At 72.7% G+C, this 56,701-nt stretch carries 51 protein-coding genes (1 of these 51 only partly in view); 20 read left to right on the top strand and 31 right to left on the bottom strand.

Annotated features, from left to right (window positions below; genetic code table 11):
* The 5 genes from ACZ6S0_RS01085 to ACZ6S0_RS01105 all read left to right on the top strand — a co-directional run.
* Nucleotides 1-891, top strand: the 3' portion of a protein-coding gene (locus ACZ6S0_RS01085) for a glycosyltransferase family 4 protein (protein WP_465912560.1). It extends 288 nt beyond the left edge of the window; the window shows 891 of its 1,179 coding nt (coding positions 289-1,179); the start codon falls outside the window, past its left edge; it ends in the stop codon at nt 889-891.
* Nucleotides 892-1,095: 204 nt separating this feature from the next.
* Entirely contained in the window at nt 1,096-1,866 is a 771-nt protein-coding gene (locus tag ACZ6S0_RS01090; RefSeq protein WP_465912561.1) for an SAM-dependent methyltransferase, read from the top strand.
* A gap of 158 nt (nt 1,867-2,024) precedes the next feature.
* Complete coding sequence (locus ACZ6S0_RS01095) at nt 2,025-2,933, top strand: D-alanyl-D-alanine carboxypeptidase family protein (RefSeq protein ID WP_465912562.1); 909 nt, start codon at nt 2,025-2,027, stop codon at nt 2,931-2,933.
* 117 nt (nt 2,934-3,050) lie between these two features.
* Nucleotides 3,051-3,947, top strand: coding sequence for an alpha/beta fold hydrolase (locus tag ACZ6S0_RS01100; protein WP_465912563.1), 897 nt, complete (start codon nt 3,051-3,053; stop codon nt 3,945-3,947).
* A gap of 10 nt (nt 3,948-3,957) precedes the next feature.
* Nucleotides 3,958-5,079 (top strand): WD40/YVTN/BNR-like repeat-containing protein, encoded by a 1,122-nt coding sequence (locus tag ACZ6S0_RS01105; protein ID WP_465912564.1) that lies wholly within the window; start codon nt 3,958-3,960, stop codon nt 5,077-5,079.
* A gap of 40 nt (nt 5,080-5,119) precedes the next feature.
* On the opposite strand, the gene ACZ6S0_RS01110 is transcribed toward ACZ6S0_RS01105, so the two are convergent.
* On the bottom strand, nt 5,120-5,749 hold the full coding sequence (locus ACZ6S0_RS01110; RefSeq protein WP_465912565.1) for an alpha-ketoglutarate-dependent dioxygenase AlkB: 630 nt from the start codon (nt 5,747-5,749) through the stop codon (nt 5,120-5,122).
* A gap of 188 nt (nt 5,750-5,937) precedes the next feature.
* Between ACZ6S0_RS01110 and ACZ6S0_RS01115 the strand changes: the two genes are divergently transcribed.
* A complete protein-coding gene (locus tag ACZ6S0_RS01115; RefSeq protein ID WP_465912566.1) occupies nt 5,938-6,702 on the top strand; it encodes a VOC family protein in 765 nt (254 codons plus the stop codon).
* 22 nt (nt 6,703-6,724) lie between these two features.
* On the opposite strand, the gene ACZ6S0_RS01120 is transcribed toward ACZ6S0_RS01115, so the two are convergent.
* From ACZ6S0_RS01120 to ACZ6S0_RS01140, 5 genes are all read right to left on the bottom strand, one after another.
* Nucleotides 6,725-7,198, bottom strand: coding sequence for an SRPBCC family protein (locus ACZ6S0_RS01120; protein WP_465912567.1), 474 nt, complete (start codon nt 7,196-7,198; stop codon nt 6,725-6,727).
* The gene (locus tag ACZ6S0_RS01125) at nt 7,191-7,538 is read right to left on the bottom strand and encodes an ArsR/SmtB family transcription factor (protein WP_465912568.1); all 348 of its coding nucleotides are present in this window, start codon (nt 7,536-7,538) and stop codon (nt 7,191-7,193) included. Before ACZ6S0_RS01125 ends, ACZ6S0_RS01120 begins: the two co-directional genes overlap by 8 nt.
* 38 nt (nt 7,539-7,576) lie before the next feature.
* Nucleotides 7,577-8,329: an SDR family NAD(P)-dependent oxidoreductase gene (locus ACZ6S0_RS01130; protein ID WP_465913363.1), complete on the bottom strand. Its 753-nt coding sequence runs from the start codon at nt 8,327-8,329 to the stop codon at nt 7,577-7,579.
* A gap of 90 nt (nt 8,330-8,419) precedes the next feature.
* Nucleotides 8,420-8,779 (bottom strand): DUF2203 family protein, encoded by a 360-nt coding sequence (locus ACZ6S0_RS01135; RefSeq protein WP_465912569.1) that lies wholly within the window; start codon nt 8,777-8,779, stop codon nt 8,420-8,422.
* A 10-nt stretch (nt 8,780-8,789) separates the two neighbouring features.
* Complete coding sequence (locus tag ACZ6S0_RS01140; RefSeq protein ID WP_465912570.1) at nt 8,790-9,461, bottom strand: GntR family transcriptional regulator; 672 nt, start codon at nt 9,459-9,461, stop codon at nt 8,790-8,792.
* Nucleotides 9,462-9,563: 102 nt separating this feature from the next.
* Here ACZ6S0_RS01140 and ACZ6S0_RS01145 point away from each other — a divergent pair, with 102 nt between their 5' ends.
* Entirely contained in the window at nt 9,564-10,934 is a 1,371-nt protein-coding gene (locus ACZ6S0_RS01145; protein ID WP_465912571.1) for an MFS transporter, read from the top strand.
* A 115-nt stretch (nt 10,935-11,049) separates the two neighbouring features.
* Complete coding sequence (locus tag ACZ6S0_RS01150; RefSeq protein ID WP_465912572.1) at nt 11,050-11,982, top strand: SPFH domain-containing protein; 933 nt, start codon at nt 11,050-11,052, stop codon at nt 11,980-11,982.
* Here the strand turns inward: ACZ6S0_RS01150 and ACZ6S0_RS01155 are convergent.
* From ACZ6S0_RS01155 to ACZ6S0_RS01180, 6 genes are all read right to left on the bottom strand, one after another.
* Nucleotides 11,979-12,311 carry a hypothetical protein gene (locus ACZ6S0_RS01155; RefSeq protein WP_465912573.1) on the bottom strand — a complete coding sequence of 111 codons (333 nt, stop codon included), beginning with the start codon at nt 12,309-12,311 and terminating at the stop codon, nt 11,979-11,981. The two genes, ACZ6S0_RS01150 and ACZ6S0_RS01155, sit on opposite strands and share 4 nt — an antisense overlap.
* A gap of 130 nt (nt 12,312-12,441) precedes the next feature.
* Nucleotides 12,442-13,611, bottom strand: coding sequence for an MFS transporter (locus tag ACZ6S0_RS01160; protein ID WP_465912574.1), 1,170 nt, complete (start codon nt 13,609-13,611; stop codon nt 12,442-12,444).
* A 147-nt stretch (nt 13,612-13,758) separates the two neighbouring features.
* On the bottom strand, nt 13,759-14,352 hold the full coding sequence (locus ACZ6S0_RS01165; protein WP_465912575.1) for a response regulator: 594 nt from the start codon (nt 14,350-14,352) through the stop codon (nt 13,759-13,761).
* The gene (locus ACZ6S0_RS01170) at nt 14,349-15,488 is read right to left on the bottom strand and encodes a sensor histidine kinase (protein ID WP_465912576.1); all 1,140 of its coding nucleotides are present in this window, start codon (nt 15,486-15,488) and stop codon (nt 14,349-14,351) included. The genes ACZ6S0_RS01165 and ACZ6S0_RS01170 overlap by 4 nt, the downstream gene beginning before the upstream one ends.
* A complete protein-coding gene (locus tag ACZ6S0_RS01175; protein WP_465912577.1) occupies nt 15,485-16,207 on the bottom strand; it encodes an ABC transporter permease in 723 nt (240 codons plus the stop codon). The genes ACZ6S0_RS01170 and ACZ6S0_RS01175 overlap by 4 nt, the downstream gene beginning before the upstream one ends.
* Nucleotides 16,204-17,094, bottom strand: a complete 891-nt coding sequence (locus tag ACZ6S0_RS01180) for an ABC transporter ATP-binding protein (protein ID WP_465912578.1) — start codon at nt 17,092-17,094, stop codon at nt 16,204-16,206. Before ACZ6S0_RS01180 ends, ACZ6S0_RS01175 begins: the two co-directional genes overlap by 4 nt.
* A gap of 225 nt (nt 17,095-17,319) precedes the next feature.
* Between ACZ6S0_RS01180 and ACZ6S0_RS01185 the strand changes: the two genes are divergently transcribed.
* From ACZ6S0_RS01185 to ACZ6S0_RS01200, 4 genes are all read left to right on the top strand, one after another.
* Entirely contained in the window at nt 17,320-18,027 is a 708-nt protein-coding gene (locus ACZ6S0_RS01185) for a sirohydrochlorin chelatase (protein ID WP_465912579.1), read from the top strand.
* 43 nt (nt 18,028-18,070) lie between these two features.
* A complete protein-coding gene (locus tag ACZ6S0_RS01190) occupies nt 18,071-18,619 on the top strand; it encodes a GNAT family N-acetyltransferase (RefSeq protein WP_465912580.1) in 549 nt (182 codons plus the stop codon).
* 185 nt (nt 18,620-18,804) lie between these two features.
* Entirely contained in the window at nt 18,805-19,257 is a 453-nt protein-coding gene (locus tag ACZ6S0_RS01195) for a hypothetical protein (protein WP_465912581.1), read from the top strand.
* Nucleotides 19,258-19,445: 188 nt separating this feature from the next.
* Nucleotides 19,446-19,757 carry a hypothetical protein gene (locus ACZ6S0_RS01200; RefSeq protein ID WP_465912582.1) on the top strand — a complete coding sequence of 104 codons (312 nt, stop codon included), beginning with the start codon at nt 19,446-19,448 and terminating at the stop codon, nt 19,755-19,757.
* Here the strand turns inward: ACZ6S0_RS01200 and ACZ6S0_RS01205 are convergent.
* The 7 genes from ACZ6S0_RS01205 to ACZ6S0_RS01235 all read right to left on the bottom strand — a co-directional run bounded on the left by ACZ6S0_RS01205 (nt 19,649) and on the right by ACZ6S0_RS01235 (nt 33,809).
* Complete coding sequence (locus ACZ6S0_RS01205) at nt 19,649-26,302, bottom strand: CHAT domain-containing protein (RefSeq protein WP_465912583.1); 6,654 nt, start codon at nt 26,300-26,302, stop codon at nt 19,649-19,651. The genes ACZ6S0_RS01200 and ACZ6S0_RS01205 overlap by 109 nt on opposite strands.
* Nucleotides 26,303-26,392: 90 nt before the next feature.
* Nucleotides 26,393-28,273, bottom strand: a complete 1,881-nt coding sequence (locus ACZ6S0_RS01210) for a GH39 family glycosyl hydrolase (RefSeq protein WP_465912584.1) — start codon at nt 28,271-28,273, stop codon at nt 26,393-26,395.
* 13 nt (nt 28,274-28,286) lie between these two features.
* Nucleotides 28,287-29,783 (bottom strand): glucoamylase family protein, encoded by a 1,497-nt coding sequence (locus tag ACZ6S0_RS01215; RefSeq protein ID WP_465912585.1) that lies wholly within the window; start codon nt 29,781-29,783, stop codon nt 28,287-28,289.
* A 13-nt stretch (nt 29,784-29,796) separates the two neighbouring features.
* Nucleotides 29,797-30,618, bottom strand: a complete 822-nt coding sequence (locus tag ACZ6S0_RS01220) for a carbohydrate ABC transporter permease (RefSeq protein WP_465912586.1) — start codon at nt 30,616-30,618, stop codon at nt 29,797-29,799.
* Complete coding sequence (locus tag ACZ6S0_RS01225) at nt 30,615-31,544, bottom strand: carbohydrate ABC transporter permease (protein ID WP_465912587.1); 930 nt, start codon at nt 31,542-31,544, stop codon at nt 30,615-30,617. The genes ACZ6S0_RS01220 and ACZ6S0_RS01225 overlap by 4 nt, the downstream gene beginning before the upstream one ends.
* 4 nt (nt 31,545-31,548) lie before the next feature.
* Nucleotides 31,549-32,814: a sugar ABC transporter substrate-binding protein gene (locus ACZ6S0_RS01230; RefSeq protein ID WP_465912588.1), complete on the bottom strand. Its 1,266-nt coding sequence runs from the start codon at nt 32,812-32,814 to the stop codon at nt 31,549-31,551.
* Nucleotides 32,811-33,809: a LacI family DNA-binding transcriptional regulator gene (locus tag ACZ6S0_RS01235; protein WP_465912589.1), complete on the bottom strand. Its 999-nt coding sequence runs from the start codon at nt 33,807-33,809 to the stop codon at nt 32,811-32,813. Before ACZ6S0_RS01235 ends, ACZ6S0_RS01230 begins: the two co-directional genes overlap by 4 nt.
* Nucleotides 33,810-33,955: 146 nt before the next feature.
* Here ACZ6S0_RS01235 and ACZ6S0_RS01240 point away from each other — a divergent pair, with 146 nt between their 5' ends.
* The gene (locus tag ACZ6S0_RS01240; RefSeq protein ID WP_465912590.1) at nt 33,956-34,360 is read left to right on the top strand and encodes a nitroreductase family deazaflavin-dependent oxidoreductase; all 405 of its coding nucleotides are present in this window, start codon (nt 33,956-33,958) and stop codon (nt 34,358-34,360) included.
* 43 nt (nt 34,361-34,403) lie between these two features.
* Here ACZ6S0_RS01240 and ACZ6S0_RS01245 read toward each other — a convergent pair whose 3' ends face one another.
* Nucleotides 34,404-37,727 (bottom strand): S8 family serine peptidase, encoded by a 3,324-nt coding sequence (locus ACZ6S0_RS01245; RefSeq protein WP_465912591.1) that lies wholly within the window; start codon nt 37,725-37,727, stop codon nt 34,404-34,406.
* Nucleotides 37,728-37,800: 73 nt separating this feature from the next.
* Between ACZ6S0_RS01245 and ACZ6S0_RS01250 the strand changes: the two genes are divergently transcribed.
* On the top strand, nt 37,801-38,838 hold the full coding sequence (locus tag ACZ6S0_RS01250) for a TrmB family transcriptional regulator (protein WP_465912592.1): 1,038 nt from the start codon (nt 37,801-37,803) through the stop codon (nt 38,836-38,838).
* Between the two features lie 72 nt (nt 38,839-38,910).
* Here the strand turns inward: ACZ6S0_RS01250 and glgA are convergent, their stop codons facing one another.
* Nucleotides 38,911-40,083, bottom strand: a complete 1,173-nt coding sequence (glgA, locus tag ACZ6S0_RS01255; protein WP_465912593.1) for a glycogen synthase — start codon at nt 40,081-40,083, stop codon at nt 38,911-38,913.
* 158 nt (nt 40,084-40,241) lie between these two features.
* Between glgA and glgC the strand changes: the two genes are divergently transcribed.
* Both glgC and ACZ6S0_RS01265 read left to right on the top strand, forming a co-directional pair.
* Nucleotides 40,242-41,477: a glucose-1-phosphate adenylyltransferase gene (gene glgC, locus ACZ6S0_RS01260; protein ID WP_344894155.1), complete on the top strand. Its 1,236-nt coding sequence runs from the start codon at nt 40,242-40,244 to the stop codon at nt 41,475-41,477.
* Between the two features lie 103 nt (nt 41,478-41,580).
* Nucleotides 41,581-41,778: a hypothetical protein gene (locus ACZ6S0_RS01265; protein ID WP_465912594.1), complete on the top strand. Its 198-nt coding sequence runs from the start codon at nt 41,581-41,583 to the stop codon at nt 41,776-41,778.
* A 154-nt stretch (nt 41,779-41,932) separates the two neighbouring features.
* Here the strand turns inward: ACZ6S0_RS01265 and ACZ6S0_RS01270 are convergent, their stop codons facing one another.
* Nucleotides 41,933-42,709, bottom strand: coding sequence for a hypothetical protein (locus ACZ6S0_RS01270; RefSeq protein WP_465912595.1), 777 nt, complete (start codon nt 42,707-42,709; stop codon nt 41,933-41,935).
* A 252-nt stretch (nt 42,710-42,961) separates the two neighbouring features.
* Here ACZ6S0_RS01270 and ACZ6S0_RS01275 point away from each other — a divergent pair, with 252 nt between their 5' ends.
* A complete protein-coding gene (locus tag ACZ6S0_RS01275; RefSeq protein WP_465912596.1) occupies nt 42,962-43,480 on the top strand; it encodes a nuclear transport factor 2 family protein in 519 nt (172 codons plus the stop codon).
* A gap of 147 nt (nt 43,481-43,627) precedes the next feature.
* Nucleotides 43,628-45,106 (top strand): Nramp family divalent metal transporter, encoded by a 1,479-nt coding sequence (locus tag ACZ6S0_RS01280; RefSeq protein WP_465912597.1) that lies wholly within the window; start codon nt 43,628-43,630, stop codon nt 45,104-45,106.
* Here ACZ6S0_RS01280 and ACZ6S0_RS01285 read toward each other — a convergent pair.
* The gene (locus ACZ6S0_RS01285; RefSeq protein WP_465912598.1) at nt 45,103-46,986 is read right to left on the bottom strand and encodes a heparinase II/III domain-containing protein; all 1,884 of its coding nucleotides are present in this window, start codon (nt 46,984-46,986) and stop codon (nt 45,103-45,105) included. The two genes, ACZ6S0_RS01280 and ACZ6S0_RS01285, sit on opposite strands and share 4 nt — an antisense overlap.
* 186 nt (nt 46,987-47,172) lie before the next feature.
* On the opposite strand from ACZ6S0_RS01285, the gene ACZ6S0_RS01290 reads away from it, so the two are divergent.
* Nucleotides 47,173-47,778: a hypothetical protein gene (locus ACZ6S0_RS01290; protein WP_465912599.1), complete on the top strand. Its 606-nt coding sequence runs from the start codon at nt 47,173-47,175 to the stop codon at nt 47,776-47,778.
* Between the two features lie 82 nt (nt 47,779-47,860).
* Here ACZ6S0_RS01290 and ACZ6S0_RS01295 read toward each other — a convergent pair whose 3' ends face one another.
* Nucleotides 47,861-48,820, bottom strand: a complete 960-nt coding sequence (locus tag ACZ6S0_RS01295) for an ArsR/SmtB family transcription factor (protein ID WP_465912600.1) — start codon at nt 48,818-48,820, stop codon at nt 47,861-47,863.
* A gap of 261 nt (nt 48,821-49,081) precedes the next feature.
* Between ACZ6S0_RS01295 and ACZ6S0_RS01300 the strand changes: the two genes are divergently transcribed.
* Nucleotides 49,082-50,251, top strand: coding sequence for an MFS transporter (locus ACZ6S0_RS01300; RefSeq protein WP_465912601.1), 1,170 nt, complete (start codon nt 49,082-49,084; stop codon nt 50,249-50,251).
* Nucleotides 50,252-50,371: 120 nt separating this feature from the next.
* On the opposite strand, the gene ACZ6S0_RS01305 is transcribed toward ACZ6S0_RS01300, so the two are convergent.
* The 7 genes from ACZ6S0_RS01305 to ACZ6S0_RS01335 all read right to left on the bottom strand — a co-directional run bounded on the left by ACZ6S0_RS01305 (nt 50,372) and on the right by ACZ6S0_RS01335 (nt 56,668).
* On the bottom strand, nt 50,372-51,367 hold the full coding sequence (locus ACZ6S0_RS01305; protein WP_465912602.1) for a sporulation protein: 996 nt from the start codon (nt 51,365-51,367) through the stop codon (nt 50,372-50,374).
* A 54-nt stretch (nt 51,368-51,421) separates the two neighbouring features.
* Entirely contained in the window at nt 51,422-52,216 is a 795-nt protein-coding gene (locus tag ACZ6S0_RS01310; RefSeq protein WP_465912603.1) for an ion transporter, read from the bottom strand.
* 192 nt (nt 52,217-52,408) lie between these two features.
* Nucleotides 52,409-53,704: a ferric reductase-like transmembrane domain-containing protein gene (locus ACZ6S0_RS01315; protein WP_465912604.1), complete on the bottom strand. Its 1,296-nt coding sequence runs from the start codon at nt 53,702-53,704 to the stop codon at nt 52,409-52,411.
* Nucleotides 53,704-54,705, bottom strand: a complete 1,002-nt coding sequence (locus ACZ6S0_RS01320; protein WP_465912605.1) for an FAD:protein FMN transferase — start codon at nt 54,703-54,705, stop codon at nt 53,704-53,706. Before ACZ6S0_RS01320 ends, ACZ6S0_RS01315 begins: the two co-directional genes overlap by 1 nt.
* A 3-nt stretch (nt 54,706-54,708) precedes the next feature.
* The gene (locus ACZ6S0_RS01325) at nt 54,709-55,362 is read right to left on the bottom strand and encodes a DUF2271 domain-containing protein (RefSeq protein ID WP_465912606.1); all 654 of its coding nucleotides are present in this window, start codon (nt 55,360-55,362) and stop codon (nt 54,709-54,711) included.
* A 256-nt stretch (nt 55,363-55,618) separates the two neighbouring features.
* Nucleotides 55,619-56,212, bottom strand: coding sequence for a TetR/AcrR family transcriptional regulator (locus tag ACZ6S0_RS01330; RefSeq protein ID WP_465912607.1), 594 nt, complete (start codon nt 56,210-56,212; stop codon nt 55,619-55,621).
* Between the two features lie 66 nt (nt 56,213-56,278).
* Complete coding sequence (locus ACZ6S0_RS01335) at nt 56,279-56,668, bottom strand: hypothetical protein (protein ID WP_465912608.1); 390 nt, start codon at nt 56,666-56,668, stop codon at nt 56,279-56,281.
* Between the last annotated feature and the right edge of the window lie 33 nt (nt 56,669-56,701).

Raw genomic sequence — 56,701 nt, forward strand, 5'->3', positions numbered from 1 at the left:
CGCGTCGAGTGGGCGGCCATGGAGTACGTCTCCAGCCTGCGCGACGGCGTACTGGTGACCACCCGGCCGGCGCTCAACCTGATCTCCGCCCGGCGTACCCCCAAGTCGGTCATCCGGATCGCCCAGGAGCACATGAACCTGTCGGCCTACCCTGACGTCATCCGCAGGGAGATCGCCCGCCACTACGACCGCTTCGACGCGATCACCGTGCTGACGCGCACCAACCGGCTGGAGTACCGGCGCCTGCTGCCCTCCACCCCGACCGTGCAGATCCCGAACGCGGTCCACAGGGTCGACCAGGAGCCCTCCCTCCAGGTCAACCCCGTGGTGGTCGCGGCCGGGCGGCTCGTGCCGCAGAAGGGGTTCGACCTGCTGGTCAAGGCGTTCGCCCAGGTGGTGCCCGAGCATCCCGAGTGGCGGCTGCGCATCTTCGGCACCGGGGCGCGCGGGCGGCAGCTCGCCGGGCTCGTCGACCAGTACGGGCTGGGCGAGCACGTGTCGATGCCCGGCCGTGCCGATCGGCTGGATCGGGAGCTGACCAACGCATCGGTGTACGCGCTCAGCTCCCGCTTCGAGGGGCTGCCCATGGTGATGATCGAGGCGATGACGCACGCGCTGCCGGTGGTCGCCTTCGACTGCCCGACCGGGCCCGGGGACGTGCTCACCGACGGCGTGGACGGCGTCCTGGTGCCGCCCAGGGACGTGGACGCGCTGGCCGCCGCGCTGAACCGGCTGATCACCGACCGGGAGCTGCGGTTGCGCATGGGGAAGGCGGCGGTGAGGACGTCGCGGGCGTACGGGCCTGAGCAGGTGATGCCGCTCTGGGAGGACCTGTTCGCGGAGCTGGCGGCGGGCGAGCGCGTCGTCGACAACTTCTGGAGCGCCCGCTGACCCGCGAATCGCCCCCATCTGCCCGCACCCGCTGACCTGCGATCGCCCGGAGACCTGGGCTGTGCCTTCGCCGAGCGGTGACCGGGCTCGCGGATCGTGGGGCGCCTGGTTATCCTCGGTTGCCGACAGGGACGCAGAGTCGCAGGGACCACACAGGGACGTCCCTGTCCCCCAACCTCACCCCACCCCCGCAACGGAGTCGCCGTGACGACCGAGTTCGACACCACCAAGCCCTCCCCCGCCCGCGTGCACGACTTCATCCTGGGCGGAAGGGACAACTTCGCCGCCGACCGCGCCCACGCCGACCGGGTGCTGCGGGCGTTCCCCGAGGGCGGTGAGCTGGCCTGGGCGAACCGGCGGTTCATGTGGCGGTCCGTACGCTACTGCGCCACCCACGTCGGCCAGATCGTGGACGTCGGCACGGGCATCCCCACCTCCCCCAACGTGGCCGAGGTCGCCACCAGGGCGAACCACGGCTCGGTCGTGGTGGGCGTCGACAGCGACCCCGTGGTGCTCTCGTACGGCCGGGCGCCGGGCGAGGGGGAGGGCGTGCACATCGTGCCCGGCGACGTACGCGAGCCCGAGCGCGTGATCGCCGCCCTCGAGGGGGTCGTGGACTGGTCGCGTCCGGTGGCCCTCGTGCTCATCGGGGTGCTGCACTTCGTCTCCGACGAGGACGACCCGCACCGCGTGGTGGCCGCCTTCAGGGAGCGGCTGGCCCCGGGAAGCCTGCTGGCGCTCTCGCACGCGACGTACGAGGGGGCGGGCGAGCAGACGCTGGAGCGGATCCGGAATGCGAACACGTACGCCCTCGCGCCATTGCGCCCGCGCGCGGCCGAGGAGATCAGGGCATTCTTCGACGGCACGGAACCGGTCGAGCCGGGGGTGGTCGACGTGCATTTGTGGCGTCCTGACGCGCTGTCCGGACAGCGGACCGACCTGCGGGTACTCGGCGGAGTGGGGCGAATCTCCTAGTTTTTGGCCTTTCTCAAAAAAATCTACCTAACGGTTCTTCCAGCTACTTCGGGGTTTCTGGAAGAGCCGTCATAGACTTTCACTTTTTTTGGCAAAAGCATGTCAAGCGGGGCGGCAGTCTGGGGCCCATGCGTAACGGGAAAGCTTATCTGACTGCCATGGCAGGCACCCTTGCCCTGGTCACGGGGCTGAGCATCACCGCGCATGCCGCCGCGACCGCCGCCCCCGCAGCCGCCGCCGTCGTCACCGGCGCGCCCTCCGTGCCCGCCCACCCCGCCCTCACCGGCCTCACCGACTTCGCCGCCGACACGCCCTCCGTGTACGGCCGCGCCGCCTACCTGCTGGACGCCTCCTCCGGCAAGGTGCTGTTGGACAAGGCTGGCACGGAACGAATGCCGATCGCCAGCCTGACCAAGACCATGACCGCGTACGTCGTGCTGAAGAGCGCCAAGCCCACGGACGTGGTGCGGATCAAGGCCGAGGACGTCGCGTACGCGGAGAACGGCGGCGGCACCACCGCCGACCTGAGCGCCGGCGACCGGATCACGGTCGGCGAACTGCTCTACGGCCTGATGCTGCCCTCCGGCGCCGACGCCGCCCACGCGCTGGCCCGCACGTACGGGCCCGGCGTCCAGGGCTTCGTGGCCAAGATGAACGCCACGGCCCGCGAGCTGGGCATGAACAACACCCACTACGTCAACGCCGACGGCCTGCCCACGCGCGCCGGCGACGGCTACTCCACCGCCAGGGACCAGGCCGTACTGGGGGCCCAGGCGCTGCGCGTCCCGCTGATCAAGGAGGTGGCCGGCACCCGCCGCCACGGCCTCGACGCCACCGAGGAGCACGGTTCGTACGTGTGGCGCAACACCAACCGGCTGCTCGGCACGCCCGGCGCGGTCGGACTCAAGACCGGCTTCACCCAGGCGGCGGGGTACTGCCTGGCGTTCGCCGGTGAGTCCGGCGGCCGGCTGCTGGTCGGGGTGATCCTCGACGAGTCGGCCTCCAGCCGCCGGTTCAGCACGGCCGAGTCGCTGCTCTCCTGGGGCTCCACCAAGCAGTCGGCATGAGCCCGGGGACGGCCTGCCCGATGACGGCCTGCCCGGAAGCGGCATGAGATCGGGGCCGGCAGCCGATACGGTCGTTCCGGAATGGACTGGAACGACCGTGATGCGAGGCGACGGACGATGACGGACGGTCCCCCTCCCCCGGAGGGACTGCGCAGTACGTACCTGGTCTGTCCGGAAGGGCGGCTGCACGTGCACAGCGCCGGGGACCGCGCGGCGCCGCCCGTGCTGCTCCTGAGCGGCGCCGGGGTCGACAACGCGCTGCTGAGCTGGCGCCACCTCATCCCCGTCCTGACCGACACGCACCACGTGCTCGCGCTCGACTGGCCGAAACAGGGCCGCAGCCGTCCCTGGCGCGGCAGGGCCGACCACGAGCGCATGCTGCGCTGCGTCGTCGACGTCCTCGACCACTTCGGGCTCAGGTCTGCCGCCCTGGTCGGCCTCTCCCAGGGCGGGGCCCTCGCCCTGGCCACCGCCATCCGGCACCCCGGACGGGTGGACCGGCTGGTGGCGCTGGCCCCGGCAGGCATCCTGTCGTTCCCGCCCGTCGTCCACCAGGCCCTGTGGCTCACCGCCAGGGTGCGACTGCTCAACCGGACGCTGCCGGGTGCGATGCTCCGCACCCGGCCGCGGGTGGCCGCGTTCACCAGGAAGGCGCTGTTCGCGGGACCCGTCCCGGATTTCGAGGACGTCGTGGACGAGATCCTCGAAGAGGTGCGGGAGGCGGGCGCGGGGTCGTCCGACTGGCAGAACGCCTCCATCGGGCCGCTGCGCATGCGCGTCGACCTCCGTCCGCGGCTGGGCGAGATCGACTGCCCGGCGCTGCTCATCCAGGGCGAGCGGGACGTGGGGGTGCCCGCCGCCAGGACGAGGGCCGCCGCCGCGCTCATCCCCGGCTGCCGCCTGGAACTGCTGGAGGGCGTCGGCCACTGGTCGAACCGCCAGTGCCCCGACCGCGTCAACACGCTGATCGCCGGCTTCCTGGACGGCATGGACGGTGATGATCCGTTGGGTTAGTTTGCCCGACATGAAGCTTCGAATCGCGTTAGGCGCGATGTCAGCCGCACTCATGCTCACCGTCGCCCCGCCCCCTACCCAGGCCGACCCGTCCCCGGTGCGGGCCGATCCGCCGCCCGCCCAGGCGGGTTCGCTCCGGCTCGGCTGGGAACTCGCCGGGACCGGCGTGAGCGCGCGCCTGCGCGGCCTGTCCCCCGTCAGCCGGAACGTGGTGTGGGCCTCCGGCTCCGAGGGCACCGTGCTGCGGACCGTGGACGGCGGGCGCACCTGGCGGAACGTCTCCCCGCCCGGCACGGCCGCGCTCCAGTTCCGCGACATCGAGGCGTTCGACGCCGACCGGGCCGTGGCACTGTCGATCGGCGCGGGCACGGACTCGCGCGTCTACCGTACGGAGGACGGCGGGCGCACCTGGACGGAGGCGTTCGTCAACGACGAGCCCCTGGCCTTCTACGACTGCCTGGCCTTCTTCGACCGGCGGCACGGGCTGGCGATGAGCGACCCGGTGGACGGCAGGTTCCGGATCCTCGCGACGGACGACAGCGGACGGACCTGGCGGGTGCTGCCCTCCGGCGGGATGCCGGAGGCGCTGCCGGGCGAGGCCGGGTTCGCGGCGAGCGGGCAGTGCCTGGTCACCGCGGGGCCGGCCGGGCAGGGCGGGCGGGACGTCTGGCTGGCCAGTGGCGGGGCCGAGCGGGCGCGCGTCTTCCACTCGGCGGACCGCGGACGCACATGGACGGTCGCCGACGCGCCGATCCCGGCGGGGGATCCGGCGCGCGGGGTCTTCGGCCTGGCCTTCCGCGACCGGCACCGGGGGATCGCGGTGGGCGGCGACTACCGTCCCGACCAGCCGTCGCCCGCGGCAGGCGCGGTCACCGGGGACGGCGGGGCCTCCTGGCGACCGTCCGCGGGGCCGCCTCCCGCGTACCGGTCGGGGGTCGCCTGGTTGCCGTGGCCGCCGTTCGCGGCGGTGGCGGTGGGGCCGTCGGGCAGCGATGTGACGTACACGGGCGGGCGGACGTGGGAGACGTTCGACGGGGGTTCGTTCGACACCGTGTCGTGCGCACGCGACGGCTCGTGCTGGGCGTCGGGAGAGCAGGGCCGCGTGGGCAGGCTGGTGCCGGTCAGAGGGTGACGGACGCGTCCGGATCTCGCTGAACGAGTGCGGGGCGGGGTCAGCGGACGCCGCGGGGGCGGAACTGGATGCTGATGCGGGGCCCCGCCGGGCGGGAGGTCTTCGGGATCGCGTGCTCCCAGGTGCGCTGGCAGCTCCCGCCCATCACGATGAGGTCGCCGTGGCCCAGGTCGTGGCGGATCGAGGGGCCGCCGCCCCGGGGGCGGAGCAGGAGCGGGCGGGGGCTGCCGACGGAGATGATCGCGACCATCGTGTCCTCCGTGCCGCCGCGCCCGATCGTGTCGCCGTGCCAGGCCACGCTGTCGCGGCCGTCGCGGTAGAAGCAGAGCCCCGCCGTACGGAACGGCTCGCCCAGCTCCCGCCCGTAGTGGGCGTCGAGCGCGCGCCTGGCGTCGTCGAGCACCGGGTCGGGCAGCGGCTCGTGCTCGTCGTAGAACTTCAGCAGGCGGGGCACGTCGACGACCCTGTCGTACATGTGCCGCCGCTCCGCCCGCCAGGGCACCCGCTCCGCCAGGCGTTCGAACAGGGTGTCGGCCCCGGTCAGCCAGCCCGGCCGCAGGTCGATCCAGGCGCCCCGGCCGAGGTCGGCCCTGCGGACGGCTCCGGCGAGCGGCCGCAGCCCGACCTCCTCGTCGAGGCCGAGCAAAGAGGCTTGGAACGCGGCTGTCATGGTGTCGAGTGTAGACGATGCTTCAAACAGGTGTTCGGCTCGGGTGATTCAGATGATTTGCGTCTAGTGCCGCACTCGCGCGACGCGCCGTGTCAGGCTGGGAGGCGCCGGACACGAGTGGCGTCGCCCCTCCGAGCGCACCAGAGGCGAGCGGCCACCCACCGCTTCGTCACGCGAAGGAGCAGGCCATGCTCACCACCGACTACCTCCCTGGCACCCCGTGCTGGCTCGACGTCAGCAGCCCCGACCTGGACGCCGCGACCGCCTTCTACACGGGCCTGTTCGGCTGGCGGTCCCTCTCGCTGGGGCCGGGGCACTTCGACTACCGCTTCTGCCAGGTCGACGGGAAGACCGTCGCCGGGATCAGCCGGGAGACACCGGCCCGGGGGACGCCCGCGTGGCTGACGTACTTCCAGGCGGCCGACGCGGGTGCCGCCGCCAAGACGGTCGAGCAGGCGGGCGGCACCGTCCTGGCCGCGCCGGTGGAGATCGAGGGGCAGGGCGGGATGGCGGTGTTCGCCGATCCGGCGGGGGCGGCGTTCGCCGTCTGGCAGCCGGGCGCCACCAAGGGGCTCGGGCTGGTCGCCGACGCGGGCTCGCTCGGCCGGGTCGAGCTGCGCTCCCCCGACCCCGACGGCATCCGGGCCTTCTACCAGGCGGTGTTCGACTGGCAGATCGAGGACCAGCCGATGGGCGGCCTCTCCTGTCCGGTGATCTCCCCCGCCGGGGGCGGCGGGTCGTCGGCCATGGCCGGCATCGCCCGGCTCCGGGAGGGCGATCGCGCGCACTGGCTGCCGTACTTCGAGGTGCCCGACTGCGACGCGGCGGCGGCTCAGGCGCGGCGGCTCGGCGGCACGGCACAGGCCCCGGCGGCGACGGAGGGCGTGGGGCGGACGGCCTTCCTCGCCGACCCGTTCGGGGCGCGGTTCGCGGTCATCACCAGCGCCGCCTGAGGCCGGCGGCCCCGGCCGTTGCTCACAGGTCGGCCAGGAGCGCGGCCAGCCGGTCCATCGACTCCCTGCCGCCCCTCGGCCCGCCGGCCCGGATGATCGCGTCACGCGCCTCGACCGACGGGTGCACGGAGTGGGCGACGTAGCGGGTGCCGCCGTCCGTCGCCGTCAGGGTGACCGTCTCCAGCGCCACGTCACCGGGCGTGCCCTCGAACTCCCACGTCCGCACGTACCGCTCCGGGGGGACGACCGCGTGGTAGACGCCGCTGAAGAAGAACTCCGTGCCCCGCTCGTCCACGTTCACGAAGCGCCATCGGCCGCCCACCTCTACCTCCATGCGGTCGACCCTGGTGGCGAGGGAGTGCGGCCCCCACCATCGGGGGATCAGCTCCGGGTCGGTGACCACGCGGAACACCAACTCGGGTGGCGCGTCGAAAGCCCGGATCATGACGATGTCCTGCCGCCCGGGTTCGACGACGAATTCGGTGATGTCAGCCATGCTCCTGCCCTTCCTGCCCGTGCCGGATCCGCTCGATCTCCCGCCCGAGGCGGTCGAACCGGTCGCTCCAGCGGTCACGGTAACGGTCGATCCACTGCGAGGCCGTCTCCAGCGGGGCCGCCTCGAGGCGGCACGGCCGCCACTGCGCGTCGCGTCCCCGGCTGATCAGCCCCGCCCGTTCCAGCACCTTGAGGTGCTTGGAGACCGCCTGGAGACTCATCTCGAACGGCTCGGCCAGTTCGTTGACCGTCGCCTCACCGTCGGCCAGTCGCGCGAGGATCGCCCGCCGCGTCGGGTCGGCCAGGGCGGCGAAGGTGAGGCTGAGCTGGTCGTCGGGCATCCGGAGTGATCTTCCTGTCGGGTACGCGCTCGCTCACCCTAGTGGTCGACGATGGCGCCGCAGGAGATGTTCACGGTCGCCGAGGTCATGGACCTGGCCAGGTCGGAGGCGGTGAACGCGGCCACGTCGCCCACGTCGGCCAGCGTCGCGGCGTGCCGGAGCAGGCCCGACCGGTCGAGTTCGGCGGTGATCTCGGCCTTGTGGGGCTCGCTGTCGGGGATGGCCTCCGGGATGCCGCCCGTCACCATGGTCACGACGCGCACGCCGTACGGACTGGCCTCGCACGCGAACTGCCGCCGCATGCCCTCCATCGCGTCCAGCGCCACTTTGAACCCGCCCAGTCCCGGCAGGGTCTGCGGGCCGCCGCCGCCGAACATGAGGATCACGCCGGACCCGCGCGGGATCATGTGCCTGATCGCAGCCCGGCCGGTCAGGAACTGCGTGCGCGTGGCCACCTCGACCGGCCGCAGGAACTCCGCCACGGAGAGCTGGTCGAGCGGCTTCTGCACGTCCTGGACACCGATGACGTTGAAGGAGACGTCGATGCCGCCCGCCCGCCCGGCCACGTCGGCGGTGAACGCGTCGACCTGGGCCTCGTCGAGCGCGTCGACCGTGGCGGTCTCGGCCTCGCCACCGGCGGCGCGGATGTCCGCGGCGACCTCGTCGAGCCGGCCCTTGGTACGACCGGCCAGGAAGACGCGGGCGCCCTCGCGGGCGAAGGCTCGGGAGACCGCGCCGCCGATCGCGCCACCGGCCCCGTAGACGACGGCGGTCTTGTCCTTGAGAAGCACTGTAATCAACCTCCTGGTTTATCAACCTATAGGTTGAATACAGGGCATGGCGTGGCCGCGTCAAGGGCGCACCCCGCGCCCGTCGTGCGATCAGAGCCGTCGGCGACCGGCGAACCCCAGCTCCGTACGGTGGTACCAGGCGAGTTCCGACTCCCCCTCGATCCAGCACAGCCGGACCGACACCCCGCCGAGCACCGCGGGGAAGTCGACGAGCACCGGCGCGATGCCCTTGACCTCGATGCCGCGGCCGCTCCACCCGCTCAGGACGTCCTCGATGCGGGCCTGCAGCCCCTTGATCTCGGGCAGGCCGCCCAGCTCCGACCAGCCGCCGGAGCGCCGCGCGAAATCGAGCTCGGCCAGGTCGGCGCGGGCGGCGATCACCAGCGCCGCCTCCTCGATGACGGAGGGCAGCAGCGCACGGGCCTCGTCCAGGGTGAAGGTCCGGTCCATGGCCGAAACGTTAGCGGTTGGGCTCGTAGGCGCGGATCAGCAACCGCTCCGCATGGTCGAGGTAGTCGTCGAGATAGGCGGCGGCCTCGCCGGCACGGCCCGACTCGATCAGGCCCAGCAGCCTGCGGTTGCGGTCGACGAACGGCTCGTGAAAGGCGCGCGGGTTCTCCATCACCTGGAAGACGAGGCGCAGTTCGGCGAAGAGCTGGCGCATGGCCTCGTCGATCCTGGGGCTCTCGTTGACCGACACCAGCGCCTGGTGGAAGCGGATGTTGGCGGTGCCGACGCCCTGCCAGTCGTCCTGCTCCGCGGCGCGCTCGGCGTCGCGCACCGCCTCCTTGATCAGCGTCAGCGCCCGCTCCGACGGCGCGCGCCGCACGGCCGCCCCTTCGAGCACGCGGCGTACGCGGTAGAGGTCGGACACGTCCTCCACGGACGGGAGCCGGACGAAGACCCCCCGGTTGAGCCTGTGGTCGAGCAGCCGCTCATGCCCGAGCAGCCGGAACGACTCGCGCAACGTGTTGCGCGACACGCCCAGCGCCTCGGAGATGGCCTCCTCCGACAACCGCTGGCCGGGCTGGAAGAAGCCCTCGCTGATGCGCTCGCGCAGAATGTCGGCCACCCGCTCCGCAGTGCTGCTGCGTCCCAGACGGGGGCGGTCCTGGGAGAGATCAGCAACCACGTCATCCACATTTAACAGGGAATCATGGAGCAAACCTCTTGTCGAATTGTTCAACGATCCTTACGTTGAATGAGTATCCCCCCTCAACTCAAGGAGCAAAGGATGGCAGGCTCCACGCAACAGACCCGGCGGGTGATCCTCGCCAGCCTGATCGGCACGTCGCTGGAGTGGTACGACTTCTTCCTCTACACGACCGCGGCGACCCTGGTCTTCCCGAAGTTGTTCTTCCCCTCCCTCGACCCGTTCACCGCGACCCTGGCCTCGCTGACCACCAACGCCGTGGCGTTCGTCGCCCGGCCGCTCGGCGGTGTCGTGTTCGGTCACTTCGGCGACCGGGTGGGCCGCAAGACCGTGCTGGTGGTCACGCTGCTGGTGATGGGCGTCTCGACGTTCCTCATCGGGTTGCTGCCCGGCTACGCGAGCGTGGGCGTGCTGGCCCCGCTGCTGCTGGCGGTGCTCAGGTTCGTCCAGGGACTGGGGCTCGGCGGCGAGTGGGGCGGCGCGGTGATCATGTCGCTGGAGCACGGGGACGGCCGCCGTCGCGGCTTCAACGCGAGCTGGCCGCAGGTCGGCGTGCCCGCGGGCTACGTACTGGCCACCGGGCTGCTGACCGTGATGTCCTTCGCCATGTCCGACGAGGCGTTCCTGTCGTGGGGCTGGCGGGTGCCCTTCCTGCTGTCGGGCGTGCTGGTGTTCGTTGGCCTGTGGGTCCGGGTGAAGATCACCGAGTCGCCGTTGTTCGCCGAGGTCCAGCAGCGCGGCGCCAAGGCCAGGATGCCGCTGGTCGAGGTGCTGCGTACGCACCCGCGGGCGCTGCTGTCGGCCTTCACCGCGCGGATCGGGGTGGACGTCGCGTTCTACACCTTCACCGCGTACATCATCGTCTACCTCACCGGGGTGCTGGAGCTGCCGCGTTCGTACGCGCTGAACGCGGTGCTCATCGGCTCGGCCCTGCAGCTCGCGCTCATCCCGGCCGCGGGCGCCCTGTCCGACCGGTACGGCCGCCGCCCGGTCTACCTCGCGGGCGTGGTGGCCGCGGCGGTGTGGGTGTTCGCGTTCTTCCCGCTGCTCGACACGAAGTCGTTCCCGCTCATCGCGCTGGCCGCCGTGGTGGCGCTGGTCACCCACGCCCTCATGTACGGCCCGCAGGCCGCGTTCATCGCCGAGTTGTTCAGCACGCGCCTGCGTTACAGCGGCGCGTCCATGGGCTACCAGGTCGCCGGAATCGTCGGCGGCGCGCTGGCCCCGATCATCGCGCTCCAGCTCTTCGAGAGCTACCGGACGACGGTCGCGGTCTCGATCTACGTCGTCGCCGCTCTGGCGATCACGGCCGTGGGCCTGGCCATCGCGCCGGAGACCCGCGACCTCGACCTCGACCTCGCCGAGGCAGCACCCGAGGCAGCACCCAAGCATGTGTCGGAAGCCGCGTCCGGGGGCTCCCCGAAGTCACCCCCGGTCGGCCCGTTCGCCTGACCACCTGCCCTTCGACCTGCTCGTCGCTCGTCTGTTCGTTCGTCCGACATCACAGGAATGCCGCGGAAGTCGCGGGCGGCGGTTGCCGACGCCGCCCGCGCGGAAAGGGGACCACATGCGAATCGCCCTGGCCGTCGTCGCCGCTCTCGTCGCGATCCCCCTGCTCATCGGGGGCCTGGGGGGCATGAAGAGCACCGGCGGTGGCGAGGTGGCCGTCGTACGCGACGGCGGACCGCTCGACGACAACCAGGTACGCCAGGTGATCGACCCCGGCTCCGGGCTCACCTGGACCGGGATGTGGTCGTCCGTCCACCCCTACCCGGCGCAGCAGCGCTTCTACACGATCACCGCCGACGCCAAGCGGGCCACCACCCTCGGCGTGGACGTGGTGACCGTGCCCAGCAGCGACGGGGTCAACCTCGGCATCGAGGGCACCCTCTACTTCACCCTCAACCTGGACCACGAGACGCTCAAGAAGTTCGACGACAAGTACGGCACCCGGACGTTCCGCGCGCAGGACGACCGCTCGCTCTACCCCTGGGACGGCGACGACGGCTGGAGCGCCTTCTTCGGCCAGGCCGTCCGGCCCGTGGTGGACAACGCGCTGCGCGGGCAGATCGGGGCCATGCGCTGCGCCGAGCTGGTGCCGTCCTGCTCGCTGCTGGAGAGCTCGGCGCTCAAGCCGCGGGACGGCAACGCCGGCATCGCCAAGGTGCAGAACGCGGTCAACGCCACGCTGGCCCGCGACCTGCCCGTCACGCTGGGCGGAGAGTTCCTCACCGGGCTGCGGTTCACGCTGGTGAAGGTGACGCTGCCCGGCGAGGTGCAGCAGGCCGTGGACCGTTCGCTGGCCGCCTCGGCCGCCGTATCGGAGGCCCAGGCGAAGGTGTCCCAGGCCAAGGCGGAGGCGGAGGCGAACCGGGCCCGTCAGGACGGCTACGACACGTGCCCGGCGTGCGCGGAGATCGAGAAGCTGAAGTCGCTGCCCCAGGGCATCACGGTGTACGCCCCCGGCAACCCGCAGTCGGTGGTCGTACCCGCACGTTAGCCGCGACCCCCACCCGCACGCCGACGGCCATAGTGCCCGTGATACCGCTGACGCGCACGCTCCAGATACGCGATCCCTGTCACGCTCGCCCCGGCGTAGACCGCCACCCCCAGGCAGAAGAGCAGGACGGACGGCGAGAAGGCATCCTCCCTCCCGGTCGCGGCGCCGATCAGCAGCAGGACCCCGAGGAAACCCCCGACACCGGCGGCGAAGATCAGCCCGAGGCGCATCGGGTGGGCCGCCGAGTATCGCCGGCCGGGATCCGGCGGGGCGGCGCCGCCCAAGCGGGCGTCCAGACGCCAGAACCGGTCCGCGAGTGCCTTCAGCACGGCAACCCCCTTCGCGCCTCCCACAGAGGGGCAGCCCGATCGTCTCCTTCATCGGCTGTCCCGGCAAGGGGGAGGCGGCGGGTCCTTGATGAGGGCCCGGCGTGGCTGCTCACCACGGCCGGCCCCGATCTCAGTCGTCGTGGGCGATGAGCATGAGCTGCCGCCACAGCAGCACGACGAACACCGCGGAGCCGGCGAAGGCGAACCAGAACGGCGCCGCGACCCCGAACCGGGAGGCAAGCACGCCGCCGATCAACGAGCCGACGACCAGACCGGCGTAGACGCAGATGGTGTTGACGCTGCCCACCCGGCCCTGGAGTTCGCGCGGGACCGCGCGCTGGCGGACGGTGACCGAGGTCGTGCCCCAGATGAACGCGTGCGCGCCGAAGACCAGGAAGATGCCCCCCGCGACCCACGGCGAATGGGTGAGTGCCAGGCCCAGGTGGGTGAGCGTTTCGATGATGAGCCCGATCCGCATCAGGGCCCCGAGGCTCACTCTGCGGGTGATGGCCCCGTACAGGCCGGTGCCGACCAAGCCGCCGATGCCGCCGATGGTGGTCATCAGGCCGAAGCCGATGGCGCCGAGGCCGAGTTGCTCCTGGGTGTAGAGGACGAGGACCGACCAGGCCGCGCCGAACGTGAAGTTGAAGATCAGGATGGTGAGCGCCAGCGTGCGGACCGCCGCGTGCCGGATCGTCCAGGTGAGCCCGGCGACGAGTTCTCGTACGGTGTTGGGCCTGGGATCGTCGGCCTGCCGGCCGTGCGGAGGCAGCGTGATCCGGGAGACCAGGACGATCCCCGCCGCCACCAGGAGCAGTTGTCCCGCGAACGGCCAGCTCAGGCCCAGGCCGAACAGTGCCGCGCCGAGCGGCGGCCCGGCGAGCTGGTTGAGCGTGATGAAACCCGTGCCCAGGCGGGCGTTGGCGACGACGAGATCGTCCTTGCCGACCATCATGGGCGTCAGCGTGGCCGTGGCGTTGTCGGCGAACACCTCGGCGACGGACCGGAGCGTGAGCGCCACCAGCGCCAGCGCGACGGTCACGGTGCCGGTCGCCATGAGCGCGACGAGCGCCGCCAGCACCAGGGCCCGCAGCGCGTTCGCGACGAGCACGATCCTGCGCCGGTCGTACCGGTCCGAGAGCACGCCCGCGTACAGGCTGAACACCAGCGGCGGGGCCCAGCTCACCAGGGCCGACAGCGAGATCATCAGCGGGTCGCGGGTCAAGGTCGCGACCAGCAGCGGGCCCGCGGCGGCCGCGATCCCGTCACCGAGATTCGTCAGCCAGCTCGAGGCCAGCAACCACCGGAATCCTGTCCCCAGCCGGGCAGGCAGAACTCGCTCCACCACTGCGATCACGAGTGCAGAACAATACGTTTTGAGTGGACCTACGGCAACGCGTTTTCCGGCCAGGCCGTGGGCGGGTTCGCTCCTGGCGGGCTCGGCTGGTCAGAGCCAGCCGCGGGACTCGGCCACGCGAGCGGCCTCGACCCGGTTGCGGGCTCCCGTCTTGCCGATGGCGGAGGACAGGTAGTTGCGGACGGTGCCCTCCGTGAGGAACAGCCTGCGGGCGATGTCCGCCACGGTGCTGCCGTCGGCGGCCACGCGCAGCACCTCGGCCTCCCGCTGGGTGAGCGGGCTGGGGCCCATGGTCAGGGCGCTCACCGCCAGCCTCGGGTCGATCACCCGCTCGCCGGTCATGACCCGCCGTACGGCGGCCGTCAGCTCGGTGACCGGGGCGTCCTTCACCACGAAACCCGCCACCCCGGCGTTCAGCGCCCTGCTGAGATAGCCGGGCCGGCCGAACGTGGTCACGATGATCACCCGGTGGCCGCGGAGTCGTTCGGCGACCTCCAGACCCGACAGTCCGGGCATCTCGATGTCGAGCAGCACCACGTCGGGGTCGTGCTCCGCCACCGCGGACTCGACCAGGTCTCCGCGCCCGACCTCGGCCACCACCTCGATGCCGTCCTCCAGGGCGAGGAGCGCCGCCAGGCCGCCCCTGACCAGGTCCTGGTCGTCGGCGATCAGCACGCGGATCACGACGCCTCCACCGGCACGCACACGCACAGCCGGTATCCCCCGCCGGGCGACGGGCCCGCCTCCAGCCGTCCGCCGGCCTCCGCGACCCGCTCGGCCAGCCCGGTGAGCCCGTGCCCCGTCCGCGTCGCGCCGGGCCCTTCGCCCGTCGGCGTACCGTTGTCGCGGACCTCCAGGCCCGCGGCCGAGTCGTCGATGCTCAGGACGATCCAGCAGTGCCTGGCCCGGCTGTGGCGCAGCACGTTGGTCACCGCCTCCCGTACGGCCCAGGCGAGCAGGATCTCGGCGGAGGCGGGAACGGGCCCCTCGGCGGGTGAGACGTCCAGCTCGATCCCGGCGGCCCGCAGGCCGCGGGCGGCCTTGTCCAGCTCCTCCGACAAGGCGGGGGCGCGGTAGCCGGTGACCGCGTGGCGCACCTCGTCGAGGGCCTGGCGGGCGGCGTGTTCCACGTCGGTCATCTCCCGGGCGGCGCGGTCCGGGTCGGTACGGGCCAGCCGCGCCGCGAGCTGGCTCCTGATGGTGATCGACGTGAGCGTGTGGCCGAGAATGTCATGCAGGTCCCGGGCGAAGCGCAGCCGTTCGTTCTCGACGGCCATCTGCGCGACCTCGGCGCGGGCCGCCTCCAGCCGCGTCACCAGCACCCCCATCTGTTTCAGGCTCTGCGCCACCACCGCCTGCACCGCGATGACGAGCGGCACCCACCAGATCCCGGCGAACGACGCCCCCAGGGCCCACAGGACGACCACCTCCACGACCGCCGTCACCACCACCGCCGCGACGAACCCGGCCGGCCGCAACGAGGCCCCGAGGGCGGAGACGACCAGCACGAAGCAGACGTACGCCCACGGCCGCCCCAGGACGGGGAACAGGGCCAGGGTCGCGCCGAGCAACCCGGCCAGGGCCCACGGCCGCGGGCTGCCTCCCCGGCCGCTGAACAGCCGCCAGGTGATCATCAACCAGCAGACCGCCAGCAGCGCCACGCCCCCGAGCGCCCACGCCACTCTCGCGAGCCCCGGGTCCGCGGTGAGCAGCGACCACAGCGGCCAGCACAGGAGCAGCAGCCACGCGGCGGACCCCGCCCGGGCCCTGGCGCGGGCCCGGCCGTGATCCAGCGCCGCCGGCGCCGTCCTCACCGTCACAAAGCCCGACGGTAACGCCACGCGCCCAGCGCGGCGAACAGCAGGGTCCAGGCCGCCAGCACGCCCACCCCGGCGCCGGTCGGCCACTGCCCGTCCAGCGCCCGCCAGCCGAGCGATCCGGCCTGGTAGGCGGGACTGTACTCCGCCAGCGCGCGCATCCCCTCGGGCATCGCCCGCACCGGCAGCCAGAGGCCGCCCAGGACGGACAGCCCGAAGAAGACGCCCATCATGGCCAGGTTCGCCGCCTGCCCGCGCAGCGTGTAGCCGAACGCGATGCCCAGCGCGGCGAAGGGCACGACGCCCAGCCAGATCAGCACCACCAGCGCCGGCCACGTCCACAGCGGCAGGCGTACCCCGCCCAGCGCCGCGCCGGCGGCCAGCACGACGAGGATGCTCGGCAGCACTCCCGTCATCCCGCTGACCAGCTTGGCCACCACGTAGCCGTGCGGCGGCAGCGGCGTCACCGCGAGCTGCCGCGACCAGCCCTTGCTCCGCTCCAGCGCGATGGCGCCCCCGATGAACAACGCGCCCCCCATCGCGCCGTACGTGGCCATGGAGACCATGGAGTAGGCGGCGAAGTCGCCGCGCTGTCCCTGCGGCACCACGTTGAGCACCTTGGTCCACAGCAGGTAGAGCGCCAGCGGGAAGCCGGTCAGCAGGATCAGCCCGGCCGGGTTGCGGAAGGCGCGCCGCAGTTCGAGCCCCAGGTACGACCTCATCGTCCCGCTCCTCCCGCCAGGCTCACGACGGCGCTCTCCAGGTCGGTGCTCACGGTGTGCACGTCCCTGACGTCGTCGAACGCCGCGAACAGGGCACGAAGGGTGGCGTCGGAGTCACCCGTGCGCAGCGCGACGGCCCGCCCCTCGATCCGCACCTGGCGCACGCCCGGCAGTGCCTCGAATCCGCTCGCGTCCGCGCCCTCGAAGACGAAACGCACCTCCGTGCCGCCGACCAGGGATTTGATGGTGTTCACCGGCCCGTTGGCGATGATCTTCCCACCGGCGAGCAGGACGACCCGGTCCGCGTAGTCGTCGGCCTCGGCCAGGTAGTGGGTGGCGAAGATCACCGTGCTGCCCCGGGCCGTGCGGGCGCGTACCTCATGCCACAGGGCGCGGCGGCTCTCGACGTCCAACCCCACGGTGGGCTCGTCGAGCACCAGCAGCTTCGGGTCGCCGGCCAGCGCCAGGGCGAACCGTACGCGCTGCCGCTGGCCGCCGGACAACCGGCCGACCCGGCGGGTGGCGAGTTCTTCCACCCCCGCGGCCCGCATCGCCGCCTCGACGGGGAGCGGCCGCGGGTACATCCCCGCGACCGCCGCGACCAGTTCCGCCACCCGCGCGTCCTCCAGCAGCCCGGAGTCCTGCAGGAGCACGCCCACCCCGCCGGCGTGCAGCGCCTCCACGGGCGTGCGGCCGAAGACCCTGACCGTTCCAGAACCGGGGGCGAGGAGCCCGAGGGCGATCGACAACAACGTGGTCTTGCCTGCCCCGTTCGGCCCCAGAACGGCGACGGTCTCCCCTTGCCCGATGTCCAGATCGACGGCGTCGAGCGCGACGGTGCCGCCGTACCGTTTGCTCACGTCCTTGAGTTCCACTGCTGTCCGCATGGCCACCACCCTGACCGACGACCGGGAACCGGCTGAAGTGCCGTAGGTCAGCGCGGACGACATGACACATGTCAGCCCGGCGCGAGGTGGTTCTGTTGGCGTTGTGATGCAATCGCCATCGATTCCCGGAACAAGCGTCCCAGAATCGGCATAAACTGCGCGCCTGTGAGCCTGCCTGTACGAGAACGTTCCCCAAGGCCGGGCGGCGGTCGGCACCGTCGGCCCGTGCCCACGTCCTTGCCGCCCGACGCCCCTGCGCTCGTGCTCGCCACCCCCGGCGACACCGCCGGCGTGGCCGAGGAGATCGCGGCCGTCGTACGCGTCGACAACCCGCAGATCGAGGTGCGCCTGACGAGCGTGAGCGACCTGGCAGACTCCCTGCCCTCCGGCCGGGACGCCATCGTCGTTCCGCTGCTCACCTGGGACGATCCCGTCGTCCTCGCGGAGATCGGCAAGGCCGTCGCCGCCGCGGGCTCCGGGGCCGTCGTGACCGACGCGCTCGGGCCCCACCCGCTGCTGGCCGAGGCCCTGCACATCCGGCTGGCCGAGCGCGGGCTGGCCAGGGCCGACCGCGTCCGCCTGCTGAACGTCTCCAGCCCCGTCGACGCCGTCATCCTCGCCACCGTGGGCGGCGACCGCGCGGTGCACGGGGTGCAGGCCACCGCCGTGCTCCTGGCCTCCCGGCTCACGCTGCCGGTCGTGTCCGCGTCGCTGGACAGCGAGCCCGGCGTCACCGTCGCCGCCCAGCGCCTGCGCGCCGCCGGGGCCGAACGGCTGGCCGTCGCGCCCTGCCTGATCGGCCACGAGGCGCCGTCCGGCATCGTCCAGCAGGCCGCCGCGGCGATCGACGCCGGCCACGCGGAACCCCTCGGCTCGCACAGCGCCGTCGCCGAACTTGTCGCGCGAGCTTACGGGAGTCAACTCGCCACTTGACAAGGGCTTGTAAAGATCACGGGACTCGCGTTACCTTCTCCGCATGCGCCGCGTGGTCTGCAAGGGTGAGCGACTCGGCCTCCGTGATGTCACGGAGGCCGACGTCGACGCGCTGCACACCATCTACGGCAGTCCCGTCGCCACCCAGCACGCGCCGTTCGCGCCGCGTGACCGTCACGAGGTGACCGAACTGGTCGACGCGGCCGTGTCCGCCGCCGCGGCCGAACCGCGCCTGCTCTACGTGCTGGCCGTGATCGACGCAGAACGTCCCGACGTCATCGGCGTGGCCCGCCTGCGGATCGAGGCCGACCTGCCGCACAGCGGGGAGATCGGGTTCGGGCTGCGTCCCGACCAGTGGGGGCGCGGCATCGGCACCGATCTCGTCCGGCTGCTGTTGTCGTTCGGCTTCAAGCAGCTCGGGCTGCACCGCATCTGGGGCGCCCGCTCGCCCGCCAACCTGCCCGCCCAGCTCGCGATGCTGACGGCGGGCATGGTCGAGGAGGGACGCATCCGCCACCACCTGCACACGCCGCAGGGGTGGCGCGACTCGATCGTGCACTCGGCCGTCGAGGACGAATGGACGCAACGCTGACCTTTCCCTCCTGCGTCCGGGCCCGTCGAGGCCCGAGCGCTCGATGACCCATTCCCTGCCTTTCCTGCGGCCTTCCCACCGGGATTCCGGCCTCCGGCGCGCGGCAAAGGCGGGGCCGGAGTGGCGGGCGCGGAGATTGTCGGTGCGGCATCCTACGATGAGGCACCTCACGGAGGGATAGTGACATGCTCGACTCGCTGATCGTGCCTTTGTTCGTCACCACGGACCTGCCGCCTGAGGCGGAGCTGGCCGAGTTCGGCGAGTTGCTCGCCGAGACGACGCGTGTGCTGGGCGACGACGACGGCTACGCGGCGTTCCTGGCGGGCAAGGTGTTCTGGCTCGACCGTCCCGTGCTGCCCGAGCAGCATCCGGCGGCCGAGGGTGAGCTGCGCTTCGCCGGGATGCTCGGCTATCTGGCCGCCTCCGGGGCCGAGCACACCTCGCGTGAGGTGGTCGGCGACGTCCGCCGGGCGATCGGTGCGGCCGTCAACGGGCGTTACGGCGACGTGGGCGTGTCCCCGGCCGTGTTCGCGATCCGCGACCAGGACGTACGCGAGCGCACCCCCGAGACCGCCCTCTACATCGACACCCGTGACGCCGCGGCCGAGCTGGTGAGCGCGACCAGGTCCTACCTCTGAGCCCCGCCCAGCCGCCCCTTCAAGGGCACTCCCGCTTTGTTGTGGTTATGCCGCCACTGGGCCCGTTCGGGTGGGTTCGCCCCTAGCCAGTCGGGTCCTGTGCGTGCGATCGTGAACGGCGATCCTTCCGGCGGGCAGAGTCACGCGACAGCCCGGCGAGTGGTGGCGGGCGACTTGGAGGTTCTCGTATGGCGGTGCTCGGCGCGATCTGCTTCGGGCTGGTGATCGGCTGGATCACGTACGGGGCGCTGCGCCGCAGGCAATCCGGCGCGCCGCTGACCGACCTGGCGGCGGTGCTCGCCTCGGTGGGCGGCGGCCTGGTGGTGGCCCTGCTCGACGCACCCGAGGTGTTCGGCGGCTACGCGGTGGGGCTGGCGGTCGGGTTCTTCGGCTATCTGGTGCTGGTGGCGCTGCTGCCCGACTCGAAGTGGACGGGCGAGTCGCCCGGCAGGCCGGTGAGCACGAACGCGGCCCAGAGCTCCGGCTCCGTGGAGCCGTAGAGTTCACGCAGCCCCAGCACGGCGGCGCGCAGGGCCTGGGCCGGGGCCGCTCCGTCGCGCAGGTGGGTGTGGAGGTCGTGGACGAGGGCCCGGGTGATCTCGGCTGAGACGGGCCAGAGGGTGAGCACCGCCGATCGGGCGCCGGCGTGCAGCAACGCGTGACCCAGCGCGGCCGTCCCCTCCCCCGCACCCGAACCACCGCCTGCCACACCCTGGCCACCAGGTGACCCGCCGCCTGCCACGCCCCGGCCACCAGGTGACTCGCCGCGTGCCACGTCTTCCCCACCAGGTGAGGCAGTGCCTGCCGGGCCCTCACCCGCGCGCGGGCCGCCGCCCGCCGGGCCATCGGGGTCCGCCTCGGCCTGCCGTCCGTGCGCGGGGACGACGACGAGGTCCGCGCCCACGTTCATGGTCATGAGGCGGCGGGCGGTGAGGAGGCCGTCGGCGAGGCGGACGCCCGAGCCACCCGGGTCGGCGGCATCGTGGACGACCTGGCAGGAGAGGTGGAGCACGTCCCACGAGCCGGGCAGGAGCGCCGAGGCGGCCTCCCCGCCCAGGTGCGGCGAGGCGCCGAGCAGGGCCGCGGCGTCCGCTGCCTCCGCCTCGACGACGGGACGCCCGGCGGCGTCCTGGGCGAAGGCCAGCACCAGGGGGCCGTCCCGCCGTACGGGCACGCGCCGCGCCAGGCGGGCCAGGACGGCAGCGGAGGGGGCGTAGGCGACGGGGCAGCGGTCGATCAGCGGGCGACCGCCAGGGGCCAGGGCGTGGAGCGGGACTTCCCACAGCTCGGCGTGCGGGATCAGGTGCAGCAGGGCCAGGTCGTCGCCGAGGGCGTCGAGGGCGTCGGCGAGCAGGGAGTCGGCCAGGCGGCGCCACAGGTCGGCGCGGCGACGGCGGGCCTCGACGTCCAGCAGGTCCGGACGGGGGCCGTGCAGCACACGCAGGAAGTCGGCCAGGAGGTCGCGGCCGGCGGTGGTGGGGAAGGCGCGCGGCTCGGGCCAGCCGGTGCGATGGGCGAGCACGACCACGGTCTCACCGCCCGAGGCGGCCCTGGTCTCACCGCCCGAAGCGGCCACGGTCTCACCGCCTGAGGTGGCCTCGGTTTCGCCGCCTGAGGTGGCCTCGGTTTCGCCGTCTGAGGTGGCTGAGGGCTCGGCGCCAGCCGTGCTGTCGTGTGGAGGCGTGGTGTTCTCGGTGAGGTGGAAGGCGAGCAGGCCGATCGGCCCTTCTCCTGGCTCTGAGGGCGAGACGAGGGCGTCGAGTTCGGCGCGGCTGGGCGGCGTACGCAGGCGCAGCGCGACGTGGTCGGGGGCCAGGGGCTCCATGCGCCGCCAGAGGGCCTCCAGGTCGGCCTGGGCGGCGCGGGCCCGGCCGATGAGGCGGGCGGCCGCCTCCGGGTCGCGGGTGTTGCGGGCGGCCGCCATGAGCGTGCGGACGGTGTCGAGCCCGTCCCGCTCGGCGCGCAGGAGGTCGGCGGGCACGGCGTGCGAGCCCACGCGGTCGGGCCCCGCGGCGGGGACGCTGTGCAGCGCCGGACGGTCGAGCCAGGACGCGGGACGGTCTCGGCCGGAGCCCGGCACGGCACGGGCGGCGACGCGGTCGTAGTCGGTGTGGGAGGTGCTGTGACCTGTGCCGGGGGTGCTTCGAGCGGGCGGGCCATCGAAGTGGCCGTCGAAGTGGCCGTCGAGGTGGCCGTCGAAGTGGGCGGTGAGGGCGCGGAGTCTGGCGTGCTCGGCGTGTGTCCAGGCCGCCATCCCACGGGCCGAACGCACGGCCAGCCGGATCGCCCGGTCCCTGGAGGGCTCGTGCCCGAGTGCGCAGGCCCTTTCCGCGTCGGCGAGCGCGGCCGGGAGGTCGCCGAGCCACTCGGCGGCGATGGAACGGCGGTGGCAGGCGGTACGAAGCTCCAGGTCGTGTCCGAGGTCCGTCAACAGGTCGATGGCCGTGGACAGCCGCCGCTGAGCGCGGGCGCAGGAGGCGGTGGCGAGGTCGAGAGCGCCGAGGTCGCTCAGCGCGATCGCCTCCCCCGCGCGGAAGCCGGTCTCCTGGGCCAGGGCCAGCGCTTCCCGCAACCGCGTCACCGCCCGCCCGATCCCACCGCCCTCCGGCCGGGAGGCGGCCGAGTCGAGGCGAGCGAGGGTGATCAGGGCCAGGACCGTGCCGTGGGGGCGGGCGTGGGCGCGTTCGAGGTCCAGGGCACGTTCGGCGAGCGCCATGGCTTCGGTGGGCTCGCCGCGCAGCTCGTGGACGAGGGCGAGGTCGGCATAGGCGGCGGCGAGGTCGCCACGCCGCCCCGGCGCCCCCTCCGTCGGGCGGCCCAGCTCCTCACTCAGCGTGAGGGCCTCTCGGTAGCGGGCGGCGGCCTCGTCCAGTTGTCCGAGCCTGAGGTGGAGGGTGGCGCGGCCGGTCAAGAGCGGTACGCGTAACGCCCGCCAGACGGGGGCGCCGACCAGGGAGAGCCCCTCCGCGTACGCCGCCGCGGCCTCCTCCCATCGCCCCAGGTCCGTGAGAGCGTTCGCGAGCAGGCCGAGGGCGCGGACGAGCCGGACGGGCAGCGCGGACTCGGAGTCGCGTGACAGCTCGACCGCCTCGGACAGGTGCCCGGCCGCCTCCTCCGCCCGCCCCAGCCCGACGGCCGCCGCGCCGAGGTTGCACAGGTGCTCGATCACCCGCCCGTCGCGCAGTTCGTGCCCCTGGGCCGCGTACGCGTGGGCGGCGGTCAGGTCCCCCAGGTCGCGGCAGTAGGCCGACAGCTTGGCCAGCAGGTACGACCGGTCGACGCCGCCGGAGCCGCCCCCGAGCGGAATCACCTCGCGCGAAGCCGCGGGCCCGTGCCGCTCGGCGCGGGCGAGGGTCTGTTCCGCGAGGGTGCGGGCCGCGCCGAGGTCGCCCGCGGCCTCGGCCTCCTCCAGGCGTAGCCAGGTCTCCAGGTGTTCCGCGTCCGGCGCCCGGCGTCGCCCGCCCCGCAGCAGGGACACGGCCCGGGTGAGACCGGCGCGGCCCCGGGTGACGTCCCCCAGCGTGAGCTGGATGGCCGCCAGGCGGGACAGGACCGCCCCGTCCAGGTCCCCGCCCATGGCGGCGACGATCTCGAACGGCGCGCCGCCCGCGCGTACGTCCTCGGCCGCCTCCAGACCGGTCAGTCCCTCCTCCAGCGCGGCCCGCGCGCGGCGGAACTCCCCGCGCGTCTCCAGGGTGAAGCCGAGCCTGATCGAGGTGAGGGCGGCCAGCCGGTGCTGTCCTGAGTCGCGGAAGCCTGTCAGCGCCGCCTCCAGCGCCTCCGCCTGCGCCCCCAGATCCCCGGTACGGGCGGCCAGCGCCGCCAGCCGATCCCGTACGACGGCCTCCTTGAACGCGTCCCCGGCGGCCAGGGGCAGAGCCGCGTTCAGTCGTTCCAACGCCGGGCCCGGCCGGCCGAGCGCCATGTCCACCGTCGCCCGGCCGAGGGTGGCGGTGAGCAGGGTCTCCAGCTCGCCCTCCGCGGCGGACAGCTCCAGGGCGCGGTCCAGGTCGTTCATGGCGTCGTCGAGACGGCCGAGTACGGTCAGGCAGGAGGCGCGCATGGTCAGCGCCGCCGCCTCCTTCGCGTACGCCCGCAGCCCCGCGAACGTCTCCCCCGCCGCCCCGAACGCCTCCAGCGCCCGCTCGGTCTCACCCTCCGCGTACTCCAGGACGCCCAGGTTGTAGCGCACCGACCCGGCACCGTCGTCGTGGCCGACGGCCTCGTATTCGCGTTCGGCCAGCTCGAACGCCACGCGCGCCCCGTCGACGTCGCCGCGCCCACGGCGGCGCCGCGCGAGCCGGTACCACTCGTCGGCGGGCTCGCGGCGCCGCCCCCGCCGCCGTACGATCTCCACCAGCCGGGTCTCGCAGGCCGCGGCATGGCCCGGGTGGCCGCGCCCGGCCAGCACGACCGCGTGGGCGTCGAGCGTCCGGCACGCCTCCTCCCAGGCCCCGGCGGCCTCCAGCTCGATGGCGCAGGCGGCCATGCGTTCGGCGGAGGCGGTGAGGTCGTCCTCGTCCACGGCGGCCCTGGCGGCGTGGACCAGGGCCAGCGCGGCGGCCTCCGGCTCGCCCAGCTCCAGGTACAGCTCACGGGACCGGACCGCGCACCCGACGGCTCCCGCGGGGTCGCCCGCCGCCAGGTACGCCTCGGCCGTTTGCCCCTGATGGGCGGCCTCCTCGGCGGCCAGCCCGGCGGCCTCGCACAGGGCGGCGGCACGCAGGTGGTGTTCGACCGCCTGGGCGGGGTCGCCGTTCGCGAGGTGCAGGAGGCCCATGCGGGCGAGCTGCGACGCCTCGGAGCGGGGGTCGTCCAGGTCGTGATAGAGGGCCGCCGAGCGGGCGTGCGCCGCCAGCGCCCGCGAAACGTCTCCCAGCTCCGCCAGCCGCGACAGCGCGTACGCCGCCCGCGGACGGGCCCCGGCCGCCTCGAACGTCTGGACCGCCCGCTCCAGCACGCCCTCGGCGGTGCGTGCCCGGCCCGCCTCCGCCAGCCGCGACGCCACCCCGAGCAGGAACTCACCGCGCCCGGCCCGCGTCCCCGCCGCCCGTTCGGCCACCAGCAGCAGCTTGCGGGTCAGCGCCTCGTCCTGCGAGCGCAGCGCCGCCTCGGTCGCGGCCCGCGCGAGCTCCTCGTCCACGACGGGGACGAGCGCCTCGCCGACGCCGGAGGCGGCGGACGGCTCGTCCGGGGAGGGCGGCTCACCCTCGTCCGCCGCGGTGAGGTCGGCGGGCGCGGGTGGACGGGCGGGCGCACGGCGGTCACCGGAGTCGTGGCGGCCGGGGATGGGAGGGGTGTCGAGGGCGGTGGTGAGGCCGGCGAGCAGGTCAGGGTCTCCGTCGCCGATCAGCGGGAGGGCCTCGGTGAGGTCGCGGGGGTCGCCCTGCGCCGCGTAGCGGGCCAGCAGGGCGCCGCACAACGCGCGCTGGGCGGACGCCTGCCCGCCCGAGGTCTTCATGGCCGACTCCACGGCCTGCCGGGCCGACAGCACGGCCTCGTGGAGGTCCTCGGCGGGCCGTTCGACCTCCGTCTGCGTGGCGCGCCAGAGCAGCACGTCCGAGACCAGCCCGTACGCCCGCGTCCTGACCTCCATCCGCTCGTCGGTCGCCGCGGCCTCGCGCAGCGCGGCCACGGCCTCGTCGACGTCGTCGGCCACCAGGCGGATCGTGAGCGCCCGGCCGAGGAGCAGCAGGGGCCTGGCCCGGTCAGGACCGTGCTCGCCGTGGGCGGCCAGGGCGGCGCGCGCGACGGCGATCGGCTCGGCGGGCTCGCCTCCGGTCACGACGGCCCGGACGAGCAGCGCGTCCGCCAGGTCGGTCAGCAGGCTCGCCCGGTCGAAGCGCCCGTTCCGGCCGGAGGGCCTGGGCTCCTCGGGCTCCCCGGCACGGACCGTGGGTGTGGCCGGGGTGAGGCGGACGGCCTCGTGCAGGGCCGTGACTGCGGCGTCCAGGTCGGCGGGGTCGCCGGTGACGTCGTAGCGGTGGCGGCGGCGTTCCCCGAGGAGGGCCGGGCGTACGACGGGGTCGCCGCCGAGTCCTCGGGTGCGTTCGTCGGGGGGCACGCGGAGGGTTTCGAGCATCTCCGTTCCGGCTTCCAGCGAGCGCTCGTCGCCTGTGACGACGTACCACTCGACCAGCCCCGCCGCGTACGGCGCCAGCACCTCCGGGTGCGCCCACCGCTCGTGCCAGAAGTCCAGGGCGCACTGTCCCACCCGGATGAACGCCAGCAGGTCCGCGTCCGCGTACGTGGCCGTGGCCCGCGCCCTGGTGAGTCCGACGAGCGCCAGCAGCGCCCGCGACCGGTCCTGCGCGGCGGGAGAGGGCTCCGCCGCCGCCAGGTACGCCCTGACCAGTTCCTCGTCGCCGGGCGCCGCCAGCCCGAGCGCCGTCGCCAGGTCGTCGGCCGGGGACGGGAAGAGCGTGCTCCCCGGCGCGGACAGGCAGGCGCGCAGGAGTACGTGCACCGCGTCGTCGATGACGTTCCTGTCGCCGCTCGCCTCGTACAGGCGGACCAGTCCGCCGCCCAGCGACGCCAGTGCGCCCGGCGCCCACGAGGGGTCGGCCGCGTGCATGGACTCCTGCAGCAGGAACTGCCCGAGCCGGTCGGCCACCTCCTGGGTCGGGTGCGCCATGGCGCGGCGTACCAGCGCGTGCACGAGCAGCCCGACGTGCCGGTACGCGGACGGGTCCACGTGCCGGAACACCTCCTCCACCAGCCCGGCCCAGGCTTCCGCCGACTCGCCGGGCGGCACGCTGGGGCCGCGCAGCTTCTCCGGCAGCCGTCCGGGGTCCAGGACGGCGACGGCGGCGAAGAAGGCCCCCGCCACCGCCGCGTCCTGCGTGGTGCCCGGGTCGAGCCGGAACCGGGCCAGGTGCAGGACGCCGATCAGTCGCCAGGTGGCCGCGTCGGACCGGTCACCCGCGCACGCGCGCATCGCCTGCTCGGCCTCGGACAGCGCCGCGGAGTCCCAGATCAGGCCGGGATCCGCGACCTGTTCGAACCGCTCGATGCGGGCGGCCAGCGCCTCGGCCGGTTCGGTCATGCGCACAGGCTCTCACCGGTGTGCCTCCCCGTACAGGACCGCCCCCCACGGGCCGCCTGTCCGGGACCGCCGCCACCGGCTCGAGGAGTGTCAGCCCGGGGTCAGCTCGACGAACGAGACGCCCGGCATGGGCAGGTCGAACGTCAGCGTCAGCTCGGGCCCGCCGACCGTGGCGGGCGGGGTGAGCGCGTCCAGGCCGTCGGCGGCGCGCAGTTCGTCCCACTGCGCGCCGGACGGCCAGTCGCCGCCGCCCATCGCCGCCCAGGCCGCCTCCACGTTGGTGTGCTCGCCGTCGATGCGGTGGTGGGTGAGCGTGTACGTGCCGTCCAGCCCGCCGACGGTGAGCGTCACCGTACGGTCCAGCTCGGCGGCCCCGGCGGACTGGGCGCTGTTGAGCGTGCCGTTCCAGAGCAGTACGCCGACCCGGCCGTCCTCGTCGTGCCGGGCGGCCCACACCTCGACGCCGCCCGCGTCGCCGGTGACCTCGGCGGCCAGCTCCGCGCCGCCCAGCCGTTCGGCCAGGGCGAGGGCGTGGAAGCGCGGCTTGCGCAGGTTGCCGACGGTCAGCAGCCCGAACCCGCCGTGGAAGAGCCTGGGCGGGCGGCCCAGCTCCTCGAAGTGGTCGGAGGCCACCCAGTGCGCCAGCGCGGCGACCCGTCCGGCGGCCGACCTCATCCCGTGCAGGGCGAACGCCGCCCCGAACGGCCCGTCGCCGATGCCGTGGAAGTGGGTCGGCGTGGGCCCCCATTCTGTCCACCAGATGGGCACGTCCCGCCCGTACCTGGCCAGCGTGGGCCGCCAGTCGAGCGGCGCGTTGCCGTAGGTGTGGGTGGAGACGAAGTCGAGCGCCGCGCCCGACTCGGCAACGTGCGCTAGCAGCTCCTCCACCCACCCGTCGGCGGCCGAGGCTGGGCCGCCGACGCGCAGGTCGGGGTGGACGTTCTTCACGGCGGCGGCGGTGACGTCGTAGAGCAGGAAGTACTCCTCGGGCGTGCCGGACCAGAAGACGGCCAGGTTCGGCTCGTTCCAGACCTCGAAGGCCCAGTGGTCGATCAGCTCGCGCAGGCCGTAGCGGGCGGCCAGGTGTTCGACCAGCGCCCTGACCAGGTCGCCCCACGCCTCGAAGTCCTTGGGGGGCGAGATGATGGCGCCGTACTCGAAGACGGTCTTGGACGGGTCGGAGGCCAGGTCGCGCGGCATGTAGCCGAGTTCCACGATCGGCCGCAGGCCGAGGGAGACGACCTTGTCGTAGACCGCGTCCACGCCGGAGAAGTCGTACCGGCCGCCGTCACGGTAGACGCCGAGGTCGTCGCCGAGGATGGCGTGCGCGCGTACCGTCCGGACGCCCAGTTCCTCGTGGACGAGGCGCAGCGCCGCCGCCAGTTCCTCGCCGATGGGCCGGCCGCCGGTCTCGTCGGTGCTGAGCAGGTGGGACAGGTGCTCGGACCCCACCATGTACGCCCACGGCCGCGGCAGCTCGCGCGTCACCCGCCGCGCGTCCACCCGTACGGCGACCTCGGCCCCCTCCAGGGCGGGCAGCGGCGCGGCCTCGACCGGCGGTGAGAAGGGGCCGGTGGCGTCCATGGTGAGGACGGCGGCCACCGTGTAGGCCGCTGGGTAGGTCGCCGGGTCGGCCGCCCCGTACCCGGTGTCCACGAACCGGCAGGACGGCACCGCGGGCACGTCCACGTCGGGCGGCACGGCCGGGCGCCCGTCGCGGTGCACCAGGTAGCCGATGGCTCCGGGCACCGGGTCCCAGGTCAGCGTCACGTGCCCGGCGCCCGGCACCGCGCGCAGCCCGGACGGCGCCACCGGCACGGGCCGCGGCCCCGCGGCCACCCGGCCGGAGGCCAGCCCGATGCGATCCCGCCAGTCCCGCCGGGCGGCGGAACCAGAGCCGGAGCCGGGCACCGGGTCAGGCACCGGGTCGGGCACCGAGTCGGGCATGGAGCCGCTCAAAGGGTCGTTCAAGGGGTACCTCGATTCATCGCACGTCCCATTCCTCGATCTGCATCACCGGCCGGAGTTTCGCCTCCACGCCGGAGCCTGCGAAGTAGCGGTGCAGGTTCCCGTCCGCGAGCGCGTTGCCCAGCGCGGCCATGACCATGCCCTGGTCGAGCGCCAGGTACCACTTGGACACGACGCCGGAGCGGACGGCGACCGCGTCGTAGAAGCCGCCGGGACCGTAGGCGTCGAAGTCGCGGCGCAGCCGGGCCAGGTTGTCCAGGGCGGCCGACCGCGCGTACGGCAGTGCCAGGAAGCTGGCGTGCGGGGTCACGACGCCGTCGCCGTACGCGGCCGGTTCCGGCTTGGCGGGGCGGCAGCCCTCGTAGCCGGGGTCGGTGCCGGTGCGTTCGCGGTCGGTGGTGTAGCCGGGCTCGTCCATGCCGAGCTGGTCGACGCCGTACTCGCGGTAGCCGCCGTGCGGGTCGTTGGAGGGTGAGAAGCCCCAGTAGCCGTACTCGGCCTCGTCGAGGCCGTGCTCGATCTGGGCCCGGACGAACACCGGGTGGTTGCGGCCCCAGCTCCGCGGCGCCCACGCGGCCTCCGGCACCACCAGGTCGGGCATGAGGGCCTCGAACATCGAGCCGCCCCAGTTGGGGACGTAGCGCAGGCCGCGGTACTCGTACGTGCCCTCCCAGACGTTCACGCCCAGGTACCGCTTCCACGACCCGACCGGTTTCTGCTCCTGCCAGCCGAAGTCGCAGGCGTTGTCCGGGAAGGTGCGGTAGGGGCCGAAGTAGCTCTCGCGCGGGAGCTGGCCGAGCGCGATGCCCACGTACTGGCCGATGCGGGTCTCGGCGGGCGCGCCGTAGTGGTGGCAGGTGGAGTAGACGGTGACGCCGGTGCCGGCGTAGTCGCTGGGGACGTGGCAGCCGTCGGGCGGCTCCGGCCAGAAGCCGCCGCGCAGCAGACCGGTGCCGGCGTCGGGGCGGGCCGCCGGATCGTAGTAGGACCTGAAGTCCATCGAGGCCAGCAGCTCGCCCGCGGCCTTGGCGTGGGACGGCACGGCGTTGCGGACCATCATGAGCGCCGTGGCCAGCCAGCCGTTGTCCACGCTGGAGGCGAACGGGCGCACCGGGTCGCCGGTGTCCGGCCAGGATGTGACGAGGCGGAGGGTGGCGGGGTCGTACCAGTTGTAGAACTGGCCGGTGGGGCCGTTGCGCTCCAGTCCCCGCAGCGCGGCGAGCACCCTGCCGACCCGGTCGGCGGCGTCGCCGCGGCTGATGATCCGCAGGTCGCGGGCGGTCAGGGTGCTCCACAGGTACGTGGCCACGTTGGTGGGCGAGGTGACCTCGGCACGGGTCTTCAGGTCGCCGGTCACCTTGTCGGCGGGCAGGCCCGTAGCCGGCTCGACCATGGCGTCCATCGACCGCCAGGTGTCCCTGGCGTAGCGGTGGAGGACGCTGTCGGCGTCCGCGGGAAGGGCCGGCACGGCTACGGACAGCACGAGCAGGCCGGACAGGACCGCCTTGCGCATGGGGGGTGCTCCTCTACTTGAGGCCGGTGGTGGCGATGCCCTGGACGAAGAAGCGCTGCAGGAGGACGAACAGGAACAGGATCGGCGCGATCACCACGACCGATCCGGCGACCAGCAGGTTGTAGTGGGTGCCCTCGAAGTCGTTGAGGATGTTGAGCGCGACCGGGAGGGTGTACATGTCCTCGCTCTGGGCGACCACGGCCGGCCAGAGGAAGTTGTTCCACGCCCCGAGGAACGTGATCAGCCCCAGCGTGGCCAGTGGCGGCCCGCACAGCGGCAGGATGATCCTGAAGAAGATGCGCAGCTCCCTGGCGCCGTCCACCCGGGCCGCGTCGATCAGCTCGTCGGGCAGTTCGGAGATGAACTGCCGCATCATGAACACGCCCAGCGGCGCCACCACGCCCGGCAGGATGATGCCGACGAACGTGTTGACCAGGCCCAGCTTCGCGATCAGGACGAACTGCGGCACCACGAGCACGATCGCCGGGATCGCGAGCTGCACCAGCACCAGGCCGAAGGCCAGGCGCTTGCCTCGGAAGGAGAGCTTGGCGAAGGCGTAGCCGACCATCGAGCAGAAGAGCAGGTTCGTGGCGACCAGCACGAGCGCGACGATCAGGCTGTTGGCGAACGCGGTGCCGAGGTCGACCCGCCCGAACAGCTCCGCGAAGTTGTCCAGCGTCCACGTCTCGGGCCAGAACGTCGGCGGGTCGCGCCTGATCTCGCGTTCGGGCTTGAGCGAGCTGAGCGCCGTCCACAGGAACGGCCCGGCGACCAGCGCGAGCCCGAGGGAGAGCCCGAGGTAGGTCACCGCGCGCTGGCGGCGGGTCCTGTTCACCTGTTCCTCCCGAGCCTGAGCTGCAGCACGGCCAGTGCCACGATCACCGTGAACAGCACGGTCGAGGCGGCCCCCGCGTAGCCGTAGTTGCCGACCCCGAACTGGTCGAAGATGGCCAGCGAGGCCGACAGCGTGGAGTTGAGCGGCCCGCCGCCGGTCATGACCAGCGGCTCCTCCAGGAACTGCATGAACCCGACCGAGCTGTAGACCGTGCAGAACAGCAGCACCGGGCGCAGCGCGGGCAGGGTGACCGCGTGGAACCTGGCCCAGCGGCCCGCGCCGTCGACCTCGGCCGCCTCGTACAGCTCTCTGGGGATGGTCTGCAGCGCGGCCAGCAGCACGACCATGTCGAAGCCGAAGCTGCGCCAGGCCGTCATCACGATGATCGACGGCAGGGCGGTGCTCTCGCTCTGCAGCCAGTTCGGGCCGGCGATCCCGGCCAGCTCCAGCAGCCGGTTGACCAGCCCGGCCTGCGGCTCCAGCAGGAACTTCCAGGCCACGGCGACACCGATGATGCTGGTGATGTTGGGCAGGTAGTAGCCGAGCCGGAAGAACGCGGCGGGCAGGCGGGCGATCCCCGAGTTGAGCAGCACGGCGGCGGCCAGCCCGAGCCCGATGGTCAGGGGCAGCGCGGTGACGACGAACACGACGGTGTTGACGGCCGCCCTGCGCATGGCCGCGTCGTTCATCAGCCGCAGGTAGTTGTCGACGCCGACCACGTCGACGGCGAGCGGGTCGGCCACGTCGGTGCTGCGCATGTCGGTGACGCTCATCCCGATGCCGACGAGCAGCGGGCCCAGGTAGAACACCGCGAACAGCACCACGAACGGCGCGACGAACAGCCAGCCGACCCCCGACCGGCGCAGGGCGCTCCTGACCTTCACCGGGGGCGGGGTGGGCGGGGCCTGCCTCGTGAGGACCGCCATGGCGCTAAAGGCCGGTGCCGATCGTGTCGGCCTGCGACTGGATCGCCTTGGCCGTCTCCTCTGGCGTGGACCGGCCGCGGGCCAGCTTCTCCAGCTCGGTCTCCAGCACCCTGGCCACCTGCTCCCAGGTGGGGAACGGCGGCGGCGTCTTGGCGTCCTTGAGCTGCTCGCCGAAGACCTTCAGTTGCTCGTCGGCGGCCAGTTCGGGCTCCTGCCAGGCCGACTGCACGGCCGGCAGCGCCTTGACCGTGGTGTACCACTTGGCCTGCACCTTCGGCTCGCTCAGCCACTTGATGAACGACCAGGCGGCGTCGCGGTTCGCGGCCTTCTTGAACACGGCCATGTCGGCGCCGCCCACGAAGCTCGTGCCGGCGACCGGGCCCTTGGGGTAGGGGGCCACGTCGAACTTGCCGGCGAAGCCGGGGCCGCCGTCGTTGTTCAGCACGCCGATCATCCACGGGCCGGAGAAGAAGCCGCCGACCTCGCCCTTGATGAACGACTGGGGGAAGGCGCCGGCGGGGGCGTCGGTGCGGGCCAGCTCCCGCTGGAACATCGACGCGTACTGCTTGAGCGCGGTCACCGCCTCGGGGGTGTCGAAGGTGTACCTGCCGTCCTTGACGATCTCGCCGCCCGCCTGCCAGATCAGCGGCAGCACCTCCTGCCAGGAGGCGCCGAGGGTGTAGCTCTGCTGGAAGCCGTCCTTGGCGCCGCCCTTCTCCTTGAGCGCCTCGGCGAACGCGGTGAACTCCTGCCAGGTCGCGGGCGGCTCGACCCCGGCCTTCTCGGCCTGGTCGGTCCGGTAGTAGAGGACGCGGGTCTCGACGTACCAGGGGACGCCGTACGCGGTGCCGTTGACGTCGACGGTCTGCCAGGCGCCGGGGAAGAAGGCCGCCGGGTCGACCAGGTTGCCCGGGGTCGGCTCCAGCGCGCCGGTCTTGGCCAGCTCGCCCGACCAGGTCGAGCCGATCATGCTCACGTCGGGCGTGGCGCCGCCCGCGATGGCCGCGGTGATCTTGTCGTGGGCCACGTCCCAGCCGATGGCGGTGACGTTGACCTTGACGCCGGGGTTGGCGCTCTCGAAGTCCTTGACGAAGGCGCCGAGCGCTTTGCCCTCCTCGCCCATCGCCCAGACCGTGACCTCGCCGGTGATCTTGCCGGTCGTGACGTCCTGCGCCTGCTCGGGCGCCCTGTCCGCGCCGCGGCCGCAGCCCGCGGCCAGGGTCGCGAGGGCCAGCGCGCCCGCGGCGGCGCGCCGGGTGGTGGTGTTCACGTTCGTGCCTCCTGGGGGTGGTGACCACAACTGGCGCGGATGACCGGCTCGGTGGTCAGGGTGAGGTGGTTCGGGGTGTCGCGAACCCCGGTGATCAGTTCGTCGAGCGCGCGGGCGGCGCGGGCGCCCAGCTCGCGCATCGGCTGCCGTACGGTGGTCAGCGCCGGGCGGGCGTGCCGGGCGGCCATGATGTCGTCCCAGCCGGTCACGGCCACGTCGCCGGGCACGTCCAGGCCCAGCTCCTCGGCGGCGAGCAGCGCCCCCAGCGCCACCTCGTCGTCGGAGCAGACGATGGCCCGCGGCCTGCCCGCGCCCTTGAGCAGCTTCCTGGCCGCCTCGAAGCCGCTCTCCACGGTGTAGTGGCCGGTGTCGACGGCCTCGATCGCGTCGCCCAGCTCCGCGCGCACGCCCCGCCAGCGTTCGTCCACGTCGTCGCGGCTGGTCAGGGGCGCGCCGAGGAAGGCGAAGCGTTCGTAGCCGTGGTCGCGCAGGTGCCGGGCCAGCGCGCGGGCCGAGGCGGTGTTCTCGCTGCGCAGCGTGTCGGCGCCGGGCAGCGGGTCTCGGGAGAGGAACACCAGCCGCACCCCCAGCCGGACCAGCTCGGCCACCAGCGGCTCCGGCACGGCGTGGCCGAAGATCAGCATGCCGTCGACCCGCCCGGCCAGGTCCTTGATCAGGTCGTTGACCCGCGTGCGCCCCTTGGTGGACAGGATGACGACCGAGCGCCCCAGCTCGGAGGCGACCTCCTCGTAGCCGAGCAGGACCTCGGTGTAGTACGGGCCCGCCAGGTCGGGGAAGACGATGCCGTTGGCGGCGTGGCGGCCCTCGGCCAGGCTGACGCCCAGGCGGCTGGGCGTGAAGTTCAGCTCCTCGACGGCCTTGAGCACCTTCTCCCGCGTCTTGGCGGCCACGGGGCCGGTGCCGCGCAGGGCCCTGGAGACGGTCGCGATGGACACGCCCGCCCGCTTGGCCACTTCGTAGATGGTCACGTCCATGGAGCACGTCTTCCTTTCGTGTAAGCGCTTTCATGATGCCGTGCTGTAAGCGCTTACACAAATGCAGTGTGCCAGCCTTGTTAACTTCTCGTACAGACCTCGGCTGGTAACGGTGAGGTCACGCCCACGGTGGGTAGGTCGCCGACATGCTCTATGGCGACGAACACGTCCGGCGTTATCAGGAGACCGACGGGGCCGAAGGCCACGACTGGAACAACACCGTCGTCCTGCTCCTGACCACGAAGGGCCGCAAGTCGGGCAAGCCCTTCACCACGCCTCTCATCTACCAGCCCTACGGCGACGACTACCTGGTGGTGGCGTCGAAGGGCGGGGCTCCCGACCATCCGCAGTGGTACAAGAACCTGCTGGTCGATCCCGACGTGCAGGTGCAGGTCAAGGGCGACAGGTTCAGGGCCACGGCCCGTACGGCCGGGCCCGGCGAGAAGCCCGACATGTGGCGGGTGATGGCCAGGACCTGGCCCGACTACGACGAGTACCAGAAGAAGACCGACCGGGACATCCCCGTGGTCGTGCTCGAACGCGTCCAATGACGGAAGGCCCCGCCGGGCGGCGGGGCCTTCCTCTACCGGCCTGTCACTTGACCTGATAGGCCCTGACGACGGTCTCGGCGAACGCGTTGCCGCCCGTGTCGGCGGCCTTGACGCGCAGCGAGACGTACTTCCCGCGCGCCGAGGCCGGGTGCCAGGTCTCGGCGGACCATCCGCCCTTGCCCGACGGGTGCACCAGCGTGGGCAGCCAGGTGCGGCCGTCGTCGTAGGAGACGTCGACGGTGAGCGTGCGCAGCTTCAGGTCGGGCGAGCCGTCCTGACGCTGGACGCCGAGCGGGATGCGCATGTGGCCCGCGGCGGCCCGGTTGCGCTCGTCCAGCTCAGGGCTGATCTTGACGGCGAGCAGGGGCAGCACCTGCCGCTTGCCCGCCTCGGGGGTCTTCGAGCGGAACCGCCACTCGGCGCTCACCCGGGTCGAGACCGTGGTCTGCGCCGGGTCGCGGTCGGCCGTCATCGTGAGCCGGTACTCGCTCTCCCGCTGGTCCGCGGGCACCTCGATCGAGCCGGGCAGGTAGTCCGCCTCGTAGACCTCCTTGCCGTCACGGTAGAGCGTGGTCCGCGGGACGGTGTACTCGCCGTAGGAGACGCGGTCGGAGGTGGGGTCCTCGAACAGCCCGGTCGCGAACTGCATCATGTCGTCCAGGCGCCAGGTGAGGTCGCCCCGGGGGGTGAGCCCGGCCGCGAAGACGCCGTTGTTCCAGCTCTCCGTGGTCTTCTGCCCCGCGCGGTAGACCTTGGTCTCGCCGAAGAAGAACTGGTCCACGTCGTTGAAGCCGTCCGGCGGGAGCCGGTACTGGACGAAGGACGGATACCAGCCGGTGTCGCCGGGCGTGTAGTACTCGGTCCTGCGGAAGGGCAGCGGGAGGTGCGAGAGGTGCACGTACGGCATCCACGCCAGCTCCTTGCCGTACAGCACGGGCAGCGCCATGTGCTCGCCGGTCTTGGCGTCCTGCTGGGTGGCGTACGTGGAGGTGACCTCGGCGAGGTCGCGGCGGCGCGGGCGGTAGCCGGGGTCGGCGGGGATGCGCGGCTCGGCCTTCATCAGGTGGTAGAAGTACGGGCTGGCGTCGTAGGTGCCGTCGCCCTTCGGCTTGGCCCACTGGGTCCAGCGGTAGTAGGCGAAGTTCTTGCTCGCCGTACGGGTGGTCGGGATGGCCTTGACGCCCGTCACCCGGTCCGCGCCCCACAGGCCGGACAGGTCCACGTCCACGCCCAGCGGCTGCTCGCCCTCGATGAGCTGGAGCATGCCGAGCATGCTGATGGCCAGCCGCGCGGTCGGCTCCTCCGTACGCACGTCCACCGGCTTGGCCCGGCGGGCGTCGGCGGTGACGACGCGGTCGGCGTCCAGGGTGAACTCCGGTTCGGCGGCCATCACGATGGTGCCGTCGTGGTCGGCCATCAGCGTGACGACCGTGTAGCGGTGGCCCTTGATCAGCCGGAGGTCCAGGGTGCCGCCGGAGATGTCGTAGTTGTTCTGTTCCTTGGCGTCGAGGTCGATCACCCCGGCGAACGCGTTCCGCGGGGCCTGGCCGTCCGAGCCGGTGAAGCTCAGCTTGAGCGCGCGCCGCTCCGGCTCGACCCGCATGCCGATGCCGGTGCGGACGGTGACCTCGCCGCCCGTCGCGACGACCGTGCCGCTGAAGACGCCGATGGCCTCGGGCCTGGCGGTCACCGTGACCTGGGCGGTGCCGTGGGCGGGCACCTCGACCGCGTCGGAGCCGAGCGTGAAGGGCGTCACGGGCTGGCCGCGGCCGTCCTTGGCCGTCACGGCGAGCTCCAGCCGGACGGCGGTGTCGCCGTCGTTGCGGTAGGTGAGCGTGCGCTCCTTCGGCGCGGTGTCGGGCAGCTCGAGGTCTCCCATGGCGAGCGCGGCGGGCTCGGCCGTGACCTGCTGGGTGACGGCGCGGGCGACGTCCACCCGGCCGGAGCCCTGGATGTAGGCGCCCAGCTCGTCGCCGGGGGCGGTGGAGGCCATCAGCGCCGTCTTGATGCGGTCGGCCTTCCAGTCGGGGTGCAGGCCCGCGAGGACGGCCGCCGCGCCCGCCACGTGCGGGGTGGCCATGGACGTGCCGCTCATCGCCGTGTGCGACTCGTCGACGGGGGATCCGGCGGCGGTGCCGGCGGCCCTGGCCGCGACGATGTTCACGCCCGGCGCGACCAGGTCGGGCTTGATCGCGGCGTCGCCCGCGCGCGGGCCGGTGCCGCTGAACTGGGCCACCGTGTCGTCGTCGCGGTAGGAGGCGCCGACCGACAGCGCGCGGTCGGCGGTGCTCGGGGAGCCCAGCGTCTGCGGCCCGTCGTTGCCCGCGGCGATCACGAAGAGCGTGCCGTACTTCTCGGAGAGGTTGTTGACGGCCTGCTCCGCCGGGTCGTCGCCGGGGGTGTCGGAGCTGCCGAGGCTGAGGTTGGCGACGCGGGCGCCGTTCTCGGCCGCCCAGGTCATGGCCTCGATGACGGCCGAGTCGGGGCAGTACCCGCTCTGCTCGCAGACCTTGCCGATCAGCAGCTTGGCGCCGGGGGCGACACCCTTGTACCGGCCGCCCGAGGCCGCGCCGGAGCCGGCGATCGTGGCCGCGACGTGGGTGCCGTGGCCGTTGAGGTCGCGTACGTCCGGCTCGGAGGTGAAGTTCGCGCTCTTGGCGACCAGGCCCTGGAGGTCAGGGTGGTCGGGGTCGTAACCGCTGTCGAGCACCGCGACGGGGACGTCCTTGCCGGTGTGACCGGCCGCCCAGGCCGCGGGGGCGCCGATGTGCGGGACGCTGACGTCGAGTGACAGCTTGGCCTTGCCGTCGAGCCAGATCTTCGCGGGGGCGGCAGCCATCTTCGCCTGCCCGGTCAGCGACTTCCAGAGGTCGCCGGTACGCGGCTCGCTCCTGGCGACGCCGTTGATCGCGGTCAGCGGACGGCCGCCCGCGGCGCGCAGCGCGGCGGCCCCGGTCTGCTCCGGGTAGGTCAGGATGAGCGGGAGCCCCGGGCTGGCGGCGTCGTCGTAGCCGAGCGCGGCCAGTTGGGTGACGTCGAACAGCCGGGGGTCGAGCCTGCCCTCGGCCAGCAGGGGCATGGCGTCCACGGGCACGACGCTGAGCCCGTCGCCGGACCGGCGGTGGATGAAGTTGATCTTCTCCCGGCCGGGACCAGGGGCCACGTCGAGCTGCGTCTCCTTGGTGGGGAGCGTGCGGAGGGTGACCTTGTCCCCGGTGATGAGGGTGATCGTCTTGGCGGGTTCTCCCTGGGTGGGAGCGGATTCCCCCTGGGCGGTGGGCGGCGCGGCGGGCGTCGCCTGGGCCGGCGCGGCCAACGTGGTCACGGCGGCTATCACGACGCCCAGAAGAGCGGTTCTCTGTTGCACACCCCGCTTTCTAACGGTCAGTGAATTTTGGGGACAAGGTGGTTTAAGTGGCCTATTGCGGCAACTGCCGGAAATGGCCAAGATCGTAGCCATGGTGGATGAGAGCCGGGCGCTGGAGGTCGTGGGGATCAGCGCGTTCGACGAACGCGTGTACCGCGGCGTGCTGGCCTGCCCCGGGATCACGGTGCAGGAACTCGTCATGAGGAGCGGCGAGAGCGCCGGGCGCATCCAGTCGTCGCTGGGCAGGCTTCGGGCGATGGGCCTGGTCAGCCGCCTGTGGGGACGCTCACCCCGCTGGACCGCCACCAACCCGGGCACCGCCATCCGCTCCCTCGTCCGGGACATGCAGAGCGAGCTGGACCGGCTCACCGACACGGCGGACGAGCTGGAGGCGGCCTTCCGCACCGTCGGCACCGACCCCGAGGGGGGCGGGCAGTTCGAGGTGCTCGCCGGGCCGGAGGAGCAGGCCCGCTGGTACGTCCGGCTGCAGCAGGAGGCCAAGGAGGAGGTGCTGACCTTCGACCGGCCCCCGTACGTGCTGGATTACCACAACCCGCTGCAGACCGGCCTGCTCCGCAACGGCGTGCGCTACCGCACCCTGTACGTGCCGGAGGCGTTCGACCACGCGGGAGCCCTCGACGAGGTCGGCGCCCTGATCAGGGCGGGCGAGGAGGCGCGGATCCTACCCCGGCTGCCGTTCAAGATGGCGATCGTCGACCGGCGGCGGGCGGTCATGCCGCTGCACATGGACCCGCCGCTGACGCGTGGCGTGCTGATCAGGGGCTCCACCATGGTGGTGGCGCTGGTGGAGCTGTTCGAGCGCCTGTGGCGGGAGGCGCTGCCGGTGCGTCCCGAGCTGTGGTCGGTCGACGGCTCACCACCGTCCGCCGCCGAGGAGGAACAGGATCCCGAGCCCGGCCTGGACCTCGGCGTCGAGGATCGCCGGCTGCTGGCCCTGCTGGCGGCCGGGCTCAAGGACGACGCCATCGCCCGCCAGCTCGGCACCAGCCCGCGAAGCCTGCGCCGCCGCCTGCGCCACCTCCTCGACGAGCTGAACGCCGAGACCCGCTTCCAGGCCGGGGCCCAGGCGGGCCGCCGGGGCCTCGTGTAACTTCACGGACCCGCCCGGCCGCAGGTGCTCCGGGGTCGGTCGCAGGCGCGGGCTCGCGTGCCGCGGTTGAGGTCAGGTGCGCAGGCTCGCGTAGAGGTCGAGGGTGCGGTGGGCGACGCGTTCCCAGGAGAAGCGGCCGACGGCGCGGGCCCGGCCCGCCCGGCCCATGGCGCGCGCCCGCGCCGGGTCGCCCAGCAGGGCGTTGACCCGCTCGGCCAGGTCGGCGGCGAAGCGGGCGGGATCGTGCGGGGTGCCGTCGGGCCCCTGGGAGATGGGCACCAGCAGGCCCGTCTCGCCGTCGGCCACCACCTCGGGGATGCCGCCCGTCGCCGTCGCCACCACGGCCGTCTCGCAGGCCATCGCCTCCAGGTTCACGATCCCCATCGGCTCGTAGACCGACGGGCACACGAACACCGCGGCGTGCGTCAGTAGCTGGATCACCTCGGGCTTGGGCAGCATCTCCTGGATCCAGAACACGCCGTCGCGGCCGAGCCCGCGCACCAGCTCGGTCACCTCGGCGGCGATCTCCGGCGTGTCGGGCGCGCCCGCGCACAGGACGAGCTGGGTCCCCGGGTCGAAGGCGCGGGCCGCGTGCAGGAGGTGGACCAGGCCCTTCTGGCGGGTGATGCGGCCGACGAAGACGACGTACGGACGGCTCGGGTCGACCCCGTGCTTCTCCAGGACGTCGGTGGCCCGGTCGGGGGCGTACTGGGCGGTGTCGATGCCGTTGTGGATCACGCTGACCCGCTCCGGCGCGATCTCCGGATAGGCGGCCAGCACGTCGCGCCGCATGCCCTCCGACACCGCGATCACCGCGTCGGCGGCGGTCAGCGCGGCGCGCTCGGCCCAGGACGAGACCGCGTAGCCGCCGCCGAGCTGCTCGGCCTTCCACGGCCGCAGCGGCTCCAGGCTGTGCGTGGTGACCACGTGCGGAACGCCGTACAGCAGTTTGGCGACGTGCCCGGCGAAGTTGGCGTACCAGGTGTGGGAGTGCACGACGTCGGCGCCCTCGCAGGCGGAGGCCATCTCCAGGTCCACGCCGAGCACCTGCAGCGCGGGGTTGGCGCCGGCCAGCCGGTCGGGCACCCGGTAGGCCGAGACGCCCGGCTCGACGCGATCGGCCCCGAAGCAGCGCACGCGTACGTCGGCCAGCTTCCGCAGCTCTCTGGCCAGGTATTCCAGGTGCACTCCGGCGCCGCCGTACACCTCCGGCGGATACTCCCGGCTGAGCAGGTCAACACGCATGAGACGACCTTAAGGGGGACTCGGACCAGGAAAACACCTCGACAAGCCCAGGGTCGGCAATACCGCTCCGTACATCGTTCTCAAATCAGGACACGCCGCCGAGTACACCATGCGCGGTTTCGTCGATAGATCGGCCATTTGGGGGTAGCGTCCAGGGCATGAGGTCGCGGAGGGTGCTTGCGGTCGTGCTGGCAGGTGGAGAGGGCAAGAGGCTCATGCCGCTCACGGCGGATCGGGCGAAACCGGCGGTGCCGTTCGGTGGGATGTACCGGTTGATCGATTTCGTGCTGTCCAACCTCGCGAACGGCGGCTTCCTGCAGATCGTCGTCCTGACCCAGTACAAGAACCACAGCCTCGACCGGCACGTCTCGCGCACCTGGCGGCTGTCGGCGATGCTGGGCAACTACGTCACCCCGGTGCCCGCGCAGCAGCGCCTCGGGCCGCGCTGGTTCTCCGGCTCGGCCGACGCGCTCTTCCAGAACCTCAACCTGATCTACGACGAGATGCCCGAGCACGTGATCGTGTTCGGGGCCGACCACATCTACCGCATGGATCCGCGGCAGATGGTCGAGCAGCACGAAGACTCCGGCGCCGACGTGACGGTGGCGGCGATCAGGCAGCCGCTGTCGCTGGCCGACCAGTTCGGCGTGATCGAGACCGACCCCGAGGGCCGCCGGATCGTGGCGTTCAGGGAGAAGCCGAAGGACGCGGTGGGCCTGGCCGACTCCCCCGACGAGGTGTTCGCCTCGATGGGCAACTACGTGTTCAAGACGCAGTCGATGATCGACGCGCTGCGGGAGGACGCGCTCGACCCCACCAGCAAGCACGACCTGGGCGGCAACATCATCCCGATGCTGGTCAAGTCGGGCGGCGCCGACGTCTACGACTTCGCCAACAACATCGTGCCCGGCTCCAGCGAGCGCGACCGCGGCTACTGGCGCGACGTGGGGACACTCGACGCGTACTACGAGGCCCACATGGACCTCATCTCGGCGCACCCGGTCTTCAACCTCTACAACGACAAGTGGCCGATCTTCACGGGCCACGACCCGCTGCCTCCCGCCAAGTTCGTGCACAACGACGGCGACCGGGTGGGCCGGGCCATCGACTCACTGGTCTCCCCCGGCGTGATCGTCTCCGGCGGCACGGCGATCAGGTCGATCCTGTCGCCGAAGGTGGTGCTGCACTCGCACTCGCTGGTGGAGGACTCCGTGCTGATGGAGAACGTCAAGGTCGGGCGGGGCGCGATCGTGCGCAAGGCGATCATCGACAAGAACGTGGTGATTCCCGACGGGGCCCGGATCGGCTTCGACCTCGAATACGACCGCACCCGGTTCGCGCTGACCAGGGGCGGGGTCGTGGTGATCGGCAAGAACGAGATCGTCGACCGGTGAACGACCCGGCTGACGGGGTGAGCGTGGTTACAGGCCCGGTGGTGGACCGGTGACGGGCCCGGACCGGCGACGAGCGATGTGATCGTGACCAGGGTGTGAAGGGGTGTCCGCCGCGTTCGGGGTGCGAATGCGCCTGGGCGCGGGCGACGCGGCGGAGACAGGGGAGACGGAGCAGCCGAGGAAGCCGCCCGTCGTGGCCGCCGCGGCGATCAGGCCGCGGCGGCGGCACTCCGGGCACCCGGCGGGCCGGGTCCTCGTGGTTGAGGCGACGGCGACCCGGCGAGCCGGGTCCTCAATGTGACGCTACGGCGACCCGGCGGGCCGGGTCTTCGTGAGGTTGCGATGGCGGTCCGGCCGCCCGACGAGATCCCGGTTCACCCGAAGATGTACCGGGACCGAGCCGGGTCGGCCCCCAGAACCGGCCGTGCGAGGTTCTGGAACCGGACCGCGACAGGTCAGAAGCGGTCCATCCAGGTGCCGGGCCAGCCGAAGTCGTTCCAACCCCAGCCGTGGTGCCCGTGATGCCCGTCGTGACCGTGGTGGCCATGGTGGCCATGATGCCCATGGTGACGGTGGTGGCCGTGGTGACGGTGGTGGCCGTGGTGGTGGCGCGGCCAGCCCCAGCCCTCGTGGTCGCCGCGGTCCCAGCCGCCGTCACGGCCGCCGTCCCACTCGTCGCCCTCGTCGTCGCCGCCCCACTCGTCGCCCTCGTTGCGCTCGTCGCCCTCGTTGCGCTCGTCGTCCCAGTCGTTGTCGAAGTCGCCCTCGTTGTCGAAGTCGCCCTCGTTGTCGAAGTCGCCCTCGTTGTCCCAGTCGTTGTCGCTGCCCCAGCGACTGTTGCCGTGACCGTGACCGTGACCCCAGCGACCGTTGTCCCAGCTACCGTTCCAGTCGCCGGTGCCCCACGAGTCGGTGTCCCAGGCCGGGTGCTCGTCCTTGACCTTGTGCTCTTCCTTGACGTGCTCTTCCTTGGCCTGCTCTTCCTTGACGCGTTCTTCCTTGGCGCGCTCTTCCTTCGCCTTGTGCATTTCCTTGGTCGCGCTCAGGCGGCCGTCGCACGCCCCGGCGTCGCGGCGGCCGGCGTACACGCCCCAGCGGTCGATGCGGAGCGAGTGCGAGATGTCGGCGATGCTGAGGTCGCAGCGAATCTCGGCGGTGGCCGGCGTGGCCATGGCGATGAGTGCGGCGGTGGTGGCGATCGCACCACTGGCCGCTATGAGCTTACCTTTCATGATCTCCCCCTGTAGTCACGATGTGACAACGCTTCATCACTGTACGTAGTCGGTCCCGGTAGGTCGCGTAACGCCACGCGTGAAACATCTCGTCACTTTGACGAGGTAGACGGGCTTGATCGCGCTTATGTCGTCACCTGGCCAGAGATGGCCGATTACGCAGGGTAATCAGACTTCGGTGCGGCTCCATAGCCTTCGGTTATGGCGACAGGTCTTGGACCGGGGCGGCGTGGCGCGCGCATCATCGTCGCCATGAGAACGCACCCCTCCCGGCGACCCTCCCTGCCCGTTCACAGGAGGTGGGCGGCGGCGCTGGCCGTGGGCGTCCCGCTCCTGGTGACGGCAGCCTGCGGCACCCCGACCACGACACCAGGCACGGGCACCGGCGCGGGGTCCGACACCCCGGCACCACCGCCCGCGACCACCACCACGGCAACGGCGGCGGCGGTGGAGGGCGTGGACCGGGCGGCGCAGGCGTACGTGGACGCCGTCAACGCACGCGACCTGGAAGCCCTCGTCGCCTCCTTCGCCCAGGACGCCGAGATCGTCGACGTCTCCCGGAGCATCCGCGGGCACGACGCCATCCGGGAGTGGGCGGGCAACGAGGTGATCGGCGGCACGCTGCGCGTGGTCTCGATCGCCGAGAACCGGCCGGACGGCCAGAAGCTGCTGGTCCACTGGGCTCCCGCGGGCTCCGGCGGATGGCGGGCCCACTACGACTTCACGGTCGGGGACGGCCGCATCGTCAAGGCCGACCTCCAGTACGCCTGACCGGGCGCGCCCGGACGACCATGCGACCGGCGCGACCGGGCGGCCGGACGGCCCGGCGGCCCGGCGGCTCACATGGCCGGATATGCGGCAATTGGGTCTTGTAGCGGCCTTGGTTCGGGATCACCCTGAACGGCAGGAGGCACTGACATGTCGCACCCACTCGGAGTCAGCCGTCCGGACCTCGAAGTCGCCGACCTGCCCACGCCCGAGGAGGTCTTCAAGGTCTCCAAGATCGGCCCCAAGGAACTCGTCAAGTACGCCGTCGGCCCGAGCCTGATCGCCCTCGGCATCTCCATCGGCAGCGGCGAGTGGCTGCTGGGCCCGCTGAACGTGGGCCAGTACGGATTCGTCGGCGTCGGCTGGGTCATCCTGGTCTCGGCTCTGCTGCAGACGTTCTACAACGTCGAGTGCAGCCGCTACGTCCTCGCGACCGGCGAGACGCCCGTGGTCGGATGGGGCCGCGTGCCGCCCGGGTGGGGCCTGTGGGTGCCGTTGTCCGTCCTCGTCGTGATCTTCGCGTTCATCGCGGGCGGCTGGGCCGCCTCGGCGGGACAGGGCGTGTACGCGCTGGTCCACGGCGTGCCACCGGCCGCCGACGCCGTCGAGCCGCGGCTGTGGGCCATCGGGCTGCTGATCCTGGTGTTCCTCATCACGGCGTTCGCCCGCCGCATCAGCCGCGCGCTCGAACTGGCCAACTGGGTGATGGTCGGCTCCGTCCTGCTCGCCCTGCTGGCCGTCGACCTGCTCGTGGTGCCGTTCAGCCAGTGGTGGGAGGGCATCCGCGGCTTCATCACCCCGGCCGCCCCGCCCGCCGGGATCACCGCCACCCAGCTCGGCGCGCTGGCCGGGTTCACCGCGCTGGCCTCGGGCCTGAACTGGTACGTCATGGGCCACTACCGCGACAAGGGCTACGGCATGGGCCACCGCGTCGGCTACCTCTCCGGCCTGCGCGGGCAGCGGACGGAGGTGCTGGCCAGCGGGGTCACCTTCCCCGACGACGAGCGCAACCGCGGGCTCTGGCGGCGCTGGTACCGGCTGCTCATGGTGGACATGTGGGGCGTGTTCTTCGTCGGCGCGATCCTCGGCATGCTGCTGCCCACGCTGCTCATGGCGCAGGCCGTCGCGATGTCCGGCGAGCGGCCCACGCGGGCCAACGTGCCGACGTTCGTGGCCACCGCGCTCGGCGGCGAGTACGGCCGGGTCGTCTTCTACGTCGCGCTCGTGGTCGGCGTGCTGATCCTGTTCTCCACGCAGCTCGGCATCTTCGAGGCCATGGTGCGCGTCACCACGGACGCGGCCAACTCCACCAGCCCCCGCCTGCGCGCCCTGATCCAGGGCGACCCGCGGCGCTTCTACTACCCGTTCATGATCCTGCTGCTGGTGCTGATCTCGATCGTCATCTTCCAGTCGCTGCCCGTGGGACTGGTCGAGTGGTCGGCGAACATGTCGAACCTGGGGGCGCTGATCTATCCGTTCCTGCTGATGTATCTCAACAGCAAGCTGCCGCGGCCGGCCCGCCCGCGCCCCTGGCACTACGTCATCCTCGTGCTCAACTTCCTGTTCTTCGGCTTCTTCTTCGTGAACTTCATCGCCGACTTCGTGGGCGACCCGCTGGTGACGTTCTAGCCGGTGAACTCGGCGTGGAAGCTCGCCTCGGCGGCGTGGCCGCGGACGACGAGCACGCCGAGGGGGCGGCCGTTGGGGTTGCCGGGCGCGTCGGCAGCGTAGGCGGTGAAGCCCTCGGGGAACGTCAGGGTGAGGCCCGGCGCGCCCGCGACGCCGTGCCACGTGCCCTGGAGCAGACCGCCGGGGACGGTGAGGCGGCGCACGTCGCGGAGCCAGGTGTGGCCGAGGCCGGCGTCGTCCAGCACGGCGGGGACGGCCGGTGACGGCGTGGTGAACGTGCCGTCGCCGTGGAAGGCCCACTCGATCTCGTCGGGGCCGGCCAGGGTGAGCGTGAGGACGTCCGTCCAGCCGTGGTCGTGGACGGTGATCGTACGGCGCAGCACGTGCCCGTCCCAGGCCGACTCGGCCGTCACCCGGCGGGGCGAGAAGCCGACGATGCGGCCGGTGTGGGGCGGCTGCGGGCGGGCGCCGACCGTGACCGTGTTGTGCGCGACCGGCGAGCGCATCCACGACGTGAAGGCGGCGCCGTAGCCGCTGGTGCCGAGGTCGAGGCTGGACCAGCCGGTGGCGGTCCGCACGTCGACGGCCAGCTTGTCGCGGTGGTCGTGCCAGCCGGCGTCGGGGCCGGAACGGACGGCCAGCCGGACGCCCGGCGACCGCAGGAGGGCGATGCCGGGCCCCTGCCACACAAACGAGTCGCCGGCGGCCTGCGGCGTCTCCTGGACGTCGTCGGGGCCGAAGACGAGGGCCGCGACCGAGGCGCGGTGCGGCAAGGGGGCGGTGGTCTCGGGGACGCTCGCGCCGTACCAGAGGCTCAGCGGTGACGGACGGGCCGGGCGATGGTACGGCGCCACGTCCGGCCGGGCGGCGGGCAGCAGCGTCCAGGCGGCCTCGGCCAGCGGCGCGAACCCGGACACGAAGCAGTCGGCCCAGCCGTCGCCGTAGGCCGGGAGGCGGCCGTCGGCGTAGGCCAGCAGCGGCGGCGCGGCGACGGCCCTGGCCAGGCGGGCGGCCGACTCCTCCGACAGGCCGCCGGGGCCGGTCGCCTCCACGTAGGACAGCAGGGCGGTGAGCGCGTAGTAGTGGTAGTGCGGGTTGATCTCGTACCAGAGGCCCTCGGGGTGGAAGCCCTGCCTGACCTGGGCCTCCGCGCCATAGTCCGAGTCGCGGCACCAGGTCAGCAGGCCGGTGTCGCCGAGCCTGGCCGCGCACTCGGCGAGGGCGGCCAGGAGCCAGCAGTGGATGTTGTGCACGGCGCCGACCTGGGGGCGGAGGAGGTCGATGATCGCCTCGGCCATCCGGTCCACCTGGCGGTCCGTCTCCTGGGAGAGCGCTCCGTCCGACCAGCGGGCGGCGCGCAGGAGGCCGATCGCCCACACGGCCTCGTCCAGCGACTGGGGTTGCACCCGCCCGGTTCCCGCGGCCTTTCCGTGCGGCTGGTAGGCGAGGTAGTCGCGGGCGTACGTGCCCAGGATCCGCTCCAGCTCGGCCCGTGCCCGCCCGACCTCGGCCGCTGCCTCGGGCCGGGGGTGGGTTTCCGTGGGCGGGGTGAGGTGGAGGAGGAGGGCGGCGCGCTGGGCCTGGGCGGCGACGGCGTTGTGGGTCATGGTCCGCCAGGCCCCGTCCCACGGCTCCCCCGCGTACACCTCGCCGCATTCCGTACAGGCGTGGCGGTCGGGGCTGGCCGGGTCGAAACGCAGCCCGCTCCCGTCGGCGTCGCAGAAGTAGTGGTGCGTCCAGGCCGACTCCCGCTCAGGCCCCGGGATCGGCAGGCCGCGCCACGCCTCGAAGCCCTCGCGCAACGCCGCCGCGACCGCCGCCGCCCACGGCCGGGTCTCGACGCGGCCGCGTACCGCGAACCAGTCAGGACCGTGAGCCACGGCACCGCCTCCAGCATCCTTGACCGCGCGTCACCGTGCCCCCGTCACCCGCACGTCCGACGACCTCCCGATCGGCGCCCCTATGACCCGTTGATCCTTCCACGTTAGCCGAAGTGATCGGCCGGGCCGGTGGGCGTTGTTAGCTTGGCCGACGTCTTGATCGGTTCATCGGGAGGGAATCAGGTAATGGCCCTGTCATTCGGCCGCGCGACGCGCCCCGTCGGCCTCGGACTGGCGGCGGCGCTGGGCGCCACGCTGTCCCTCGGCGTCGCCGCCACGCGGGCGTCGGCCGCCACGGAGGAGTCGGCCACGGAGAAGTCAGCCGCGGAGAAGTCGGCCGCGAGCGTCACCGCCCAGCGGGCGAAAGTCTATGAGCTGGTGACGAAGGACGGCGGGTTCTTCTACACCGCCAGCGAGTCGGAGAAGCGGACCGCGATCGCCAAGCACGGCTGGTCCACCACCCAGACGCCGCTCCACTTCATATCGCCCACCCCGTTCGCCGGCGGCAAGCCGCTCTACCGGCTGCGGTGGGAGAAGAAGGCGTCCTACCTCGTCACCGCGTCGGTGGCGGAGCGGGAGCGCCTGGTGACCTCGGGCGACTTCCGTTACGACGGCATCCTGGGCTACGCGCCCGGCTCCGCGAGCGCCGGGGGCGACGTGAAGGTGTTCCGGCTGTCGAACAACAACAGGTGGCGGCTGGCGACCGAGTCGCACACCGAGAAGATCCTGGCGAACGAGCCCGGCTGGAAGCTCGACGGCCCCCTGCTCCACCAGTTCAGCCAGGGCGGCTGAGCGACCGCGAAGGGCGCGCCGGCGACCGTCCTGCGCGCCCTTCGCGCCGCTCGCGGATCGCCCGCCGCGCCCCTCGCGCTGTTCAGCGGCGGTGGTAGAGCTCCAGCAGTTCCTCCGCGCGGCGGGTGCGGCCCACCCACACCTCGCGCCCACGGCGCTCCCTGGTGATGAGCCGCGCGGCCCGCAGCCGGTCGCAGTGGTACGTGATGCTGCTGGGCGCGATCTTCATGTCGGCCGCCAGCATGCTCATGGTCATCGGCCGCCCGATCGCGCACAGCACGTCCGCCCGCACGGATCCCATCAGCGCCGACAACTCGTCGCGCGCCGGGGTCGCGGGGCCGCTCCACAGCGTGCCCGCGCCGGGCACCGGGTAGGCGATCCAGACGGCGTCCGGATGGTCCAGGCTGACGATGACCGCGTCCTTTCCGGCCAGCGTCGGCACCAGGACGATCTTCCGGTCGCCCAGCTCGTACGAGCTGGGCTCGACGTCCGCGATGCGCAGGCCGCCCTCGGCGCAGGTGATGCGGCCGGTGAGCGCGCCGAGCAGCAGCTCCGGCCCGCCGCGGACGGCGGCCACGCCGATCCGCCTGATCTCCCGGTCCAGCAGGGGACGGGCACGTTTCCAGAGGGGTTCGACGGTGTTCCAGACGTCGGAGAGCGCGCCCGCGTACCCGTGCAGCCAGGCCGCGGGCCGCTCGGCGGCCGAGCGCCAGTGGACGGGCAGCGGCCCGGCGCCGAACGCCTGCTCCAGGTCGGCCGCCAGACGGCCGGGCGGCAGCTCGCGCAGGGCGCCGAACTGCTCCTGGACGGAGACGTCACCCGCCACGGGGGCGTGGGGGACGAGGCAGTCGGGGGCCACGGAGTGACCGGGGGCGGCGAACGGCCGTACCGCCTGGTGCCCCGGCCGGGCGACGCGCGAGGCGATGGTCTCGCGCCACCGGTCGGGCAGGCCCCGGCGGCGGCCCGCGAGGGCGTCGGTGAGCATGGCCAGGACCGTGAGGTGCGGAGAGATCGAGAGGGAAAGCTGAGGCGTGGAGGTCATACGCAGCTCACTCCACACAGTCGCACTGATGACGTCGGCTCCTTGGGGTCGGCTCGATCGGGCAGTGAGTCAACCTATTTCCGATGCTTTCTCCTGACTTGACGACCGATTGCAAGGCCGCGTGACCGGCCCCCCGACATCAGAGGGCCGAGCCCGGCCATGATCCACCACTGCGGTAGGTTGCAACCGGGCATATCTCGCAAGACAGGACGAAAATGGGTGACCTTCCCCCCGTTGGCCGTCGAGCGGTCCGGTCCACCGATGTCTGAGCCGGCGCGCGGGCGCCACGCGACGGCCGTGCTGCTGGCGCACTCGGCGGTCACGCAGGTGGTGACGTTCGTGTTGCGGCCGACGACGTCGTACCGGGCGATCGAGCTGGACGTGCCCCCGGCCTGGCTGGGCGTGCTCGGCGCGAGCTTCGCGATCGCGCCGCTGCTGCTGGCGCTGCCCGCCGGGCACGCCGCCGACCGGTACGGCGAACGCCGCATAGCCGTCACCGGCGCACTCACGCTCACCGCCGCCGGGGCCGCGTTCCTGGCGTTCGGGCACACCGTGCCGGGGCTGGTCGCGGCCGGGATCCTGCTCGGCACCGGCCACCTCGGCTGCGTCATCGCCCAGCAGGCGCTGGTGGCCAACACCACCCGGCGCGGCGGCCACGACACCGCGTTCGGCCGCTACACGTTCGCCGCCTCCCTGGGACAGGCCGCAGGGCCGGTGCTGATCTCCGCGTTCGGCGGGGAGCGGGCCATCCCGAACACCGGGCGCATCTTCCTGTGGTCGTGCGGCCTGGCCGTGCTGCTCGTCGTGCTGTCGGCGCTGCTCACCCGCAGCCCGCGCCCGGAGCCGAAGGACCGGGACGCGGTCGGCGGCGTACGGTCGCTGCTGCGCCGGCCGGGGCTCGCGCACGCCCTCGTCACGAGCTGCGTCGTCCTGGCCGCCGTGGACATCACGCTCGTCTACCTGCCCGCCCTCGGCACCGAGTACGGGCTCACCGCCGGCACGATCGGGCTGCTGCTGACCGTTCGCGGCCTGGCCTCCATGACCTCGCGCTTCTTCCTCGGACACCTCTCTCGCGCGGTCGGGCGACGGCGGCTGCTGGTCACCAGCACGGTCGCGGCGGCGGTGGCCATGCTCGCCACCGCCCTGCCGATGCCGCTGTGGCTGCTGGCCGGGGTGCTGGTCGTCCTGGGGTTCGGGCTGGGAGTGGGGCAGCCGATGACGATGTCGTGGCTGGCCGAGTCGGCGCCGCCGGGGCTGCGCGGGCGCGCGATGTCGCTCCGCCTGGTCGGCAACCGGACCGGGCAGCTCATCCTGCCGAGCGCGGCGGGGCTGGTGGCGGCGGGGCTGGGCGCGGCGGGCGTTCTGATGATCACCGCTGTGGGGCTCGGCTGGGCGGGCGTCGCGGCCCGCCGCCTCCCGGTCGACACCTGACCGCCCGCTCCCCGCTGGAGCAGGCGGCCGGTACGTCCGCCCGCCCCGGACCGTCAGCGCCCGTGGGGCGGGTGGAGGGCCCCACCCGGACGCGCGGCCCTCCGGGTCAGACGGAGGTCGTCACTCGTCGCCCTCGTCCTCGAAGAACTCCTCCACGACCTCCTCGACCACCTCACCGGCCACGAGGCCGCCCACCACGCCGGCCGCGCCCGCCGCGACGACCATGCCCATGCCGGGACCGCTGCGGTGCCCGTGATGACCCTCGTGGTGGCCGTGGTGCCCCTCGTGATGGCCGTAGTGGCCGTGGTCGTCGTAGCCGTGGTGGCCGGAGTGGTGACCCTGGTGGGAGTACTGGGACAGGCCGTCCAGCCAGCGGCCCAGCTCACCTGCCCAGTCCGTGCGCAGGGCGTCGTCGTGGCTGACGTGGAAGCGGCCGATCGCGTCGCTGGAGGAGTAGCGGCCCGACCGCTTGTCGGCCTCCAGCACCACGTGCAGCCCCGCCGGGTCGGCCACGAAGGTCACCTCGATCTCGCCCACCAGCCCGGCGTACTGCCCGGACGGGTAGAACTCGATCTCCTGGTAGAACGGCAGCTCCTGCCGCACGCCGTAGAGCTGCCCCGCCTCCAGGTCGGCGGCCTTGAAGCCGAACCCGAGCTGCAGGAACGCCTCCAGGATCCGGAGCTGCGACGGCAGCGGCTCGACCGCCACCTGGTCGAGGTCGCCCTTGTCTACGGCCTTGGCGATGGCCAGCTCGGTGCGCACGCCCACGGCCATGCCGGTCAGCGGCTGCCCGCCGATCTCGCTGATCGGGGCCTCCCACGGGACCGGCATCCGGAAGTCGATCACCCGCTCCTCGCCCTTGCGCAGCGTGAACGGACCGGAGACCTGGGCGCGGCCGAACTCACCCAGCCCGGCCGACTCGCCTTCGCCGTGCTCGATCTCCACCCGGGCGACCAGGCCCAGGGTGACGTGCTCGATCTCGGCGTCGAAGTCGCCGCCCTTGAGCCTTACCTCCCCCTCCAGCGCACCGCCCGGCTGGGTGCGCGGCGTGGACAGGACGGTGTCCACCGAAGGCGCGCCGACGCCGAACGCACCCAGCATCCTTTTGAAGACCACGGCTCATTTCTCCCTGTCGAAGATCGGTCGAAGATCAATGGTGTGCCGCTCGCGTCAACGATCGGCCTGGGGCCGGAGTTCCGGTGGCCGTTCCCGCATGAGAAGTTGGTCCAGCTTGGCGTTCACGGCCGCCAGTTCCTGCCTGACCGACTCCAGCTCCGTGCCGGCCGCGGCCTCCGCGCGGGACGGCTCGACGTCGTTCATGGCGTTGACCACGACGGCGATGAAGAGGTTCAGGGCGACGAACGTGGACATCAGAATGTAGACGATGAAGAAGATCCACGCCCACGGCTTGTCCTCCATGACCTCCTGCGCGACGTTCCCCCAGTCGTCGCCGGTCATGATCTGGAACAACGTGAACAGCGAGCGCGGCAGCTCGTCGAAGCGTTCGGGCACGATCTCGCCGAACAGCTTGGTCGCGATGACCGCCGCGATGTAGATCATCAGGACCAGCAGGCCGATGATGGAGGCCATGCCGGGCACGGCGGCCAGCAGCGCGCCGACCACGCGGCGCATGCTGGGCACGGCCGAGACCAGCCGCAGCGCCCGCAGGATCCGCAGCGCGCGCAGCACCGACGTGGGCCCTGAGGCCGGGATGAGCGCGACGGCCACGATGACGGCGTCGAACCAGTTCCACGGGTCCGCGAAGAACCTGCCCCGGTAGGCGTACAGGCGGGCCGCGATCTCGGCGGTGAAGATCGCCAGGGCGATCCGGTCGATCGCGTACAGCAGGCCGCCGACCCGCTCCATCAGGTAGGCGCTGGTCTCGCAGCCGATGGTGACCGCGTTGACGACGATGATCGCGATGATCGTCCGCTGTACGAGACGGCTCTCCAGTACGGCCCGCACGCGTTCTTGCCCAGACAACGAAACCCGCTTCCCTCCGGCTGATCGTTGATCATCGTAGGGACGCGCACCGGTTCCGGTCCGGAGCAGGCGGACGCTGAGACATGGATCACAACGTACGGGATCGCGCGGACGTGAGCCCGGCCCCGAACCGCGGCGGCAGTTCGGGGCCGCTCACCCTTCGGAACGCTCGGCTCACCACTCGAAGCGCTCGACGAACAGCCGCCTCGCCGGTACGCCGCGCGCCCGCAGCTCCCTGACCATCGGCGTCACGAACCCGGGGGCGCCGCACACGAAGTAGGCGGCGTCCGCGGGGGCGTCGCGGGTGACGCGGGCCGCAGTGAGCCGGTCCCTGTCGGGGTGGGCGAGGTGGTAGCGGGGGCCGAGGCGCCGGACGAGGTCGCGGCCGTAGATCGGGTGGCGGGCGGCGTGGAAGAGGGTGGCGTCCGGGTGCCGCAGGGCCAGCGCCACGAACGGGGTCACCCCGATCCCCGACGCCACCAGCACGGCCGGGCGGTCGCGGAGCTGGGCCTCCCGGGTGAACGTGCCGTACGGGCCGTCCACCAGCACCGTCGCGCCCTCGGGCAGGTCGCGCAGGCGGGCGGTGAACGGCCCGGCGTCCTTGACCGCGAACACCAGCTCACCGGTGGCGTCGTCGGCGCGTACCACGCTGAAGGGGTGCGACCTCGACAGGAGTCCGACGCGCAGATGGCAGAACTGGCCGGGCAGCGGGCTCCTGACGCCGCGCCCGCGCAGCCGGTACACGGTCACGCCGCCCGGCAACCGCTCCGACGCCGTCAACCGGTAACGCACGGCCCGCAGCGACCCGGCCACCCGCCACACGGCCACCCCGCCGAACCCCGCCGCCAGCCCCAGCCAGTACGCCCGCAGCCAGGGCAGCTCGGCGAGGAACGTCCCGATCCCGTGGGCGTGCACGAAGACCAGGGCGACGAGCGGATACGAGAGGTAGTGCACCCGCTGCCAGAGGCGGTGGCGGGTGGCGGCGCGCAGGAGCGTGCTGCTCAGCCAGAGCAGCACGAACATCATCAGGGCCAGGCGGCCGAGCGAGGTGTGGGCCGACTCGACCCAGGTGAAGTCGATCAGCACGAGGTACGCGAGGCCGTGCCGGTCGGCGATCATCTCCAGGAGGGGGTGGAGCAGCACGAAGAACGCGCCACCCGTGCCCAGCCAGGCGTGCGCGGCCATGATGCGGCCCCGGTCGGCGCTGAGGCGGCGCGACACCTGGCGGGCGCCCAGCAGGATCTGCCACCACATGGCCAGCGCGCCCAGCATCCCGGTCACGCCCGCCACCCCGGGGAGGGGGCCGCCCACCAGGTCGGGGTTGAGGAGGGGGTAGGCGAACGGGAGGGCGGACAGGGCGATCGCCACCGCCAGCCACCTGATCCGCAACGGCCGCGCCTCCGGCCCCCGCCGCCGCCCCTCCCGCCGCCGACCATCGCCTCGCGACACCCGCGCGACCGTCACCCCCATCACCCCGCCACCTCCGCCGCCCCGGCCTCGGCCCCTTCGAGGTACGGGTGGAGAGGGACTCCGTGCTCGGCCCCGATCCCCTCGGGCCGGAGGTGAGGAGGGAGCCCGTGCTCGGTCCTGGTCCTCTCGGGGGTGAGGAGGGTGCCGGTGCGCGTCACCAGCAGCGGGCGGGCGGACGGGGCGCGGGCGGACAGCCAGCGCGGTCCTTCCTCCGTGCCCAGGATGACCAGGCACTTGGCGTGGACCTCGGCCGCCCCCAGGTCGTCGGCGACGACGGTGGCCTGCAGGCAGTCGGACTCGGACGGCCGTCCGGTGCGGGGGTCGATGAGATGGTGCAGCCGGTTGCCCTCCGGGCCGGTCCAGCTCCGGCGGACCACGCTGCTGGTGGCGACGGCCACGAGCCCGGCCGGGAGTTCCAGGGTGGCCACCGAGGACCCGGCGTCGAGCGGGTGCTCCACGCCCACCAGCCACGGCGGGTCGGACGGGTCACGCCAGCAGACCAGGTCCCCGCCCGCGTCGATGAGCCCCCGGCGCACCCCGCGCGAGCGCAGCGCCTCGGCGGCCTTCTGCACGCTCCACCCCTTGACGAACCCCCCGAGGTCCACGCCGAGCCCGCCCTCGACCCGTACGGTCCGGCGGCCGAAGTCCACCTCCACGGCGCCACCCGGGCAATCGGCGGGGGGACCGGGCAAGTCAGCGGCGGGGGTGCGTCCCAGGTGGGCGAAGTCCACGGTGTAGCCCGCTCGGGACACCTCCCCCGCCAGCCACGGCGAGAAGAGCCCGTCCGTGGCCTCCGCGTACCGGATGGCCTCGCCCAGCGCGGCCAGGAACAGCTCGGAGACCTCGACCACGCCGCCCCCGTTGACCCGCCCCGTGTCGCTCGTCGTACGGAAGCGGCTGAACGTGCGCTCCACCCGCCGCAGCCACGCGAACACCGTCGCCGCCTCGCCCGGGGTGAGCCCGGCCACCATCACCTGCGTCCCCATGAGGTGCTCGCGCACGGCTCACGACCCCCGGGTGAAGGTGGTCACCAGCGCCGGGTCCAGCGGTTCGCCGGGGCTGAAGGAGGCGCGGACGTCCGCGATCATCGTCCCCTCGGCACGCGCGGCCTCGGGCAGGTACTCGACCCGCGCCGAGGACGAGTCGGCGGCCTCCCCCAGCGTGATCGAGCCGGTGAACAGCACGCGGTTCTCCCACAGCAGGTTGCCCTCGACCCGGTAGACGTAGGCGCCCTCGGGCACCGGGCGGCCGTTCCTGTCGGTGCCGTCCCAGTAGAGGGAGTGGTCGCCGCCGTCCTGGGCGGGCCGGCTGGCGCTCTGGATCTCCGCCTCGGTGGCGGACTCCCATCCGGCGCTCTCCCGCCACCGGGGCAGCGACATCGGCCGCCGTACGTAGCCGCCGTTCGCGGTGTAGCTGGTGGCGAACAGCGTGCGGACGTACCGGCCGCCCGCGTCCTCGATCCAGACGGCGAGCTGGTTGCTGGCGTGCTGGGGCAGCCGGGTGAGGCGGTAGTCGACGCGTACGAGGCCGAGCGAGTCCGCGACCTCCGCGGCCGGTCGTGACGGTGCGGCCGCCGCCGGAGGGGTGGCGGGCTGCCCGTACAGCAGTTCGGCGCCCGTGGCGGCGACGGCGACCCCGCTGATCACGACGATCGGCATGACGAGCCGAATGGATTTGTCGGGCAAGTGCCACCCTTTCCCCCGAAAGTCCCCCTAAATCACGACTTGCAGGAACGAGCCTAGGAAGATCACCCGAAAGACCGTGTGAAGGACCCCGTGGCGCACCCTTGGCCTGGGGCGCGCCACGGGAGGCGGGGGTGGTCAGCAGCCGGGCGCGGCGAAGGTCTGGCAGAACGTCAGCGGGCGCCTCAGGGCGGCGACCAGCTCTGAGCGCGTCCGGAGGTGAGGGGCGGGGTCAGGCCGGGCCGGAGGTCTCTTGGCGGAGCAGGGTCAGGGCGGCGTGTTTGGCGAGGGCCGCCGCGTCGGGGTCGGCCTGGTGGTCGGCCAGCACCGTGGCCCCCTCCAGCAGGGCCAGGAACTGTCGGCCGAGCCGGTCGGGGTCGGCCGCGCCGGACCGGCGGGCGATGCCGGTCAGCAGTTCGAGGTGGCGGGCGAGGTGGCGGACGGCCACGTCCCGGGGAGCCCCGGCGTGCCGCTGCACGGCCGCGTTGACGATCGCGCAGCCACGGAAGCCGGGCTGGGCGTACCAGCGGCCGAGCGCGTCGAAGACGGCGGCGAGCTGCGCGGCCGGGTCCTCCCCCGCCGCGTCCGCCGCCTCGCGCAGCCACCGCACCACCCGGTCGCTGCGCGCCTCGAGCACGGCCAGGACGAGCCCGTCCTTGGAGCCGAAGTGCCGGTACAGCGTCTCCTTGGACGCCCCGACGGCCGCGCACAACTCGGCCACGCCGATGCCGTCGAGCCCGCGTTCGTACAGGAGGCGGGTGGCGGTGTCGAGGATCGTGGCGCGGGTCTGCGCGGGGTCGAGGGTCGCGCCTTTGGGTACGGGCATGCCCGGATCGTACCGGACGGTACGAAGTCCGTGAACGGCTCACTCCACGGCCGCGACCGTTCCCGGTCAGCTCTTGGGCGCCAGCCGCAGGACGGCCTTGCTCGAGGACAGGGAGACCACCTGCACGCCGATGCGGTTGACCGACCCCGACGTGCCCTTGCCGAGCATCGCCTGCGACGCCACGCCGGGCCCGGTGCCCTTGACGAGCACGGTGTCGGCGGTGAAGGAGATGGCGAGCCTGGTGATGCCGAAGCGGGAACCGCTGACCCGGAACGAGACGCTCCCGGTGAGGGTGAGGTCGCACTTGCCGTCGTAGCAGGCCCGCAGGTTCGGCTTGGCCGTGGCGAGCGCGTGGACGGTCTGCGCGGACGCTCCGGTGGCGGTCAGGGACACGGTGACCGGAGCCAGAGCGATGGACGCGGCCGCCGCGAGGGCGGTGGCGATCGTGGAGGGCATGATTCTCCTTGGCGTTCCACGTGGGTGCACGAA

The organism is Nonomuraea sp. NPDC051298, from assembly GCF_055586305.1.

Coding starts and splice junctions, on each gene's coding strand:
- ACZ6S0_RS01095 (WP_465912562.1), top strand. CDS start 2,025: ATGGCAGGCACCCTTGCCCTGGTCACGGGGCTGAGCATCACCGCGCAT.
- ACZ6S0_RS01100 (WP_465912563.1), top strand. CDS start 3,051: ATGACGGACGGTCCCCCTCCCCCGGAGGGACTGCGCAGTACGTACCTG.
- ACZ6S0_RS01105 (WP_465912564.1), top strand. CDS start 3,958: ATGAAGCTTCGAATCGCGTTAGGCGCGATGTCAGCCGCACTCATGCTC.
- ACZ6S0_RS01110 (WP_465912565.1), bottom strand. CDS start 5,749: ATGACAGCCGCGTTCCAAGCCTCTTTGCTCGGCCTCGACGAGGAGGTC.
- ACZ6S0_RS01115 (WP_465912566.1), top strand. CDS start 5,938: ATGCTCACCACCGACTACCTCCCTGGCACCCCGTGCTGGCTCGACGTC.
- ACZ6S0_RS01120 (WP_465912567.1), bottom strand. CDS start 7,198: ATGGCTGACATCACCGAATTCGTCGTCGAACCCGGGCGGCAGGACATC.
- ACZ6S0_RS01125 (WP_465912568.1), bottom strand. CDS start 7,538: ATGCCCGACGACCAGCTCAGCCTCACCTTCGCCGCCCTGGCCGACCCG.
- ACZ6S0_RS01135 (WP_465912569.1), bottom strand. CDS start 8,779: ATGGACCGGACCTTCACCCTGGACGAGGCCCGTGCGCTGCTGCCCTCC.
- ACZ6S0_RS01145 (WP_465912571.1), top strand. CDS start 9,564: ATGGCAGGCTCCACGCAACAGACCCGGCGGGTGATCCTCGCCAGCCTG.
- ACZ6S0_RS01150 (WP_465912572.1), top strand. CDS start 11,050: ATGCGAATCGCCCTGGCCGTCGTCGCCGCTCTCGTCGCGATCCCCCTG.
- ACZ6S0_RS01175 (WP_465912577.1), bottom strand. CDS start 16,207: ATGAGGTCGTACCTGGGGCTCGAACTGCGGCGCGCCTTCCGCAACCCG.
- ACZ6S0_RS01180 (WP_465912578.1), bottom strand. CDS start 17,094: ATGCGGACAGCAGTGGAACTCAAGGACGTGAGCAAACGGTACGGCGGC.
- ACZ6S0_RS01190 (WP_465912580.1), top strand. CDS start 18,071: ATGCGCCGCGTGGTCTGCAAGGGTGAGCGACTCGGCCTCCGTGATGTC.
- ACZ6S0_RS01195 (WP_465912581.1), top strand. CDS start 18,805: ATGCTCGACTCGCTGATCGTGCCTTTGTTCGTCACCACGGACCTGCCG.
- ACZ6S0_RS01200 (WP_465912582.1), top strand. CDS start 19,446: ATGGCGGTGCTCGGCGCGATCTGCTTCGGGCTGGTGATCGGCTGGATC.
- ACZ6S0_RS01205 (WP_465912583.1), bottom strand. CDS start 26,302: ATGACCGAACCGGCCGAGGCGCTGGCCGCCCGCATCGAGCGGTTCGAA.
- ACZ6S0_RS01215 (WP_465912585.1), bottom strand. CDS start 29,783: ATGCGCAAGGCGGTCCTGTCCGGCCTGCTCGTGCTGTCCGTAGCCGTG.
- ACZ6S0_RS01225 (WP_465912587.1), bottom strand. CDS start 31,544: ATGGCGGTCCTCACGAGGCAGGCCCCGCCCACCCCGCCCCCGGTGAAG.
- ACZ6S0_RS01235 (WP_465912589.1), bottom strand. CDS start 33,809: ATGGACGTGACCATCTACGAAGTGGCCAAGCGGGCGGGCGTGTCCATC.
- ACZ6S0_RS01240 (WP_465912590.1), top strand. CDS start 33,956: ATGCTCTATGGCGACGAACACGTCCGGCGTTATCAGGAGACCGACGGG.
- ACZ6S0_RS01250 (WP_465912592.1), top strand. CDS start 37,801: ATGGCCAAGATCGTAGCCATGGTGGATGAGAGCCGGGCGCTGGAGGTC.
- glgA (WP_465912593.1), bottom strand. CDS start 40,083: ATGCGTGTTGACCTGCTCAGCCGGGAGTATCCGCCGGAGGTGTACGGC.
- glgC (WP_344894155.1), top strand. CDS start 40,242: ATGAGGTCGCGGAGGGTGCTTGCGGTCGTGCTGGCAGGTGGAGAGGGC.
- ACZ6S0_RS01270 (WP_465912595.1), bottom strand. CDS start 42,709: ATGAAAGGTAAGCTCATAGCGGCCAGTGGTGCGATCGCCACCACCGCC.
- ACZ6S0_RS01275 (WP_465912596.1), top strand. CDS start 42,962: ATGAGAACGCACCCCTCCCGGCGACCCTCCCTGCCCGTTCACAGGAGG.
- ACZ6S0_RS01280 (WP_465912597.1), top strand. CDS start 43,628: ATGTCGCACCCACTCGGAGTCAGCCGTCCGGACCTCGAAGTCGCCGAC.
- ACZ6S0_RS01290 (WP_465912599.1), top strand. CDS start 47,173: ATGGCCCTGTCATTCGGCCGCGCGACGCGCCCCGTCGGCCTCGGACTG.
- ACZ6S0_RS01295 (WP_465912600.1), bottom strand. CDS start 48,820: ATGACCTCCACGCCTCAGCTTTCCCTCTCGATCTCTCCGCACCTCACG.
- ACZ6S0_RS01300 (WP_465912601.1), top strand. CDS start 49,082: ATGTCTGAGCCGGCGCGCGGGCGCCACGCGACGGCCGTGCTGCTGGCG.
- ACZ6S0_RS01315 (WP_465912604.1), bottom strand. CDS start 53,704: ATGGGGGTGACGGTCGCGCGGGTGTCGCGAGGCGATGGTCGGCGGCGG.
- ACZ6S0_RS01325 (WP_465912606.1), bottom strand. CDS start 55,362: ATGCCGATCGTCGTGATCAGCGGGGTCGCCGTCGCCGCCACGGGCGCC.
- ACZ6S0_RS01330 (WP_465912607.1), bottom strand. CDS start 56,212: ATGCCCGTACCCAAAGGCGCGACCCTCGACCCCGCGCAGACCCGCGCC.
- ACZ6S0_RS01335 (WP_465912608.1), bottom strand. CDS start 56,668: ATGCCCTCCACGATCGCCACCGCCCTCGCGGCGGCCGCGTCCATCGCT.